At 67.6% G+C, this 56,112-nt stretch carries 52 protein-coding genes (2 of these 52 only partly in view); 22 read left to right on the top strand and 30 right to left on the bottom strand.

From position 1 onward, the window contains the following. Window positions 1-434 carry the 5' end (the start) of a 3-hydroxyacyl-CoA dehydrogenase NAD-binding domain-containing protein gene (locus tag A9974_RS28800; protein WP_183007580.1) on the bottom strand. 511 nt of this gene lie to the left of the window's left edge, so only the first 434 of its 945 coding nucleotides appear in the window; it begins with the start codon at window positions 432-434; the stop codon falls past the left edge of the window. A gap of 115 nt (window positions 435-549) precedes the next feature. Between A9974_RS28800 and A9974_RS28795 the strand changes: the two genes are divergently transcribed. Continuing rightward, complete coding sequence (locus A9974_RS28795; RefSeq protein ID WP_183007579.1) at window positions 550-1,200, top strand: hypothetical protein; 651 nt, start codon at window positions 550-552, stop codon at window positions 1,198-1,200. Between the two features lie 57 nt (window positions 1,201-1,257). On the opposite strand, the gene A9974_RS28790 is transcribed toward A9974_RS28795, so the two are convergent. Next, window positions 1,258-2,670: an MFS transporter gene (locus A9974_RS28790; protein ID WP_183007578.1), complete on the bottom strand. Its 1,413-nt coding sequence runs from the start codon at window positions 2,668-2,670 to the stop codon at window positions 1,258-1,260. A gap of 185 nt (window positions 2,671-2,855) precedes the next feature. On the opposite strand from A9974_RS28790, the gene A9974_RS28785 reads away from it, so the two are divergent. Further along, window positions 2,856-3,722 (top strand): LysR family transcriptional regulator, encoded by an 867-nt coding sequence (locus tag A9974_RS28785; protein ID WP_183007577.1) that lies wholly within the window; start codon window positions 2,856-2,858, stop codon window positions 3,720-3,722. 103 nt (window positions 3,723-3,825) lie between these two features. Beyond that, window positions 3,826-5,244 carry an amidase family protein gene (locus A9974_RS28780; protein ID WP_183007576.1) on the top strand — a complete coding sequence of 473 codons (1,419 nt, stop codon included), beginning with the start codon at window positions 3,826-3,828 and terminating at the stop codon, window positions 5,242-5,244. A 57-nt stretch (window positions 5,245-5,301) separates the two neighbouring features. Here the strand turns inward: A9974_RS28780 and A9974_RS28775 are convergent, their stop codons facing one another. The 10 genes from A9974_RS28775 to A9974_RS28730 all read right to left on the bottom strand — a co-directional run bounded on the left by A9974_RS28775 (window position 5,302) and on the right by A9974_RS28730 (window position 15,357). Continuing rightward, window positions 5,302-5,835, bottom strand: coding sequence for a GNAT family N-acetyltransferase (locus A9974_RS28775; protein ID WP_183007575.1), 534 nt, complete (start codon window positions 5,833-5,835; stop codon window positions 5,302-5,304). Between the two features lie 32 nt (window positions 5,836-5,867). Next, window positions 5,868-6,650: a 2-keto-4-pentenoate hydratase gene (locus tag A9974_RS28770; RefSeq protein ID WP_183007574.1), complete on the bottom strand. Its 783-nt coding sequence runs from the start codon at window positions 6,648-6,650 to the stop codon at window positions 5,868-5,870. Window positions 6,651-6,655: 5 nt separating this feature from the next. Beyond that, the gene (locus A9974_RS28765) at window positions 6,656-7,036 is read right to left on the bottom strand and encodes a hypothetical protein (protein WP_183007573.1); all 381 of its coding nucleotides are present in this window, start codon (window positions 7,034-7,036) and stop codon (window positions 6,656-6,658) included. A gap of 48 nt (window positions 7,037-7,084) precedes the next feature. Next, window positions 7,085-8,365 carry a glutamate-5-semialdehyde dehydrogenase gene (locus A9974_RS28760; protein WP_183007572.1) on the bottom strand — a complete coding sequence of 427 codons (1,281 nt, stop codon included), beginning with the start codon at window positions 8,363-8,365 and terminating at the stop codon, window positions 7,085-7,087. A gap of 101 nt (window positions 8,366-8,466) precedes the next feature. Then, window positions 8,467-9,525 (bottom strand): DNA polymerase III subunit delta, encoded by a 1,059-nt coding sequence (gene holA, locus A9974_RS28755; protein WP_183007571.1) that lies wholly within the window; start codon window positions 9,523-9,525, stop codon window positions 8,467-8,469. Between the two features lie 3 nt (window positions 9,526-9,528). Then, the gene (lptE, locus tag A9974_RS28750; RefSeq protein ID WP_183007570.1) at window positions 9,529-10,191 is read right to left on the bottom strand and encodes an LPS assembly lipoprotein LptE; all 663 of its coding nucleotides are present in this window, start codon (window positions 10,189-10,191) and stop codon (window positions 9,529-9,531) included. An 11-nt stretch (window positions 10,192-10,202) separates the two neighbouring features. After that, the gene (gene leuS, locus A9974_RS28745; protein WP_183007569.1) at window positions 10,203-12,860 is read right to left on the bottom strand and encodes a leucine--tRNA ligase; all 2,658 of its coding nucleotides are present in this window, start codon (window positions 12,858-12,860) and stop codon (window positions 10,203-10,205) included. Window positions 12,861-12,947: 87 nt separating this feature from the next. Next, window positions 12,948-14,165 (bottom strand): MFS transporter, encoded by a 1,218-nt coding sequence (locus A9974_RS28740; RefSeq protein ID WP_183007568.1) that lies wholly within the window; start codon window positions 14,163-14,165, stop codon window positions 12,948-12,950. Window positions 14,166-14,215: 50 nt separating this feature from the next. After that, window positions 14,216-14,728: a MarR family winged helix-turn-helix transcriptional regulator gene (locus A9974_RS28735; RefSeq protein ID WP_183007567.1), complete on the bottom strand. Its 513-nt coding sequence runs from the start codon at window positions 14,726-14,728 to the stop codon at window positions 14,216-14,218. A 170-nt stretch (window positions 14,729-14,898) separates the two neighbouring features. Continuing rightward, window positions 14,899-15,357: an HU family DNA-binding protein gene (locus tag A9974_RS28730; RefSeq protein ID WP_025135623.1), complete on the bottom strand. Its 459-nt coding sequence runs from the start codon at window positions 15,355-15,357 to the stop codon at window positions 14,899-14,901. 378 nt (window positions 15,358-15,735) lie between these two features. On the opposite strand from A9974_RS28730, the gene A9974_RS28725 reads away from it, so the two are divergent. The 3 genes from A9974_RS28725 to A9974_RS28715 all read left to right on the top strand — a co-directional run bounded on the left by A9974_RS28725 (window position 15,736) and on the right by A9974_RS28715 (window position 19,667). Beyond that, entirely contained in the window at window positions 15,736-16,887 is a 1,152-nt protein-coding gene (locus A9974_RS28725) for a D-alanyl-D-alanine carboxypeptidase family protein (RefSeq protein ID WP_183007566.1), read from the top strand. Between the two features lie 86 nt (window positions 16,888-16,973). Then, window positions 16,974-17,846: a phosphonopyruvate hydrolase gene (locus tag A9974_RS28720; protein ID WP_183007565.1), complete on the top strand. Its 873-nt coding sequence runs from the start codon at window positions 16,974-16,976 to the stop codon at window positions 17,844-17,846. A 36-nt stretch (window positions 17,847-17,882) separates the two neighbouring features. Then, complete coding sequence (locus tag A9974_RS28715; RefSeq protein ID WP_183007591.1) at window positions 17,883-19,667, top strand: SulP family inorganic anion transporter; 1,785 nt, start codon at window positions 17,883-17,885, stop codon at window positions 19,665-19,667. Window positions 19,668-19,680: 13 nt separating this feature from the next. Here A9974_RS28715 and A9974_RS28710 read toward each other — a convergent pair whose 3' ends face one another. The 6 genes from A9974_RS28710 to A9974_RS28685 all read right to left on the bottom strand — a co-directional run bounded on the left by A9974_RS28710 (window position 19,681) and on the right by A9974_RS28685 (window position 25,646). Then, on the bottom strand, window positions 19,681-20,439 hold the full coding sequence (locus A9974_RS28710) for an ABC transporter ATP-binding protein (RefSeq protein ID WP_183007564.1): 759 nt from the start codon (window positions 20,437-20,439) through the stop codon (window positions 19,681-19,683). Then, a complete protein-coding gene (locus tag A9974_RS28705; protein ID WP_183007563.1) occupies window positions 20,436-22,310 on the bottom strand; it encodes an ABC transporter permease in 1,875 nt (624 codons plus the stop codon). The genes A9974_RS28710 and A9974_RS28705 overlap by 4 nt, the downstream gene beginning before the upstream one ends. 13 nt (window positions 22,311-22,323) lie before the next feature. Then, window positions 22,324-23,547 carry an ABC transporter substrate-binding protein gene (locus tag A9974_RS28700; RefSeq protein ID WP_183007562.1) on the bottom strand — a complete coding sequence of 408 codons (1,224 nt, stop codon included), beginning with the start codon at window positions 23,545-23,547 and terminating at the stop codon, window positions 22,324-22,326. 204 nt (window positions 23,548-23,751) lie between these two features. Then, complete coding sequence (rpmG, locus tag A9974_RS28695; RefSeq protein ID WP_003810296.1) at window positions 23,752-23,919, bottom strand: 50S ribosomal protein L33; 168 nt, start codon at window positions 23,917-23,919, stop codon at window positions 23,752-23,754. Between the two features lie 37 nt (window positions 23,920-23,956). Continuing rightward, window positions 23,957-24,193: a 50S ribosomal protein L28 gene (rpmB, locus tag A9974_RS28690; RefSeq protein ID WP_076515521.1), complete on the bottom strand. Its 237-nt coding sequence runs from the start codon at window positions 24,191-24,193 to the stop codon at window positions 23,957-23,959. A gap of 304 nt (window positions 24,194-24,497) precedes the next feature. After that, window positions 24,498-25,646 carry a Bcr/CflA family multidrug efflux MFS transporter gene (locus A9974_RS28685; RefSeq protein ID WP_183007590.1) on the bottom strand — a complete coding sequence of 383 codons (1,149 nt, stop codon included), beginning with the start codon at window positions 25,644-25,646 and terminating at the stop codon, window positions 24,498-24,500. Between the two features lie 222 nt (window positions 25,647-25,868). On the opposite strand from A9974_RS28685, the gene A9974_RS28680 reads away from it, so the two are divergent. The 6 genes from A9974_RS28680 to A9974_RS28655 all read left to right on the top strand — a co-directional run bounded on the left by A9974_RS28680 (window position 25,869) and on the right by A9974_RS28655 (window position 32,647). Next, window positions 25,869-27,143, top strand: a complete 1,275-nt coding sequence (locus A9974_RS28680) for a class I SAM-dependent methyltransferase (protein ID WP_183007561.1) — start codon at window positions 25,869-25,871, stop codon at window positions 27,141-27,143. A 525-nt stretch (window positions 27,144-27,668) separates the two neighbouring features. Continuing rightward, window positions 27,669-28,670: an ABC transporter substrate-binding protein gene (locus tag A9974_RS28675; RefSeq protein ID WP_183007560.1), complete on the top strand. Its 1,002-nt coding sequence runs from the start codon at window positions 27,669-27,671 to the stop codon at window positions 28,668-28,670. 210 nt (window positions 28,671-28,880) lie between these two features. Further along, a complete protein-coding gene (locus A9974_RS28670; protein WP_183007559.1) occupies window positions 28,881-29,738 on the top strand; it encodes a proline/glycine betaine ABC transporter permease in 858 nt (285 codons plus the stop codon). Beyond that, window positions 29,735-31,084 (top strand): glycine betaine/L-proline ABC transporter ATP-binding protein, encoded by a 1,350-nt coding sequence (locus A9974_RS28665; RefSeq protein ID WP_183007558.1) that lies wholly within the window; start codon window positions 29,735-29,737, stop codon window positions 31,082-31,084. The genes A9974_RS28670 and A9974_RS28665 overlap by 4 nt, the downstream gene beginning before the upstream one ends. 119 nt (window positions 31,085-31,203) lie before the next feature. Continuing rightward, window positions 31,204-31,578 (top strand): tautomerase family protein, encoded by a 375-nt coding sequence (locus A9974_RS28660; RefSeq protein WP_183007557.1) that lies wholly within the window; start codon window positions 31,204-31,206, stop codon window positions 31,576-31,578. A gap of 46 nt (window positions 31,579-31,624) precedes the next feature. Then, on the top strand, window positions 31,625-32,647 hold the full coding sequence (locus A9974_RS28655; protein WP_183007556.1) for a LacI family DNA-binding transcriptional regulator: 1,023 nt from the start codon (window positions 31,625-31,627) through the stop codon (window positions 32,645-32,647). Window positions 32,648-32,658: 11 nt separating this feature from the next. On the opposite strand, the gene A9974_RS28650 is transcribed toward A9974_RS28655, so the two are convergent. From A9974_RS28650 to A9974_RS28610, 9 genes are all read right to left on the bottom strand, one after another. Further along, the gene (locus A9974_RS28650; RefSeq protein WP_183007555.1) at window positions 32,659-33,570 is read right to left on the bottom strand and encodes an NAD-dependent epimerase/dehydratase family protein; all 912 of its coding nucleotides are present in this window, start codon (window positions 33,568-33,570) and stop codon (window positions 32,659-32,661) included. Between the two features lie 16 nt (window positions 33,571-33,586). After that, entirely contained in the window at window positions 33,587-34,669 is a 1,083-nt protein-coding gene (locus tag A9974_RS28645) for a lactonase family protein (RefSeq protein ID WP_183007554.1), read from the bottom strand. Next, window positions 34,662-35,849, bottom strand: coding sequence for a sugar ABC transporter permease (locus A9974_RS28640; RefSeq protein ID WP_183007553.1), 1,188 nt, complete (start codon window positions 35,847-35,849; stop codon window positions 34,662-34,664). The genes A9974_RS28645 and A9974_RS28640 overlap by 8 nt, the downstream gene beginning before the upstream one ends. A gap of 5 nt (window positions 35,850-35,854) precedes the next feature. Beyond that, a complete protein-coding gene (locus tag A9974_RS28635) occupies window positions 35,855-37,402 on the bottom strand; it encodes a xylose ABC transporter ATP-binding protein (protein WP_183007552.1) in 1,548 nt (515 codons plus the stop codon). 14 nt (window positions 37,403-37,416) lie between these two features. Beyond that, window positions 37,417-38,433 (bottom strand): D-xylose ABC transporter substrate-binding protein, encoded by a 1,017-nt coding sequence (gene xylF / locus A9974_RS28630; protein WP_183007551.1) that lies wholly within the window; start codon window positions 38,431-38,433, stop codon window positions 37,417-37,419. Between the two features lie 26 nt (window positions 38,434-38,459). Continuing rightward, complete coding sequence (locus A9974_RS28625) at window positions 38,460-39,821, bottom strand: carbohydrate porin (protein WP_183007550.1); 1,362 nt, start codon at window positions 39,819-39,821, stop codon at window positions 38,460-38,462. A gap of 248 nt (window positions 39,822-40,069) precedes the next feature. Then, entirely contained in the window at window positions 40,070-41,035 is a 966-nt protein-coding gene (locus A9974_RS28620; protein ID WP_183007549.1) for a tripartite tricarboxylate transporter substrate binding protein, read from the bottom strand. A 127-nt stretch (window positions 41,036-41,162) separates the two neighbouring features. Next, complete coding sequence (locus tag A9974_RS28615) at window positions 41,163-41,648, bottom strand: MaoC family dehydratase (RefSeq protein ID WP_183007548.1); 486 nt, start codon at window positions 41,646-41,648, stop codon at window positions 41,163-41,165. Further along, on the bottom strand, window positions 41,645-42,904 hold the full coding sequence (locus A9974_RS28610) for a CaiB/BaiF CoA-transferase family protein (RefSeq protein ID WP_183007547.1): 1,260 nt from the start codon (window positions 42,902-42,904) through the stop codon (window positions 41,645-41,647). The genes A9974_RS28615 and A9974_RS28610 overlap by 4 nt, the downstream gene beginning before the upstream one ends. A 71-nt stretch (window positions 42,905-42,975) precedes the next feature. Here A9974_RS28610 and A9974_RS28605 point away from each other — a divergent pair, with 71 nt between their 5' ends. Then, window positions 42,976-43,872, top strand: a complete 897-nt coding sequence (locus A9974_RS28605; protein ID WP_255468357.1) for a LysR family transcriptional regulator — start codon at window positions 42,976-42,978, stop codon at window positions 43,870-43,872. A gap of 46 nt (window positions 43,873-43,918) precedes the next feature. On the opposite strand, the gene A9974_RS28600 is transcribed toward A9974_RS28605, so the two are convergent. Together A9974_RS28600 and A9974_RS28595 are read right to left on the bottom strand one after the other, a co-directional pair. Further along, on the bottom strand, window positions 43,919-44,932 hold the full coding sequence (locus A9974_RS28600) for an acyl-CoA dehydrogenase family protein (protein WP_183007545.1): 1,014 nt from the start codon (window positions 44,930-44,932) through the stop codon (window positions 43,919-43,921). 9 nt (window positions 44,933-44,941) lie between these two features. Then, entirely contained in the window at window positions 44,942-46,090 is a 1,149-nt protein-coding gene (locus A9974_RS28595) for an acyl-CoA dehydrogenase family protein (RefSeq protein ID WP_183007544.1), read from the bottom strand. Between the two features lie 213 nt (window positions 46,091-46,303). On the opposite strand from A9974_RS28595, the gene bktB reads away from it, so the two are divergent. The 8 genes from bktB to A9974_RS28555 all read left to right on the top strand — a co-directional run bounded on the left by bktB (window position 46,304) and on the right by A9974_RS28555 (window position 54,450). Next, on the top strand, window positions 46,304-47,485 hold the full coding sequence (gene bktB / locus A9974_RS28590; protein WP_183007543.1) for a beta-ketothiolase BktB: 1,182 nt from the start codon (window positions 46,304-46,306) through the stop codon (window positions 47,483-47,485). A gap of 45 nt (window positions 47,486-47,530) precedes the next feature. Then, complete coding sequence (locus tag A9974_RS28585; RefSeq protein WP_183007542.1) at window positions 47,531-48,301, top strand: spermidine synthase; 771 nt, start codon at window positions 47,531-47,533, stop codon at window positions 48,299-48,301. A 14-nt stretch (window positions 48,302-48,315) separates the two neighbouring features. After that, window positions 48,316-48,735 (top strand): DUF3574 domain-containing protein, encoded by a 420-nt coding sequence (locus A9974_RS28580; protein WP_183007541.1) that lies wholly within the window; start codon window positions 48,316-48,318, stop codon window positions 48,733-48,735. Window positions 48,736-48,868: 133 nt separating this feature from the next. Beyond that, window positions 48,869-49,639, top strand: a complete 771-nt coding sequence (locus A9974_RS28575) for a GntR family transcriptional regulator (protein ID WP_183007540.1) — start codon at window positions 48,869-48,871, stop codon at window positions 49,637-49,639. Next, window positions 49,590-50,909: a malonyl-CoA decarboxylase domain-containing protein gene (locus A9974_RS28570; RefSeq protein ID WP_183007539.1), complete on the top strand. Its 1,320-nt coding sequence runs from the start codon at window positions 49,590-49,592 to the stop codon at window positions 50,907-50,909. Before A9974_RS28575 ends, A9974_RS28570 begins: the two co-directional genes overlap by 50 nt. 73 nt (window positions 50,910-50,982) lie before the next feature. Beyond that, on the top strand, window positions 50,983-51,774 hold the full coding sequence (locus A9974_RS28565; RefSeq protein WP_183007538.1) for an enoyl-CoA hydratase/isomerase family protein: 792 nt from the start codon (window positions 50,983-50,985) through the stop codon (window positions 51,772-51,774). A 5-nt stretch (window positions 51,775-51,779) separates the two neighbouring features. Continuing rightward, window positions 51,780-53,321 carry a malonyl-CoA synthase gene (locus A9974_RS28560; protein ID WP_183007537.1) on the top strand — a complete coding sequence of 514 codons (1,542 nt, stop codon included), beginning with the start codon at window positions 51,780-51,782 and terminating at the stop codon, window positions 53,319-53,321. A gap of 154 nt (window positions 53,322-53,475) precedes the next feature. Continuing rightward, complete coding sequence (locus A9974_RS28555) at window positions 53,476-54,450, top strand: tripartite tricarboxylate transporter substrate binding protein (protein WP_183007536.1); 975 nt, start codon at window positions 53,476-53,478, stop codon at window positions 54,448-54,450. Window positions 54,451-54,496: 46 nt separating this feature from the next. Here A9974_RS28555 and A9974_RS28550 read toward each other — a convergent pair whose 3' ends face one another. After that, window positions 54,497-55,453, bottom strand: a complete 957-nt coding sequence (locus A9974_RS28550; RefSeq protein WP_183007535.1) for an aldo/keto reductase — start codon at window positions 55,451-55,453, stop codon at window positions 54,497-54,499. 151 nt (window positions 55,454-55,604) lie between these two features. Between A9974_RS28550 and A9974_RS28545 the strand changes: the two genes are divergently transcribed. Further along, window positions 55,605-56,112, top strand: partial view of an ABC transporter substrate-binding protein gene (locus A9974_RS28545; protein WP_183007534.1) — the 5' portion only. The gene runs 464 nt beyond the window's last position; the window shows 508 of its 972 coding nt (coding positions 1-508); its start codon is at window positions 55,605-55,607; the stop codon falls past the right edge of the window.

Below are 56,112 nucleotides of genomic sequence, written 5' to 3'. Positions count from 1 at the left end.
TGGCCGATGACGAAGCGCCCGGCGTGACGGCAGCGCGCTTGCAGGCGGCTCATGATGAGGCCGGACGAGCTGGAGGCGACGATGACGTGGGGCGGCAGGATGGCGTCCATGCGCGCGAACAGGTCGGTCTTGAAGTCTTCGCGTTCGGGCGCGTTTTCCTGGACGAAGTCGGCGCCTTGCAGGGCAGTGCTCAGGTCGGGTTCGAAGCGCAGGGCGTCGGGCGTGGCGCCGGCGGCGACGCGTCCGAGTTCGTTCAGCACAGGCCATGCCGCGGCGACGCGGGCGCGCGTGAGGGGCTCGGCGTCGGCGGCGGGATCGCTGACCACGACCTCCAGGCCGTGCGCCAGAAACAGCGCGGCCCAGCTGGCGCCGATGGTGCCCGCGCCGACGATGGCGACGCGGCGGATGGCGGGATGAGAGGACGTGTCGGTCATGCGGCGCTCCGGAAGGGGTGTCGGGGAAGGCTCATTGTGAAGCAAAGGCCGCCGGGTTGCCACGCGCGGCGCGTGGCGGCAAGATGGCAGTCCCTGAACATCACTGGAGTGGTGGATGGACAAGTCACGATCCGGCGGGCAGCCGGCGGTGCCGTATTTCTGCCAATGGGAGTCCGCCCACCTGGCCGGCCAGATCATCCGCAAGGAACTGCGTCTGGAGGATGATCCCGCGTGGCGCGATTCGGGCGCCCGGGACGTGGCGGAATATGCGCGCTGGGCCAGCCATGTCTGCGGCATGGCGTGTCTGAAGATGGTGCTGGCCGCGCGCAGCGGACAGGTCCATCCGACGCTCGAACTGGCGCGCCGCAGCTTGCCTTATGGCGCCTATACGGAAACGGACGGGCAGATCAAGGGATTGATCTACGCGCCGTTCGTGCAGTTCGTGGCGCAGGATTTCGGCCTGCGGGCCGAGGTGCGGGTGGGGCTGGGCGCGGATGAATTGCCGGACGTGATGGCGCAGGCGGAATACTTCATGGCCTCGGTGCATCCGTGGATACGCTGGCCCGACCGCGAACCGCCGGCCAAGGGCGGGCACCTGGTGCTGGTGACACGCGCCACGGCGGAGAGCGTGACGTTTCACAACCCTTCCGGCGAGCCTGGCGTGCAGGCCGACGCGGTGGTGCCGTTGCAGGTGTTCGATACGTTCTTTGCGGGCCGGGGAGTGGCGATCCTGCCGGAAGCCCGTACGTCAGCCGCCGCCGTATAGCGCCGCCGCGGTCGGCGCAGAACCTGTCTGCGCCGACGGCTTGCGGTACGGGGCGGATCAGGCGTTGCGGGCGCGGCGCAGGTGGCGCCAGACCAGCATCGCGGCGATCAGGTAGGCGGCTGTGATGATGCTGTAGGCGGCGGGCAGGCTGGCGTGCCAGTCAGGCAGCAGGTGCAGGACGGTGCCCATCAGCGCTACGCCGACCAGGGCGCCCGATTGACGATTGGCGTTCAGCGCCGCCGCCGCGCTGTTGGCGTGGTGCTTGCCGGAGACCTGCATGACGACGCTGGTCATGGCCGGTACGGCGATGCCGACGCCCAGGTTGGCCAGGGCGACGACGATGGCGAAGGGCCAGTAGGCGATGTCCGGCGAGAACGCGGCCAGCCCGGCCGCGCTCATCAGCGTCGCGAGCGAGATGCCGCCCAGCAGCGAGGCCGACACGTTCCAGCGCGCCGAGACGCGGCTGGAAATCAGATTGCCGATGGAGAATACCGCCAGCATGGGCACCAACTGGATGCCGGTCTGCAAGGCGTCGGCGCCGCGGGCATGCTGCAAGAAGAGGCTGAGCAGGAACAACTGGCCATACGAGGCCAGGTTGATCAGGAAGCCGACGCCGTTGGCCGCCGCGAATTGCGAGGTCTGGAACAGGGCGCGCGGAATGATGGGTTCGGCGTGGCGCCGTTCGCGGCGCACCAGCACCACGGTCGCCACCGCGCACAGGGCGACCGCGCCCAGGATAGGGGACGACGACCAGCCGTAGGCGTTGCCCTGGATCAGCACGAAACATAGCGACGACAGCGCGACCACGCCGAGCAGGTGGCTGAGCGGGTTGAGCGCGCGTGGGCGGCGGGGAGCCGCCTGGATGCGGCGCCTGGCGAGCCACAGGCCGGCCAGGCCCAGCGGCAGGTTGATCAGGAAGATGCCGCGCCAGCCGAATTGGTGGATCAGCACGCCGCCCAGCAGCGGGCCGGCGGCGCCGGCCACGGCGACGATGGCCGACCAGGCGGCCAGCATGCGGTTGCGCACCTGTTCGTCTTCGTAGGCATGGGTCAGCAGGCTGAGCGAGCTGGGCATGAACAACGCCGCGCCCAGGCCTTGCAGCATGCGGGCGGCGATCAGCAGGTCGCCATTGGGGGCGATGCCGCAGAGCAGCGAGGCCAGGGTGAAGACGCCCAGGCCGGCCAGGTAGATGGTCTTGGCGCCATAGCGGTCGGCCAGGGCGCCGGCCACCAGCAGCAGGGCGGCGAAGGTCAGGGTGTAGCCGTCGACGATCCAGACCAGATCGGTCAGCGGCACGGTGAACTGCAGGGCGATGCTGGGCAGGGCGACATTGACGACGGTGACGTCCAGCATGGCCATGACGAAGCCGATGGCCAGGGTGACCAGGGGTAGCAAGCCGGTGGCGGCCGGCCGCAAGGCGGGTTCGGCCGGCGTGGGCGTGATGGGGGCGGTGGGACAGGCGGTGCGCATTGCGAGAATTCCGGGGGGACTTTCCGAGGTGCACAGCTTAGGAGGTTTCTATGATGCAAAAAAGAGGAATAACTGCTTTATAGTGATGCAAAATTGCATCATCGGCCGGGGCCATTGCTGTCACAATCGGGCGGTGGCTGCTCCGGTTCGGTCGGCGCCGCAGCGGCGGCAAAGGAGTCCGCTTCATGGATTGGGACAATGCGCGGATATTCCTGGCGATCTACCGCAACGGCACGCTGCGCGGCGCGGCCGCGTTGCTGCAGATCGACCAGGCTACGGCCGGCCGGCGGCTGGCGGCGCTGGAAACCTCGCTGGATGCGCGGTTGTTCCTGCGTACGCCTTCCGGCTACGTGCCGACGGCCGCGGGCGAGCAGGCCTTTGCCGCGGCCGAGCGCATGGAGCAGGCGGCCGATCAGCTGCAACGCCAGATGCAGGGGCTGGACCACCGGTTGTCTGGCGTGGTGCGGGTGGCGACGTCCGAGACGGTCGCCAGCTACTTCATCATGGAAGCCATCCGCCGCCTGCACGTGCAGCACCCGGACATCCGCGTTGCGCTGTCGACGTCGATTCAATTGAGCAACCTGACGCGGCGCGAAGCGGACCTGGCGATCCGCAACGTCAAGCCGGACAACCCGGAACTGATCCAACGCCACTTGGCGCGCAAGGAGGTCGGGCTGTACGCGTCGAAAGCCTACCTCAAGGCCAACGGCGAACCGCGGCCCGGCACGGCGTTCGCCGGCCATACGCTGGTGACTTACCAGCAGTCGGTGCTGCCTGGCTGGTCCGATACGTTCTGCGGCGAGCCGACCGGCAATGGCCGCATTGCGATGGAGCTGAATTCGGGGCTGATGATCATCGAGGCGGTGGCGGCGGGGCTGGGTATCGGCGAGCTGCCGGTCCATATGGCGCCGCAGTATCCAGACCTGGTGCGGATCTGGCCGAACCGCAGCGAGCCTTACGACTTGTGGCTGGTAATGCACGGCGACCTGAACCGGACGGCCCGCGTGCGCGCCGTGGCCGACGCGATCATCGAGGTGTTCGAGTCGGACTGACTTCGCCCCGGCTTGTGGCCGCGCTCGGCAGGCGCTAAGGTTGACCGTCCGGCGGCGATGGGCCGGCCGGTCGTGTTCCCTGACCTGAAACGAGGAGTTGCGCGTGTCCGAGCTTTGGCGTTTGTCCGCAGTTGAACTTGCCGCGCGTATCCGCCGGCGCGATGTGTCGGCAGTCGAGGCAACGCAAAGCGCCCTGGACCGGCTGCAGGCCGTGAATCCCGCGATCAATGCGGTGGTCGATTACCGGCCCGAAGACACGCTGGCGCAGGCCGCGCGCGTGGACGAGGCTTTGGCGCGCGGCGAAGATCCCGGCCTGCTGGCAGGCGTGCCGGTGACCGTCAAAGTCAACGTGGACCAGGCCGGCTATGCCACCACCAATGGCGTGACGCTGCAAAAGGATGTGATCGCGGCGGTCAACAATCCGGTGGTGGACAATCTGCGCCGCGCGGGCGCGGTCATCTTGGGGCGCACCAATACGCCGGCGTTTTCGCTGCGCTGGTTCACCAGCAACCGCCTGCACGGGCACACCCTGAATCCGCGCAATCCGGCGCTGACCCCGGGCGGATCGTCCGGGGGGGCGGCCTCCGCGGTTGCCGCGGGGATTGGCCACCTGGCGCACGGCACGGATATCGCGGGCTCGATCCGCTACCCGGCCTATGCCTGCGGCGTGCATGGCTTGCGGCCGTCGCTGGGCCGCGTGCCGGCGTACAACGCGGCGCTGCCCGAGCGCACCATCGGCGGGCAGATTACCGCGGTGTCGGGGCCGCTGGGGCGCACGATTGCCGATGTGCGGCTGGGGCTGGCGGCCATGGCCGCGCCGGATCCGCGCGATCCCTGGTGGGTGCCCGCGCCGCTGACCGGACCCGAGGCGCCGCGTCGCGCGGCGCTGTGCCTGAACCCGGACGGTATGCAGACCGAGCCCGCCGTGGTCAAGGCCTTGCAGGACGCCGCCCGGCGCCTGAGCGAAGCGGGGTGGTCGGTGGATACGCTGGATGTCGTGCCGCCGCTGCAGGAAGCGGCCGACCTGCAGATCCGCATGTGGATGGCCGATGGCTACGAAGGCATGGTCGAGGCCGCCAAAAAAGAAGGCGATGCCGGTGCGATCGCCGCGCTGGCCGGTCAGCGCGAACGCGTGGCCGGCATGGACATGGCGCGGTTCTCGGCGGTGCTGACGCGCCGCGCGACCTTGACGCGCTTGTGGGAGCTGTTCCTGGCGGAGTATCCGGTGCTGCTGCTGCCGGTGTCCGCCGAGCTGCCTTTCGCCGACAACCTGGATCTGCAGGGCGAGGCCGCCTACGACCGCGTTTGGCGCGCGCAGATGACGCAGATCGGCCTGCCCTTCATGGGCCTGCCGGGGCTGACGGTGGCCATGGGCAACGCGGGCGACAGTCCGGTGGGCGTGCAGGTGGTGGCGGGGCGTTACCGCGAGGATCTTTGCCTGGCGGCGGGCGAGGCGATTGAAGCGGCTGGTCCGGCGGTCAGCATCGCGCAGCCGCAACCGCGCTACAACGGGCGTCGCTGACGGCGGCGGTCCGTCGAGCGCCTGAGACGGGCCCGGGGCAACCCGGGCCTTTTTCCTTCAGCCCGCGTGGGGGGCCGCGGCGGCCTGCCATTCGGTGCGCAGCAGCCCCATCATGCCGGTATCCCAGCGCGCGTCGCCGGCCTGGGTGGAGGAGCGCCGCACGCCTTCGAACGTGAATCCCAGCGTCTTGTAGAGGTGGATGGCGCGTTCGTTGAAGGTGTAGACGTTGAGCTCCAGGCGCTCGATGCCAGGAGTGCGAAAGGCTTCGTCGATCAGCAGGGTCACCATGGGCCGGCCCAGGCCCTGGCCGCGTTCGCCGGGGGCGATGACGACGCGACCCAGGCGGGCGTTGCCGTCGCGCCAGTCGTAGGCCAGCTGCGCATGGCCCACCGGCGTGTCGCCGCGGTACACCATCCAGCAGCGGCGCGACGGCGGCTGCGACTGGCCTTCCTGCAGCATGACGTCCAGGGCGGCGTGCGTGATCGGATATGGCACGTGCGACCCGCCCCATTGCACGACATCGGGCAGGCTGGTGAACCAGCTGGCAAGCAGGGGGTAGTCCGACGGGGCAAACGGGCGCAGGGTCAGCATGGCGGGAAGTCCTGACGTGTAGGGGGGGACTCTCAAGCGGCCGTGAACCGCAGGTTCAGGGTGCCGAGATCGCCGTAGGCAATGGCGATGTCGCGGTTGGCCGGCACGTCCAGGAAACCCGCGTACGACCCTGTGATGACGTGTTCTCCCGCGCGCAGGCCCAGGCCTTGTTCGCGCAGGAAATTGGCGAGCCAATACAGCCCGGCCTTGGGGTGGTCGTTGGGATGAATGCCGGCGTGCTGCTCGATTTCGGCGCCGTCGACCGACAAGGTCAGCGTCATGCTGGCAGGCGCGGCGTCCGGCGTGGACAGGCGCGGGCCCAGCACCAGGCCGGCATTGAACATGTGGTCGGCCAGCAGCTCGGGCAGGCTGGCGTGTTCGGGCGCTGCGTAGCGGCAGCCCAGCACTTCCAGCGCCAGGCGCGCGCCGCCGATGGCGGCGTCGATGTCGGCGCGGCTATAGGGCGCATCGCGGGCGGGCAGGTCGCGCGCCAGTTCGAAGGCGATTTCCGGTTCGATGCGCACGACCTGCGTGCGGCTGGGGATGTTGCCCGCCTGGGCCACCGTCGAGGCGTAGATCGGCGCGACCACGGTCTTCTCGGGCGAGGGCAGCGCGCTTTTCCAGGCCGCGATGTCGTCCTGGCCGGACTCGCGCAGCAGGCGGGCCGTGCACTGCTGCACGGCGAAGGCCTGCCCCAGGGTTTGCGGGCGGCTGGCTGCCGGCAGGCGCGGGCCCGCCACGCCGGCAACACGCGCCGCGATCAGGATGCGCGCGGCGTCAAGGCAGCCGGGATAGTCTTCGATCTGGAGCTGCATGTGCGTCAGGCTCCCAGGTACAGCATGGTCCACAGCGCGATCATGGCGATCAGGCCGAGCCAGCACGAACCCCAGAAACCGACGATGGGCCATTTCAGGGACAGCGGCGCTTTCTTGGGATCGAGGTGCGGCAGCAGGTCATTGGCGTTGCCGATGAGCCAGAAGCGCGTGCCCGGAAACATCAGGCGGAAGAAATAATCCAGCATGATCGCGGCCTGGATGGCCAGCGGGTAGGCCTTGAACGGGCGATGCTGCAGGTAGGGGTGCTTGAAGGCCGCGTTGATCTGTTTGCTTTTGACGAAGAACACCACGATGCCGCAGAGCGAGCAGGTGATGAAGCACAACACGAAAAGGCTGAAGGCCATGGCCATGGCGGGTGAATGCATGAAAATTCCGACAAGTGCGCGGCGGCGCCGCAAGATAAGGGTGAAGGGTTAGCCGCGGGTCTGGCCTTCGCCGGTCAAGATCCACTTGAGCGTGGTCAGGCCTTCCAGGCCGACCGGGCCGCGGGCGTGCAGGCGGTTGGTCGAGATGCCGATTTCCGCGCCCAGGCCGTATTCGAAGCCGTCCGCGAAGCAAGTGGGCAGGTTGACGTAGACCGAACTGGAATCGACCTCGCGCTGGAAGCGCTGGGCCGAGGACAGGTCTTCGGTGACGATCGCGTCGGTATGGCCGGAGCCCCAGCGCGCGATGTGTTCGATGGCGTCGTCCAACGAGTCGACGATACGGATCGCCAGGATCGGGCCCAGGTATTCGGTGCCCCAGTCTTCGTCGGTGGCAGGCAGGGCGGACGGCAGCAGCGCCAGCGTGCGCGGGCAGCCGCGCAGTTCGACGCCGTGTTCGGTCAGCGCGGCGGCCAGGCCCGGCAGGATGGACACGGCGGCAACCGCGTCCACCAGCAGGGTTTCCATCGCGCCGCAGATGCCGTAGCGGTAGGTCTTGGCGTTGAAGGCGATGGCGTGGGCCTTGTCGGGATCGGCGGCCGCGTCGATATAGATATGGCAGTTGCCGTCCAGGTGCTTGATGAGCGGCACGCGGGCCTCTTGGGCCAGGCGGGCGATCAGGCCCTTGCCGCCGCGCGGCACGATGACGTCGATGTGCTCGGTCATGGTAATGAGCTTGCCCACCGCGGCGCGGTCGGCCGTGGCGACGACCTGCACGGCGTCTTGCGGCAGGCCGGCGGCGGCCAGCCCGAGCTGGACGATGCGGCCCAGCGCCACGTTGGAGTGCAGGGCCTCGCTGCCGCCGCGCAGGATGGCGGCGTTGCCGGATTTGAGGCACAGCGCCGCCGCGTCGATGGTGACGTTGGGGCGCGATTCGTAAATGATGCCGATTACGCCCAGCGGCACGCGCATCTGGGCCACCCGCATGCCGTTGGGGCGCACGGTAGTGGCGGTGATGCTGCCGATGGGGTCGGGCAGGGCGGCGATCTGACGCAGGCCTTCGGCCATGTGGGCCAGGGTCTTTTCCGACAGCGTCAGGCGGTCGAGCAGGGCCGGCTCCAGGCCGTTGGCGCGGGCGGCGGCGACATCCTTGGCATTGGCGGCCAGGAGCTCATCCTGGTTAGCGGCCAGCGCCTCGGCCATGGCCAGCAGGGCCTGGTTCTTGGCGGCGCTGTTGGCGCGCATCATGGCGCGCGAGGCCCGGCGCGCGTTCTCGCCCAGGGTCAGCATGGCTTGTTCGATGGAAGACGAGGACATGACGGCGTCGTTCATAGTAGTAGGGCGGCGCGGGCGCCGCCGGCAGGGATGGGGATAGTTTATCCGGCCAGGCGGCCGGGGGGGATAGGCGCTGGGCCGGGGCGGCTAGGCCGCCCTCACGGTCGGCCGCCGGCGGCAGCCACGCGCAGGGCGAGACGGGTCATTTCTTCCCAGGGGTCGGACAGGCGCCCCGGGACGGACAGCCCCTTGATGAGGCGGTCGACTTCGTGAGCGTGTTGCACGGCGGCGGGCCAGACGGCGGGGTGGACGCGCCCCAGCGCCTGCAGGGCCAGGCGTTCGTGGGTCCCGAAAATGCGCAGGCGGCGCATCAGGCCGTTGGCGTCCTGGCCCAGGCTGCGGGCTTCGGCGACGCGCGCCAGCAGGCGGATTTCTTCGCCGACCGCCCACAGTACCAGGGGCAGGGCCTCGCCTTCGGCGCGCAGGCCGTCGATCATGCGGATGGTGCGGGCGATGTCGCCCGCGAGCATCGCGTCGCGCAGGCCGAACACGTCATAGCGCGCCACGTTGAGCACGGCGCGTTCGACGTCTTCGGCGGCCAGCTGGCCTTCCGGGTAGAGCAGGCCGAGCTTCTGGATTTCCTGGTGCGCGGCCAGCAGGTTGCCTTCGACCTTGTCGGCCATCCATTGCAGCGTGGCGTTGTCGGCCCGCTGGTTCTGGCGGGCCAGGCGCTGGCCGACCCAGGCGGGCAGGCGGGTGCGCTCGATGTTGGCGATGTCGACCATCATGCCGCCCCGGTTCAGGGCCTGGACCCAGCGGCTTTCGCGGGTGGCCTTATCCAGGCGCGGCAGGGCGATGAGGATCAGCGTATCGGGGTTGTCCGCCTGCTTTTCGGCCTGTTCGGCCAGGCGGGCCAGGGTGTCGGCGCCCGTCTTGCCGGGCTTGCCGGTCGGGATCTTGAGTTCAAGGATGCGGCGGTCGCCGAACAGCGACACGCTTTGCGTGGCGGCGGTGACCGAACTCCAGTCGCTGCGCGCGTCCATCACCATCGACAGGCGGTCGGTGTAGCCGGCGTTGCGGCCGGCGGCGCGCAGCGCGTCGACGGCCTCGGTTACCAGCAGCGGCTCGTCGCCGGACACCGTATACAGCGGGGCGAGGCGGTTGCCCGCCCGCTGCAGGTGGTCAGCCAGGCGATCCGCGTCCAGAGGCTGTGCCATCGGTCAGCGCAGGTTGGCCGGATCGGTGGTGGACGGGGTCTGCCACGGCGCCGGGGTGCTGCGTTGCTGCGGCGCGGCCGGGTCATACAGCGGGATTTCGCCGTCTTCTGCACGTTGTTCGCGGGTTTCGAACGCCTTGCGCACTTCCGGCGCGGTCATGCGGCGCAGCAGGCGCGAGACCAGGTCGCGCTGCATGGCGTTGTACAGCGTTTCGATCTGCCCTTGCTTGGCCTGGACGATCTGGTCGTCGTAGGGCATTTCGCGGTAGATCGACAACGTGGTGTCCGGAATCAGGGCGCGGCCCTTGTCGTCGATGAGACGGAAGGTGTAGTTGATGCCGAGTTCGTATTCCTCGACCCGGCCCTGCGCGTTCAGCGACACTTCGCGCAGCGTGCGTTCGTTGCCGACCTGCTGCAGGATCGCTTGCGCTTCCTTGGGCGTGGCCACCAGCTTGGTGTCGGGGGACGCCGCCCGCAGCGCGCGCCGCACATCGGCGCCGAACAAGGTGTTGTCGGGGATGCCGATGTAGAGCGTCTGGAACGGCAGCGGGGTGACCCCGCGCAGCGCGAAACCGCAGGCCGTCAGCAGCATGAACAGCGCCAGGCAGGCGCCGCGCAGCAGCCACGATTGGCGGGGAGAGTGCGTTTGTTGCCCGGCGAAGTACATGCTTGACCTCATCAGCCTACGACGTTGACCAGTTTGCCCGGAACCACGATAACCCGCTTGGGCGGGCGGCCTTCCAGGTAGCGGGCGACCTCTTCCTGGGCGGCGGCGAGCTGCTCGATGTCTTCCTTGGCGGCCTTGGCGGCCACGCGGATCGAGCCGCGCAGCTTGCCGTTGACCTGCAGCATCAGTTCGATTTCATCGGCCACCAGCGCGGCTTCGTCGACATGCGGCCACGGCGCGTCGAGCAGGTCGCCCAGCTCTTTGGCGTAGCCCAGGTCTTGCCACAGGTGCCAGGTGATGTGCGGCACCACGGGGTACAGCACGCGCAGCAGGATGCCGAGGGTTTCGGTATACGCGGCATCGGCGTGGGCGCCTTCGGGCAGCTTGGCGTCGTCGATGGCGTTGAGCATTTTCATGCACGCGGACACGACAGTGTTGTACTGGATGCGCTGGTAGTCGTAGTCGGCCTGCTTGAGCAGGTTGTAGACCTCGCGGCGCAGATCCTTTACGGCAGCCGGGGCGTCGGCCCATTGGGCGCCGGCGGCCAGGCCGCGGGCCACGGTGTCGCGCTGCGCGTAGCTGATGGACCACAGGCGGCGCAGGAAGCGGTTGGAACCTTCGACGCCGGAGTCGGACCATTCGAGGGTCTGCTCGGGCGGGCTGGCGAACATGACGAACAGGCGTGCCGTGTCCGCGCCCAGGGTGTCGATCAGGGATTGCGGATCGACGCCGTTGTTCTTGGACTTGGACATGGTGCCCACGCCGCCGTAGGTCACGTCCGAACCATCGGACTTGAGCTTGGCGCCGGTGATGGCGCCGCGGGCGTCATAGATGTTTTCGACTTCTTCGGGCCAGAAGTATTCGATGCCGCCCTGGGCGTTCTTGCGCGAATAGATGTGGTTCAGCACCATGCCCTGGCACAGCAGCTTGGTGAAGGGCTCGTCGAAGTTGAGCAGGCCCATGTCGCGCATGACCTTGGTCCAGAAGCGGGCGTACAGCAGGTGCAGGACCGCGTGCTCGATGCCGCCGATGTATTGGTCCATCGGCATCCAGTAGTCATTGCGCGAGTCGACCATGGCGGTATGGTTGCCGGGCGACGTGTAGCGCATGAAGTACCAGGACGAGTCCACGAAGGTGTCCATCGTGTCGGTTTCGCGGCGCGCGGGCTTGCCGCAGCTGGGGCAGGCGCAGGACAGGAAGGCTTCGTTCTTGGCCAGCGGGTTGCCGCTGCCGTCCGGGATCAGGTCGTCGGGCAGCACCACGGGCAGGTCTTTTTCGGGGACCGGCACGGGGCCGCAATCAGCGCAGTGGATGATGGGGATCGGGGTGCCCCAGTAGCGCTGGCGCGAGATGCCCCAGTCGCGCAGGCGCCAGGTGGTCTGCTTTTCGCCCAGGCCTTGCGCGCCCAGGTCGATGGCAATGGCGTCAACCGCTTCTTTGTGCGAGAGGCCGTCGTATTTGCCGGAGTTGATGGTGCGGCCGGCTTGCTTGTCGCCGTACCACTCTTGCCAGGCGTCGGTGGAGTAGGTTTTGCCGGCCACGTCCACGACCTGGCGGATCGCCAGGTCGTATTTCTTGGCGAAGGCGAAATCGCGTTCGTCGTGGGCGGGCACGCCCATCACGGCGCCGTCGCCGTAGGTCATGAGCACGTAGTTGCCGACCCAGACGTCAACCGGGGCGCCGGTGACCGGATGGGTCACGGTCAGACCCGTGGGCATGCCTTCCTTTTCGCGCGTGGCCAGCTCGGCTTCGGTGGTGCCGCCCAGCTTGCATTGCTCGATGAAGGCGGCCAGCGCCGGGTTGGACTGCGCGGCGTGCGTGGCCAGGGGGTGTTCCGGCGCCACGGCGCAGAAGGTCACGCCCATGATGGTGTCGGCGCGGGTGGTGAAGACGTACAGCTTGCCGTCCTGGATCAGTTGGCCGTCCTGGCCGGCGATCTGGTGCGGGAAGGCGAAGCGCAGGCCTTCGGATTTGCCGATCCAGTTTTCCTGCATCAGGCGCACGCGCTCGGGCCAGCCGGGCAGGTCGTTCTGGACGGCGCCGAGCAGTTCGTCGGCGTAGTCGGTGATGCGCAGGTAGTAGCCCGGGATCTCGCGCTTTTCAACCGGCGCGCCCGAGCGCCAGCCGCGGCCGTCGATGACCTGCTCGTTGGCCAGCACGGTCTGGTCGACCGGGTCCCAGTTGACGACCTGGGTCTTGCGGTAGGCGACGCCCTTTTCGAGCATCTTCAGGAACAGCCACTGGTTCCATTTGTAGTACTCGGGGTCGCAGGCGCACATTTCGCGCGACCAGTCGATCGCCAGGCCCATCGACTTCATCTGCTTCTTCATGTAAGCGATGTTGTCGTAGGTCCATTTGGCGGGCGGCACCTTGGACTTGATGGCGGCGTTCTCGGCCGGCATGCCGAAGGCGTCCCAGCCCATCGGCATCTGGACGTTGTAGCCCCGCATGCGCAGCTGGCGCGCCATCATGTCGTTGATGGTGTAGTTGCGCACGTGGCCCATGTGCAGCTTGCCGCTGGGATAGGGCAGCATCGAGCAGGCGTAGAACTTCGGCTTCTCGGAGCCGTCCGGGTTCTTGGCGTGTTCTTGGACCAGATAGGCGTCGCGTGCCTGCCAGTCTTGGTGGGCGGCCGCTTCGACGGTAGTGGGGAGGTAACGTTCCTGCATGGGCTCGTGCGCGATGGCGAAAAAATGGGTGAACCGCCCCTGCGCACGGAGCGCGGGGGCGGCCAAAACCCCTGATTATAGGAGGTGCTAGGCGCGGATAGGGGACGGGGCCGTTTCCGGGATGCGGGCGCTTGCCGCCAGCATGCCGTAGGCCAGGGTTATGGCCCCGAGAACGGCGCCCGCGGTGACCACGCCGGGCCAGCCAAAATGGGAGTACAGCCAGGACGATACCAGCGATCCGGTGGCGCCGCCGATGAAATAGCTGGTCATGTAGCCGGCCGTCAGGCGGCTGCGGGCTTCGGGGCGCAGGCGGTAGAGCGAACTGGTATTGGTGACATGGACGCCCTGGATCGCCAGATCCTGGATCAGGATGCCGGCCAGCAGCGCGATCACCGAGGCCTGGCCGAAGGCCATCAGGCCCCAGGAGGCCAACAGGAGCAGCAGGCCGATCCGGGTGGCCTGGTTGCCCAGGCCCCGGTCGGCCAGCCGGCCGAAGCGGTTGGCGGCATAGGCGCCGGCGGCCCCGGCCAGACCGAACAGCCCGATCGTGGTGTTGTTGAACTGGTAAGGCGGGCTGGACAGCAGGAAGGTCAGGGGCGTCCACAGCATGCTGAACGCGGCGAACAGCAGAAAGCCCAGCAGCGAGCGGCCGCGGAACAGGGGTTCTTCGGCGTACATGCGGAAGATCGAGCCCAGCAGCCGCGGATAGCTCATGCCGGCCGGGCTCTGGTAGCGCGGCAGCACCTTCCATAGCGCGCAGGACATGGCCAGCATCAGGATGGCGGCCACCCAATACACGGTGCGCCAGCTGCCCAGGTCGGCCAGCGCGCCGGCGATCGTGCGCGCCAGCAGGATGCCCAGCAGCAGGCCGCTCATGACGGTGCCCACGGCCTTGCCGCGTTCATGCGGCGCGGCCAGGGTGGCGGCGAACGGCACCAGGATCTGCGCCACCACCGACAGCATGCCGGTGATGGCCGTGCCCAGCATCAGCATCACGATATCGGACGAAAAGGCGGATACCAGCAGCCCGCCGGCCGACAGCAGCGTCATCAGCACGATCAGGCCGCGGCGCTCGACCATGTCGCCCAGCGGCACGAGCAGCAGCAGGCCGACCGCGTAGCTCAGTTGCGCGACGGTGACGATGCTGCCGGCCGCGGCGTTGGATAGCGAGAACTGCTGACCGATGGTGTGCAGCAGTGGCTGGGCGTAATAGTTGCTGGCGACCGCCAGGCCGGTGGCAACCGACATCAGCAGGATGACGGGGGCGGTCAGCGGCGCGGCGGCGGAGGTTGTAGCGGAAGTCATGTAGCAAGAATCCAGGGCCCTGGGGCCCGCGGGCAAGGAGAAGACAGGAATCAGGCGCCGACGCCGCCGGGCGTTTCCTGGTCGTGCGGGATCAGCAGTTTTTTCAGCAGGCCGGCCATCTGGCGGCGCTCGGCGGCGCTCAGGGGCGCGAGCAGCGTATCCAGTTCGCGCAAGTAATCCTTGAGCACCAGCTTGATGATGCGCAGGCCTTCGGCGGTCAGGGCCACGATGACGCCGCGGCGGTCTTCGGGGTTGGGCGTGCGCGCCAGCAGGCCAGCCTGCTCCAGGCGGTCCAGGCGGTTGGTCATGGCGCCCGAGGTCAGCAGCAGGGCATCGACCAGCTTTTGCGGATTCATCGCGTGGGGCGCGCCGGTGCGGTACAGGGTTGCGAGCACATCGAATTCGCCCTGGTGCAAGTTGTAGCGCTTGAACGCGCGGTTCACGTCGCGCGCCGCGAAGGCGTTCAAGCGGAACACGCGGCTGAGGACGCTCATGGGGGAGGTGTCCAGGTTGGGGCATTCCTGGCCCCACTGCGACAGCACCAGATCGACGAGATCGTTCATGATGGCTTTATATAAAGTTTCTTCACGTAAAGATAAATTCTAACAGTTCGGCCCGGGTTCATGCAAAGCGCGGGGGATGGGCGGCGGCGTGTTGCGGCCGCGGGAAAAAGAAAGGGCCCGCCCCATGCGGGGCAGGCCCTTTCCGGCTTGACCGGATACGCGCGCGGAAATTACTGCGCGGCGTCCTTCAGCTTCTTGAGCGGGCGAACCTTCACCTTGACCGAAGCCGGCTTGGCGGGGAACCAACGCTCTTCACCGGTGAACGGATCCTTGCCGAAGCGCTTGGCCTTGGCGGGAACCTTCTGCACGGCAACCTTGAACAGGCCGGGCAGCGTGAATTCGCCGGCGCCCTTCTTGTCCACGGAGCTCAGCACCGAGGTTTCCAGGCTGGCCAGGACGGCCTTGACCGACTTGGCTTCAACGCCGGACTGCTCGACGATGTAGGCGATCAGCTGGGTCTTGTTCAGAGCAGCCTTGATAGCCTTGGGGGCGGCAGCGACCTTCTTTGCGGCAACGACCTTCTTGGCTGCCGGCTTCACTGCGGGTTTGGCGGCGGTAGCCTTCTTTGCGGGCGCCTTGACGGCGGGCTTGGTGACTTTCTTGGCAGGAGCTTTTGCTTTCGTGGCCATGGTCAAAATCCGTATGTTGAGGACATTGGGGCAGCGTGCGCGCCGGGTATCGACGTTTAACGCCACGCGCCCGATGATAGCGGAAGCGCGGCGGTTTTTGCGCCTTTCTACGGGGCTTTCGATCAATGTTTGTTGTTTTCCACGCAGAAAAACCCTTTCTGGAAGGGCTCTCGCAAAATGTCGTGACAATCGCAGCGATTTTTTCAGTGCCGCGAGCGACGCTGAAAGTGCTTGGCTGCAGCGGTTTTGAACCATCCGGGCGCGACGTGTTCCAATGCATCGCGACGCACATCGGCAGGTTGGGCGGCGGCCTGGCGGCCGCTTGTTTTCTGGCTGCCGGCGCGCCATCCCCACCCCGCATGGAAGTGAAGCAGCTATATGTTGATGAAGAAGTTGGCGGCGAGCCTGCTCGTTGCGACCGCGTGTATGTCAGGCGCCATGGCGCAATCGATGCCCCAGCCGGACCTGTCTGCCAAGGCCTGGTTGCTGCTGGACGAGACCAGTGGACAGGTGATTGCATCGCAAGGGGCCAATGCCCGGATCGAGCCGGCCTCGCTGACCAAGATCATGACCGCGTACGTGGTGTTCAGCGCGCTGCACGACAAGGAAATCTCGCCCGACCAGAAGGTGACCATCTCGACGCGGGCCTGGAAAGTACCGGCGGGCAGTTCGAAGATGTTCCTGGAGCCAGGTTCCAAGGTGTCGGTGGACCTCCTGCTGCGCGGCCTGATGATCCAGTCCGGCAACGACGCCGCCATCGCGCTGGCCGAGGCCGTGTCGGGCAGCGTCGAGGCTTTCGTGGCCCGCATGAACGACACGGCCGTGAAACTGGGCCTGCACGGCACGCATTTCGCCAGTCCGCACGGGCTGCCGGACCCGGGCACCTATTCCACCGTCAGTGACCTGTCCATCCTGGCCACGCGCTTTATCCGCGATTATCCCGAGCTGTACCAGGCCTACGATTCGGCCAAGACCTTTACCTATAACAACATTACCCAACCCAACCGCAACCGTCTGTTGTGGCTGGACCCCAGCGTGGACGGCCTGAAGACGGGTCATACCGAAGCTGCGGGCTATTGCATCGTGGCGACGGCGCGCCGTCCGAATGGCCGCGACCAGCGGCGCCTGATCACGGTGGTGGTGGGCACGGCATCGGACAAGCTGCGCACCCAGGAAAGCCGCGAGTTGCTGGAGTGGGGATTCCAGGGCTTCAAGACCGTCAAGCTGTACGCCAAGGGCCAACCGGTGGCCACGCCCGAGGTCTGGAAGGGCCAGGCCGACACGCTGAAAGCCGGTTTTGCGCGCGATGCCTACGTGACAGTGCCGGTCGGCGCCAAGGTCGAGCCGGTCTGGACGCCGCAGGATCCGCTGGTGGCGCCGATCGCGGCGCAGGCCACGGTGGGTGCGCTGCGCGTCATGGTCGATGGCAAGCCCGCCATGCAGTTTCCGGTGGTGGCGCTGGAGCCGGTGGCCGAGGCCGGATTCGTCGGGCGCGCGTGGGATTCGATCCGCTTGTGGTGGCGCGGGTAGTGCTGGCATGAGTGAGCGGGCAGGGCATTTGGTGTAAAAAATGCCTTGGCCGGGGCGCTGCGCACCGGATACCGGTTGACCGCCCTATGTCCCGTCACGCCCATTTTCGCCAAAAGCTGCAGGATTGCGCCCTGATGCACGCCATGTCGGCGCACAACCCGCTGTCGGCCAAGCTGGCGGCCGAAGCGGGGTTCGACGCCATCTGGGGCAGCGGCTTCGAGTTGTCGGCCAGCTACGCGGTGCCCGACGCCAACATCCTGTCGGCCGGCCAGCACCTGGACATGATGCGGGCCATCGCCGCCGCGGTCGATGTGCCGGTCATCGCGGACATCGATACGGGGTTCGGCAACGCCATCAACGTGGCCTATGCCGTGCCGCAATACGAAGCGGCGGGCGTGTCCGCCGTGGTCATGGAAGACAAGACCTTTCCCAAGGACACCAGCCTGCGCGCCGATGGGCGGCAGGAACTGGTGCGCACGCAAGAGTTCCAGGGCAAGATCGAAGCCGCCTGCGCGGCGCGCCGCGACGCCGATTTCTGCGTCATCGCCCGCACCGAGGCGCTGATCGCCGGCCTGGGCCAGGCCGAGGCTTTGGCGCGCGCGTCGGCCTATGAAGCGGCCGGCGCCGATGCCATCCTGATTCATTCCAAGCAAACCACGCCCGACGAGGTGCTGGCCTTTATCGCGGCCTGGCGCGGGCGTGTGCCGCTGGTGCTGGTGCCCACCGCCTATCCGCAGCTGCGCGAGGCCGATATCCAGGCGCTGGGCAAGGTCGGGCTGGTGATCTACGGCAACCATGCGATCCGCGCGGCCGTGGGCGCGATGCGCGACGTGTTTGCCCGCATCCGGCAAGACGGCGGCATCCATGCCGTGGATGCTGGATTACCGACGGTGCGCGATATCATCGCCCTTCAAGGCGACGCGGGCATGCGCGAGCTGGAACGCAAGTTCCTGCGCTGAGCGCGGACAGCCAAAAAAGCAAGGGTGGCGGCAATGATGGTGGCGGGACGCAAGGCGTGGCTGGCACGCGTATTTGGCGATTGGGTGCCGGAAGTCGGCCCCGCGACACTGCGTGCGGACCTGGCCGCCGGGTTGCTGGGGGCGCTGTTGGTGTTGCCGCAGGGCGTGGCGTTCGCCACGCTGGCCGGGCTGCCGCCGCAATACGGCCTGTATTCGGCCATCGTGCCCTGTATCGTGGCGGCGCTGTTCGGCTCGAGCCGCCATGTCATGTCCGGCCCCACCAACGCGAATTCGCTGGCGCTGTTCGCCGTGCTGACGCCGCTGGCGGTGGCGGGCAGCCCCGGCTATATCGAGCTGGCCCTGGCCGTAACGGTGCTGGTCGGGCTGATGCAATGGCTGGTGGGCGCATTGCGCCTGGGGTCGCTGGCGCACTTCATTTCACCTTCGGCGCTGTTCGGCTTCACCAGCGGCGCGGCCCTGCTGATCGCCGTGCATGCCTTGAAGGATGCGCTGGGCCTGCCCGCGCCGGCCTCGCATGGGGCCGGCGCGCTGCTGGCCAGCGTGGCGGCGAACGCCGGCCAGATCCAGGCCGGCGCGGTGCTGGTGACGGGGGTGACGCTGGCGGCCGCGCTGCTGGTCAAGCGTTGGGACAAGCGCAAGCCCTACATGTTGGCGGGTCTGGCTGCGGGGGCGCTGGCCGCGGCCGCGTTCAATGCGTCGATGGCGCGGCATGGCGCCGCGGCGGTGCCGGTGCTGGGCGACCTGGCGCAACCCTGGCCGCCGTTTCACGTGCCCAGCGTCGATTGGCGCGCCTTGCCCGACCTGCTGAGCCTGGCTTTCGCGTTGACCATCGTGGCGCTGGCGCAGTCGATTTCCATCGCCAAGGCGGTGGCTGCGCGCTCGGGCCAGCGCATCGATGCCAATCGCGAATTCGTGGGGCAGGGACTGTCCAACGTGGTGGGGGGATTCTTTTCCTGCTATCTGTCCTGCGGCTCGCTGAACCGGTCGATTCCCAATTTCGAGGCGGGCGCCCGCACGCCGCTGGCTTCGGTGTTTTCGGCGCTGTTGCTGATGGTGCTGGTGGCGCTGACCGGGCCGTTGCTGGCGCAGATTCCGCACGCGGCCATCGCGGGCTTGTTGCTGCTGGTGGCCTGGACCTTGCTGGACGTGCCGCGCTGGCGGCAGTTGATCCGTACCCAGCCTGGCGAAAGCGCGATCGCCGCGGCCACGCTGTTGGCCACCGTCACCATCCGCATGGAAGTGGCCATTCTGCTGGGCACCGTGCTGTCGCTGATGGCGTATCTGCACCGCACGTCGCGGCCGGCGATGCGCACGATGGGCTTCGATTCGCGCGGGCTGGACCGCCGCTTCGTGGTGCTGGAGGCGCAGGATGACGCCTTGCCGGAATGCCCGCAGCTCAAGCTGTTGCGCATGGAGGGATCGGTGTATTTCGGCGCCGCCGCGCACGTGGCGCAGCGCCTGCAGGAATTGCGAGCCGGGCCCGATGCGCCGCGCCATCTGCTGGTCATGGCCAAGAGCATGAATTTCATTGACCTGGCCGGCGCCCAGGTCTGGGAAGACGAGCTGGCGGCTCGCCGCGCCATGGGGGGCGACCTGTACTTTCACCGGCCGCGGCCGGAGGTGCTGGCGATGTGGCGCCGCACGGGTTTCCTGGACAAGCTGGGCGCGGACCACGTGTTTCCCGACAAGGCCACGGCCTTGCACGCCATCTACGCCAAACTGGATCGCGGCATCTGCGCGGGCTGCAAGGCCAAGGTGTTCTGGGAATGCCAGCCGGACAGCCCGCAGTCCGGCGGTTGAATCCGTGCACGCTTCAGGTTTGCGGCGTTTCGGTGCCGAGATAGGCGGCCTTGACGCGTTCGTCGGCCGCGATGCTGCCGGGTGCGCCTTCGGCCAGCAGGCTGCCGCGCACCAGCACGGCGATGCGATCGGCGTGCTTGAAGACCACGTCCAGGCTGTGCTCGGTGAACAGCACCGCCATGCGCTGGGTATCGGCCAGTTCACGGGTCAGGCGCATCAGCGCGTGGCGTTCGTTGGTGGCCATGCCTGCCGTGGGTTCGTCCATCAGCAGCAGGCGCGGCCGGTGCGCCAGGGCCATCGCCAGCTCTACCCGCTTGACCTCGCCGTAGGCCAGCACGCCGCAGGGCACGCTGGCCTGCTCGGCCATCTGGACCTGCGCCAGCAGGGCCCGCGCTTCGTCGGCGCCATGCGCCGCGGCGCGGCGCCAGGGCCGAAACAGCAGGCGGTCGCGCGACAGTAGCGCGGTCTGCACGTTTTCCAGCACGGTCATGGAACGGAAGGTGGCGGCGGTCTGGAAGGTGCGGCCCACGCCCAGCCGGCAGATCCTGCCGGCCGACAGCCCCACCAGTTCGCGGCCGTCCAGGCGCACGGAACCGGCATCCGGTCGCAATTGCCCGCCCAGCACGTTGAAGCAGGTGGATTTGCCGGCGCCATTCGGGCCGATCAGCGCCAGCATCTGGCCGGCTTCAAGCTGGAAGGACACATCGGCCAGCGCATCGATGCCGCCGAACGATTTGCGCAATTGGCGCACCTGCAGGAGCGGGCCGTTCATGGGCGCCTCCGCAGCCGCCTGGCCGCGCCGGCAAGGCCTTCCGGGAACACCATGACCAGCGCCAGAATGGCCAGCCCCAGCACGGCATGCCAGTACTCGGTGCTGCGCGCCGCGACGTCCTGCAGCCAGGTGTAGGCGGCGGCGCCGACCAGGGGACCGGCCAGCGTCTGCAAGCCGCCCAGCAGCACCATCACCAGGCCGTCCACCGACCGGCTGACGCTGAGCGCGTCCGGGGCGATGCTGCCTTTGGAAAACGCATACAGCGAGCCGGCCAGGCCCGCCGCCAGCGAGGCGGCGACGAAGCCGGCCCACTGAATGCGCCGCGTATCCATGCCCAGCGCCTCGGCCCGCAAGGCCGAATCGCGCACGCCGCGCAGCGCGTAGCCCAGCGGCGAAAACGCCAGTCGCCGCAGCCACCAGATGCCCAGCACGGACAGGGCCAGCGTCACGTAATAGAAGCCCGGGCCCTGCGCCAGCCAGCGCGAGGGCCACAGCCCGATCAGGCCGTTGCTGCCGCCGGTGATGCCGTCCCATTGATACGCCAGCGCCCACAGGATCTGCGCCACCGCCAGGGTCAGCATGGCCAGGTAGACGCCGGACAGGCGCACGCAGAACCAGCCGAACAGCAGCGCGCCCAGCACCGCGGCAAGCGGGCCCAGCAGCAGCGCGGCTTCCATCGGTACCGCCGCCAGCTTCAGGAGCAGGGCGGCGCCATAGGCGCCCAGGCCGAACCAGGCCGCGTGGCCGAACGTGGTCATGCCCGCCAGCCCCGTCAGGAAATGCAGGCTGGCGGCAAACAGCGCGGCGATCAGCACTTCGGTCAGCAGGATCCCCAGGTAAGGCCACTGCGCCGCCGCCAGCGGCGCCAGCGTCAGCAGCGCGAGCAGCGCGCCGTAGGCCCAGCGCAGGCGGCGGCCGGCGGGGGCGATGGGCGGATCTGCGGCCGGCGCGTGCGACGAGGGCGCGGGCGGCTTGCCCAGCAGGCCCCAGGGCCGCGCCACCAGCACCACCGCCATGACGGCGAATTCGGCCAGCAACGTCAGTTTGGACAGGTTGAATGCCCATGGGCCGATCTGCACCTGGCCGATGAAGACGAACACGGCCTTGACGCAGCAGATCAGCAGCGCGGCCAGGAACGCGCCGGGGATCGAACCCAGTCCGCCCACCACCACGACGACGAAGGCGCTGGCGATGATTTCCAGGTCCAGCCCTAACGTAGCGGGCACGCGGGGCGCGGCCAACGCGCCGCCCAGTCCGGCCAGGAAGGCGCCCAGGGTGAAGGCGGAGGTGAACAGCCAGGCCTGGTTGACGCCCAGCGCGGCCAGCATATCGCGGTTTTCCGAGGCGGCGCGCAGCAAGCGGCCCCAGCGCGTGCGCATCAACAGCAGCCAGAGCAGGCCCAGCACCACGGGGCCGGCGGCGATCAGCAGCAGGTCGTATTGCGGAAACCGGCGCCCCAGGATCTCGACCGCGCCCGACAGGCCCGGCGCACGCGCCGAGAACAGGTCTTCGGGGCCCCATAGCGCCAGCGCGGCGTCGCCGATGACCAGCACCAGGGCGAAGGTGGCCAGCAGTTGGAACAGTTCGGGCGCGCGGTACAGGCGCTTGAGCACTAGCAGTTCGGCGGCGGCGCCCACCAGGCCGGTGACCAGCGCGGCCAGCAACAAACCGGCCCAATAGCCCGGCCCGGCGCCGAAATAGCCGGTGAAGGTCCAGGCCAGGTACACGCCCAGCATGTAGAACGAGCCATGCGCGAAGTTCACCACCCGCGTGACGCCGAAGATCAGCGACAGACCGGCCGCGACCAGGAACAGCGCGCTGGCGTCGGCCAGGCCGTTGAGCAACTGCGACAGCAGCCCGGACAGGCTCATTGCAGCGGGCTCGTCAGTGCGCCGGGCGCATCTTGCGCACCACCTCGTCCTGCGGCTGCAGGCGCGCGCCGTCGATATAGGCGAAGTCCTTCATGATGCCCTTGCCGTCTTCCACGGCGGTGACGCCGACGTACACGCCCATGGTCGACTGATGGTCGATCTTGCGGTACTGGATCGGGCCGTAGGGGGTGTCCACCTTCAGGCCGGCGAAGGCATCGACCAGCTTTTCGGTGTCGACCTGGCCGGCGGCCTTCAGGCCCTGGGCGATCGACATGAGCGAGGCGTAGCCGACCACCGAGCCGACCTTGGGCGTTTCGTTGTAGCGCTTGCGGTAGGCCTGGACGAAGGCGTTGTTGGCGGGCGTATCGATGGCATACCAGGGGTAGCCGGTGACGATCCAGCCGGTGGGCGTGTCGGCGCCCAGGGGTTCGAGGTATTCGGGTTCGCCGGACAGCACCGACACCACGGCGCGGTTCTCGAACAGGCCGCGGGTGTTGCCTTCGCGCACGAAGCGCGTCAGGTCGGCGGCGAACAGCACGTTGAAGATCGCGTCCGGCTTGGCGTCCGCCAGCGCCTGCACCACCGCGCCCGCGTCCACCTTGCCCAGCGGCACGGCCTGCTCCGCGACGAATTCCACGTCGGACTGGAACGACTTCATCATGGCCTTGAAGGTGGCCACGGCGGATTGCCCGTATTCGTAGTTGGGGTAGACGATGGCCCAGCGCTTCTTGCGCAGCGCCAGGGCCTTGGGCGCCAGGGCGGCCACGTGCATCCAGGTGGACGGCCGCAAGCGGTAGGTATAGCGGTTGCCTTCCTGCCAGGTGATCTTGTCGGTCAGGGGCTCGGCGGCCAGGAAGAACACCTGCTGTTGCTTGGCGAAATCGGTCAGCGCCAGGCCCGTGTTGGACAGGAAGCCGCCAAACAGCAGGTCGACTTTTTCGCGGGCCAGCAGTTCCTGGGCGGCGCGCACCGAGTCGCCGGGGTTGCCGTTGTCGTCGCGCGAGATGACTTCGAGCTTGCGGCCCAGCACGCCGCCGGAGGCGTTGACCTCTTCCAGCGCCAGCTGCCAGCCCTTCTTGTAGGGCCCCAGGAAGGCGGGAATGGCTTTGTAGCTGTTGATCTCGCCGATGCGGATCGGCGGTTCCGTGTCTTTGGCGGACGCGACCGGGGTCAGCGCCAGGGCCAGGAGCGCGGGGGCGAGCGCGCGGCGCAGCAGGGTCAGGCAGGGACGGAGCATGGCGGGTATCGCAGGCTGGAGGGCTGGAATGAAGCCGCGCCGAAAGCCTGAGCGCACCCGGCGCGGGGGCGGTGTCGGCCCAATTGAAGCATGGGTGTTCGCCGCAAGCCAAGAAAAACGGACCGCCATGGGAAAAACGCCCACGCGCCAATGAAAAAGGCCCTGCGATGCAGGGCCTTTTCGACTAGCGGAATACCGGCTGAATTACTTCAGCTTGGTTTCCTTGTAGTCCACGTGCTTGCGAGCGACCGGATCAAATTTCTTGATCAGCATCTTCTCGGGCATGTTGCGCTTGTTCTTGGTGGTCGTGTAGAAATGACCCGTGCCGGCAGTCGACTCGAGCTTGATCTTTTCGCGGATACCTTTGGCCATGTCGTGCTCCTAGTATGTCAGATTGGCGGGGGGCCGATTAGGCCAGTTCGCCGCGGGCACGCATGTCGGCCAGCACGGCTTCGATGCCGTTCTTGTCGATCGTGCGGATGGCCTTGGCCGAAACGCGCAGGCGAACCCAGCGGTTTTCGCTTTCAACCCAGAACCGGCGCGATTGCAGGTTCGGCAGGAAGCGGCGCTTGGTCTTGTTGTTCGCGTGCGAAACATTGTTGCCCACCATCGGGCCTTTGCCGGTCACTTGGCATACGCGTGCCATGGATGCACCTTTATATATGTGCGCGCATCGCCGGGGGAGTAGACAGGGTTTCAGCCGCCGGGCTGTTGACGCTGCATGCAGCAGCATTGTTGCCGGCCACCCAGTCTTAGTGGATGAGGATGGAATATGCCTTGTTCTGCAATTCCACCCAGTGCTTATACCCGCTGCCTGCCATCCGCCTGCATTACCTGCGCGGTTTGGGGGTCAGAGTGTTGAACTACAAAGCATAGTAGTCCAGCACGGGAAACTTCATGTGAAGACGTAGATTCTAATACGAAAAAGCCAAATGAATCAAGCGATAGGGCTAAGCCGTGTGCGATTGCGCCACGCGGCCGGAGATCCAGGACAGGCAGGCGCAGGTCGCCAGGGTCGTGGTCAGGGGCAGGGCGCTATCGGTTTGCCAGGCGCTGACGGCGAAACCGGCCAAGGCGCCGCAGGACAACTGAAGCGTCCCCAATAGCGCCGAGGCGGCGCCCAGGCGCTTGCCCTGGTCGGACAGCGCCAGGGCCGCCGAATTGGGATTGACGAAGCCCTGGCTGCCCATATAGCAGATCAGGCAGGCCATCAGCAGCGGCAGCGTCATCCAGCCGGCCAGGGTCAGCCCGACTGCCGCCAGGCTGGCGCAGGCCAGCGTGGTCAGGGCGCGGCGCTGCAATTGGCGCGGGGTGTGGGTGCGCAGCAGGCGCGCGCTGATCTGCGAGCAGATGATGAGCGACAGCGCGTTGGTGCCGAACAGCAGGCCGTAGTACTTGGGGTCGACGCCGTAGAGTTCGATGAACACGCGCGGCGAGCCGATGATGTAGGCGAACATGCCGGCCTGGCCGAAGCCGCCGGCCAGGCTGTGCGACATGAAACCGCGGTGCGCGAACAGCGCCCGGTAGTTCTGCAGGATAGTCTGCCAGCGCAGCGGCACCACGCGTTCGGGCGCCAGCGATTCCTTCATGATCAGGGCGACGGCGGTCATCAGCATGGCGCCGCCGGCCAGCATGACCCAGAACAGGCTGCGCCAGCTGGTGATGGCCAGCAGTTGCCCGCCGGCCAGCGGCGCGAGGATCGGGGCCAGGCCCATGATCAGCATCAGCAGCGACATCGCGCGCGCGGCTTCATGGGTTTCGTAGTGGTCGCGGATGACCGCGCGCGGGATGACGATGCCGGCCGCGCCGCCCATCGCCTGCACCACGCGCCAGCCTGTCAGCGCTTCGACCGAGCCGGCCAGGGCGCAGCCCAGCGAGGCGATCATGAACAGCGCCAGGCCGACCATCAGCGGCGGTTTGCGGCCGTAGCGGTCGGCCATGGGACCGTAGAACACCTGCGCCAGCGCCAGGCCGATCAGGTACGCGGCCAACGTGCGTTCAACGTCACCGCGCGGCACGCCCAGGTTCGCCGCGATCGTGGGGAACGCGGGCAGGTACATGTCGATGGCGAACGGGCCGATCGCCGTCAGGGCGCCCATGAGAATGAGCCAGCCCGGCAGGGAGCCGCGGGTAGAGAGTGTTGGGGGCATGAGGATCGCGAAGGGTCGCGCGGGGAACTCGGCGCGAGGGACAGGGCGCGCTGCGCTTTATTGCACGTTTTGCACCAAGCCGAAGACTGTATCACGGAGCACCTTACACGCAAATTGCAATAGATTTCCGATACAGTCTGTCGTGTCCGTACGTATTTCAGAGGAGACGCTGTGAGTCCTTTGTTGTCTGTTGTGGAACGCAAGCTCCAGGCCCTGCCTGTCACTGTCCAGCTGGTGCTGCCCGACGGCACCGTGGTGGGGCCGCCCGACCCCAAGGTCCGGTTTGTCACGCATGACAAGACGGCGCTGGCCCACCTGGCCGAAGGCGCGGTGGGGGTGCTGGGGCAGGATTACGTCGAGGGCCGCATCGATATCGAAGGCTCCATGCGCGACGTGATGGCGGCGGCGTCGGCAATGCTGCCGGGCTCGCCGGTCGATGCGGCGCGCGGCGGCTGGCTGACCGAGCTGGTGCGCAAGGTGATGTCGGTGTGGCGCCACTCAGTCGAACGCGACGCCCGCCAGATCGAGTTTCACTACGATCTTTCCGACGATTTCTATGCCCTGTGGCTGGATCCGCGGCGCGTCTATTCCTGCGCCTATTACCGCACGCCGGATTTGAATCTGGCGCAGGCGCAGGAAGCCAAGCTGGACCACATCTGCCGCAAGCTGCGGTTGCAGCCGGGCGAGCGCTTCCTGGATGTGGGCGCCGGCTGGGGCGGGCTGCTGCTGTGGGCCGCCGAAAACTACGGCGTCGATGCCACGGGCATCACGCTGTCGCGCAACCAGCACGCGCATGTGAGCCGCCTGATCCAGGAAAAAGGCCTGGCGGGCCGCGTGCGGATGGAGCTGCTGGACTACCGCAAGCTGGACGAGGCTGCCCCGTACGACAAGATCGCGTCGGTGGGCATGTTCGAGCACGTGGGCCGGGCCCAGCTGGAAAGCTATTTCGCCAAGCTGCGCCGCCTGCTCAAGCCGGGCGGACTGATCATGAACCACGGCATTACCGCCGCTGGGGTCTACAACGCCGAGCTGGGCAACGGCATGGGCGAGTTCATCGAAAAGTACATCTTCCCGGGCGGCGAGCTGACGCACATCAGCGTGGTCATGGAAGCCATGACCAACGGCGGCCTGGAAGAAGTGGATGTGGAAAACCTGCGGCCCCACTACGCCCGCACGCTATGGGCCTGGAGCGACGCGCTGGAGGCCCGCCTGCCCGAAGCCGCGCAGATTCTCAGCGGTGAGCAGGGCGCGCGTTCGCTGCGCGCCTACCGGCTGTACCTGGCGGGCTGCGCCATGGCGTTCGAGCACGGATGGATTGCGTTGCACCAGATATTGGGCCAGCCGCCCGCGGGCGGGCGCGCGGATGAACTGGATAACCCGCCTGACCTGGCCTATCCCTGGCGGCGCGATTACATGTATCGGAACGAGGGCGGGCGGGGGAACTGAGCGCCGGGCGGCAGGGCTTGAATCGGTCTTGTCTGTATGCCGATTCGATCCTGCCAGGGGTGTTTTTTTCCTGAGCGTAGGCTGAATCAAGCAGTTTTCAGACCTGATTTGGGCCCGATTTTTGCCTTCAAATGTATTTATACGAACAAAATATTAACTTAATGTTTCTTTGTTTTTGTAGGACGATTTCCTAGGGAAAAACGCGGAATCGCCTCTTGGGTATCCGGGTTGTCCCGGACGGTTTTTGGCCTGAATGTATCTGTTTTATTCTGGCCTGGGGTTGGGTGATGCATCAATTTCGTTTAAGATGCTGCCTTCTTCGTTCAGTTTGCTCACTTTCTGTGGGTGCTCGAAAACTCCGTTTTTGAGGCCCCTGTCTTGCAAGACTCCGCACCCTGCGGATCCTCTTGTTGCTAGTGTCGGTCTGTATTGGCGGTTCTGCCCGTCTTCCGCACACCCCCTTAGCTCCATGGCACGGCCGGTTTCGCGCCGTCGTGTCCCTGAACCTATGGAGGCAAAAAGCCAATGCGTTTCATCCCCGTCAAGACCCTGGCCGCCGCGGCCGTCTTGTTTGCCTTTGCTGGGTCGGCCCAAGCCGCCGATGCCCCGCAATGCGAACTCAAGCGTCCGGTCAATTTCGGCGCCATGAACTGGGAATCCAACCTGGTCCTGGTCGATGTTGAACGTTTCATCATGGAAAAGGGCTACGGCTGCAAAACCGAAACCCTGCCCACCGAAACCCTGCCCGCCCTGGCCGCGCTCGAGCGCGGCGACCTGGATATCAATACCGAGATCTGGCTGAACAGCGTGGCCGACCCCTGGGAGCGCGCTGAAAAGACCGGCCGCGTCAAGCGGATCGGCGACCTCTACATGGGCGGCGAGGCTTGGTACATCCCCCGCTACACGGCCGAGCGCCTGCCCGAACTGAAGTCCGCGGCCGACCTGCCGAAGTTCAAGGACAAGTTCAAGGATCCCGAGGAACCCGGCAAGGGCCGCTTCTACGGCTGCCCGGCGGGCTGGGGCTGCGAAGTCGCCAGCACCAACCTGTTCCATGCGCTGAAGCTGGACGACACCTTCACGCTGTACTCGCCCGGCACGGGCGCGGCCCAGAAGGCGGCGCTGATGTCGGCCTACAAGCGCAAGCAGAACGTGGTGTTCTATTACTGGTCGCCCACGCCGCTGGTGGGCGCCATGGACCTGGTCAAGCTCGAGCTGCCGCCCTATGACGCCGAAAAGCACAAGTGCCTGACGTCGCCCAAGTGCGCCAAGCCCGAGGCCAGCGCCTATCCCGACAATCCCGTCTTCACGGCCGTGAACACCAAGTTCTCGCAGGAAGCGCCGGTGCTGACCGAGTTCTTGTCCAAGGTCTCGGTGCCGCTGCCCGTGATGAACGAAACCCTGGCCCACATGGAAGAGTCCGGCGACGACGCCGCCGCCATTGCCAAGTGGTTCCTGAAGACCAAGCCCGACGTCTGGACCAAGTGGGTTCCGGCTGACGTCGCCGGACGCGTGCAAAGCGCGCTGTAACCGCCCGCCGCCATCCTCGGCGGCGCAGCCGCCCGGGCATCCTCCGCCCGGGCGCGCCGCCAGTTGGACTTTTTCCCCTTGGGATGCCCCCAAGGGGAAAAAGCCCTTCGGCCGGCATAGGGCCCGCATTTGCGGGCAATGCGCAGGAGCATTTTCTCCTGCGCCAGCGGCGCGCCCTTGCGGCGTACGCGCTGAAATGGAGTCGAAAGCATGTTTCCTGAAATTATTCCTGCCCGCCAAGTGCGGGGAGCCATCGACGGTTTCGTCGATCACCTGGTCACCAATTACGCCGACACGCTGGAAACGCTGTCGCAGCCCGTGCTACACGCGCTGGTCTGGCTGGAGCAGTTGCTGCGCAGTTCGCCCTGGTGGGCGGTCGTGGGCGTGACGATCGTCATTGCCTGGCTGGTCAGCCGCCGTATCGGCCTGAGCCTGGGCATGGGCGCGCTGCTGTGCGTGATCGGCGTGTTGGGCCTGTGGGACGCCGGCATGCAGACGCTGGCGCTGATGATCATGGCGGCCGGGCTGTCTGTCGTGATCGGCATCCCGCTGGGCGTGCTGATGGCGCGCGTGAACTGGTTGCGGTCGGTCATGCTGCCGGTGCTGGACGTGATGCAGACCATGCCCAGTTTCGTGTACCTGATTCCGGTCGTGATGCTGTTCGGGCTGGGCAAGATCCCCGCCATCATCGCCACCGTGATCTACGCCGTGCCGCCGCTGATCCGCCTGACCGACCTGGGCATCCGCCTGGTTGACCGCGAAGTGCTGGAAGCCTCGCGCGCCTTCGGCGCCAATCCGCGACAGCAATTGTTCGGCGTGCAGTTGCCGCTGGCCCTGCCCAACATCATGGCGGGCATCAACCAGACCACGATGATGGCGCTGTCGATGGTGGTGATCGCGTCCATGATCGGCGCGCGTGGCCTGGGCTATGAAGTATTGCTGGGTATCAACCGTCTGGAGGTGGGCCGCGGCCTGCTGGCCGGACTGGGCATCGTGGTGTTGGCCGTGCTGTTCGACCGGATCACGCAATCGTATGGACAGCGCATGCGCATGGGAGGCCAGCGATGAGCAAGATTGAAGTCAAGAACATCTACAAGATTTTCGGGCCGCATCCCAAGAAGTGGCTGAAGGCCGCGCAGGAGGGCATGACCAAGGAAGCGCTGCTGGCCGAAAGCGGCCACACGCTGGGTCTGCGCGACATCAGCCTGTCGATCGAAGAGGGCAGCATCTACGTCATCATGGGCCTGTCGGGCTCCGGCAAGTCGACGCTGATCCGCCACTTCAATCGCCTGATCGAACCCAGCGCGGGCCACATCCTGGTCGATGGCGTGGACGTGGTCAGCCTGAACAAGCGCGACCTGGAAACCTTCCGCCAGAAAAAGATGAGCATGGTGTTCCAGCGCTTCGGCCTGTTCCCGCACCGCACGGTGCTGGACAACGCCGCCTACGGCCTGACCGTGCAGGGCGTGGGCCGCGCCGAACGCGAAAAGCGTGCGCGGGAATGGCTGGACCAGGTGGGCCTGTCGGGTTTCGAGCAGCAGTATCCGCATCAATTGTCCGGCGGCATGCAGCAGCGGGTGGGCCTGGCGCGGGCCTTGGCCACCGATGCCGAAATCCTGCTGATGGACGAAGCGTTCTCGGCGCTGGACCCCTTGATCCGCCGCGAAATGCAGGATCAGCTGCTGCAGCTGCAGTCCAAGCTGAACAAGACCATTGTCTTCATCACCCACGATCTGGACGAAGCCTTGCGCCTGGGTAACCGCATCGCCATCTTGAAGGACGGCGAACTGGTGCAGGAAGGCACGCCCGAAGACATCCTGCTGAACCCGGCCAACGATTATGTGCAATCGTTCCTGCAGGACGTGAACCGCACCAAGGTGCTGAACGCGACCCACGCGGTGAACCCGGCGCGCCTGACGCTGACCATGCGTTCGCGCCCCGCGCATTCCGTGGACCGCATGCGCGCGCTGAACTACGAGTACGCGCCGGTGCTGGACGGCAAGCGCCTGGCCGGTGTGCTGACGCTGGTGGCGGCCGAACAGGCCGTGCGGGAAGGCGGGCGCGACGTGTCGCGCTTTGTCGAGGACCTGGCGTCGGTACCGGCCACGGCCGGGCTGGGCGAAGTGCTGGCGCAACTGGTGCACAGCGACCAGCCGGTGGCGGTGACGGGCGAGAACGACGAGTTCCTGGGCATGCTGTCGCGCAAGAAGGTGGTCGAGCTGGTGACGCCGGTGCTGACCGAATCGGCAGCCGATGCTGCGGCGGCCGATGCTGCGGCGGCCGATGCCGCGGCGGCCGATGCCGCGGCGGCCGCTGCCGCGGTGGCAGCCGAAGCCACCGCCCTGGCGCCTGAACCGGACGGCCGGCCCCTGGAAGGCCAGCCCCAGCCCGCCAAGCGCGGCGAGGCGGCATGACCCCGGCGTGACGGCGCCCGCCCCCGCGCGGCCGGACTTGCGCGCGGGGCCAGTCCGGATATGATGGCTGGCCGGCTATCCTTGCCGGGATGCCTCTAGTCGGAATATCGGAACCCGTCATGCCTATTTTGAATGTCCAGATCATGCAGGGCCACACGGCCGCCCAGAAGGCCGCGCTGCTGAAAGCCGCCTCGCAGGCGGTCGTGGAAAGCATTGCCGCGCCGCTGGCCAGCGTGCGCATCGTGCTGCAGGAAATCCCGGCCGACAACGTGATCGTGGCGGGTGAAATCGGCAAGGCCATGGCGCGTGTCGATGCGGCCCTGATTGAAGGCCGCGACGAGGCGAAGAAATCGGCTCTGATCGCGGCGCTTAACCAGGCCGTGTGCGCCAGCATCGGTATTTCCGGCGAAGACGTGCGCGTGCTGGTCCGCGACGTGCCCAAGACCGACATGGGCGTGGCCAATGGCCTGAGCGCCAAGGCCGCAGGCCGCTAAGGCCTGCGCGAAGCTGCTTTCAGTGTTGACAGGCCCCAGGGCGGACATGACGAACGGCAAGGAAAAGGGCTCCGTCACCGTTGACGACGTGGCGGCCGAGGCGGGCGTGTCCATCAAGACTGTCTCGCGCGTGTTGAACAACGAGCCCAACACCAGCGAGAAGACGCGCGCCAAGGTCATGGCGGCGATCGCGCTGCTCAAGTACCAGCCCAATCCCTCGGCCCGTCGCCTGGCCAGCAAGCGCTCGGACCTGATCATGCTGGTCTACGACAACCCCAGCGACAACTACCTGATCAACGTCCAGCAGGGCGCGCTCGACGCCTGCAAGCGCTATTTCTATAGCCTGCTGCTGCATCCCTGCGATTACCGCGCGCCCGACCTGGCCGCCCAGATCGAACAGTCGGCGCGCCAGCATGCCTGCGCCGGGCTGGTGCTGACGCCGCCGCTGTCGGACGTGCGCAGCCTGATCGATGCGCTGGACCAGGGCGACGTGCCCTTTGTGCGGCTGGCGCCCAGCTCTCCCAGCGTCAGGGGCCTGGAGGTCAGCACCGACGACCGCTCGGCTGCGCGCGACATGACCCGCTACCTGCTCGACCTGGGCCACCGGCGCATCGGCTTCGTGGCCGGACACCCCGACCATGGCGCCGTTGGCGGGCGCCTGCAGGGCTATCGCGACGCGCTGGCCGAACAAGGCGTCGCGTACGACGCCGGCCTGGTGGAGCAGGGCCTGCATTCCTTCGATTCCGGCGTGCGTTGCGGGCAGAGCCTGCTCGACCGCCCGGACCGCCCCAGCGCAATCTTCGCGGCCAACGACGACATGGCGGCCGGCGTGCTATACGTGGCGCATGCGCGCGGCATCAAGGTGCCAGCCGAACTGTCGGTGGCGGGGTACGACGATACGCCGCTGTCGCGCCAGACCTGGCCCAAGCTCACGACCCTGCGCCAGCCGATCCGCGACATGGCGTATGCGGCGGTGGAACAGTTGGCCTCGCGCGAACCGCAGGCGCGGGTGCGGACGCTAGGGTACGAGATCGTGGTGCGCGATTCGACCCGGCCGCCGGCCGGTTAGCCGCCCGCGCCTCAGCCCAGGCGGCGGCGCACGTCGTCGCGTGGCGCGTAGCCGATGCTGGCTTGCCCGCCCGCCACGTCCCAGGCACTGCCCTGGTTGGCGGACACGCCGTTGACCGTGACGCTGCCGTCGGGCCAATCGGCGGAATCCGCCGTCAAGGCGGCGATCAGCAAGCGTTCGAAATCCTCGTTGGACAGCCACATGTCGTGGAACCAGGCCAGCGCGCGGCGAGCCGGCTCGTCGAGCGCGGCAGGCGCGGGCGCGCGCTGGTGCGCCACGCCGGAGTAGGTCATGTCGCGCGGATCGTTCTCGCCTGGCAGGATCCAGCCGATGCGCGCCAGCACCGTGGACAGCCGGCCTTGCGTCACCGCCGAGTAGGCGCGGCACAGGCGTTCGCCCATCACCTTGGACGTACCGTAGGCCAGCGAATGCACGTCGCGCTCGCCATCGAACCAGCGCGTGCCGGGGGCGGGCTCGGTTGCAGCGGTGAGCTTGCCCGGACCGATGGTGGCGGCCAGCGGCTGGTCCTTGTACGCGCCCATGGCATGGTTGGATGACGAATAGACCAACCGGCGCACGCCGTGCGTGGCGGCGGCGGTGAGGACATTCAGGGTCATGTTGTAGGAACCCAGCGCCTCTTCCCAGCTGGCGTCGGGCGTCGAGTGCCGCGCCGCCAGGTGCAGCACGGCGTCCACGCCCGTGAAGTGGCGGGTCCAGGCCGGATCGGGGCGCTCCAGGTCAGCGGCCACCAGCGTCAGGCGGTCGCGCACTTCCGGGCTGAAGGCGGTGTCGTCCGCGTGCAGGTCGATGCCGATCAGGTGCTCGCACCAGGGTTGGCGCGCCAGGATGGCCAGGGCCTTGCGGCCGAGCTGGCCAGTGGCGCCGGTGACGACGATGCGGGCGGGGGGCAGGGGAGAGGTCACGGTGAAAGCTTCCGGTTCAAGGCAAGGGGCAAAGGCAGGCGGGCGAGGCCAGGGGGTAGGGTTCGCCCTGCGCGCACGCCAGGCCGGTGGCCGGGTCCAGGCGCAGCGCACGGATGAAGTGGTCGTCCTGGGACGCCACCAGGAGGAACGCGCCGTCGGGCGTGAGCGCGATATCACGGGGCGCGCGGCCGCCGACGGCGATGAAGCCGATGAGGTCGAGCCAGGGCGCGGCGCGGCGCAGGCGGTAGACGGCAACGCTGTCGTGGCCGCGGTTGGCGGCATACAGGAGTTCGCCGTCGGGATGCAGGCGCACGGCCGAGGCGGTATTCTCGCCGCGCCAGTCGCGAGGCAGCGTGCTGGCGCGGGCCAGTTCACGCACCGGTTCGTCCAGCGTGTACACCGCGACGGTATTCGACAGTTCTTCCACTACGGCGGCCAGCAAGCCATCCTGCGTCAGGGCCAGGTGGCGCGGCCCGGCGCCGGGCCGCGTGCGCAATTCCCGCACCGGTGTGGTTTCCAGGCCGTCCGGCCGCACGCGATGGCAGGCCACCGTGTCGGTGCCCAGGTCGCACAGGTAGACGTGCGTGCCGTCGGGGGACGGCGACGCGTAGTGGAGGTGCGGCCGTTCCTGGCGATCCGCCCGCGGACCCGCGCCGCGGCGCGCGATGACTTGCGGCGCGCCTTGGGGCAGGCCGTTGCCGTCCAGCGTGTAGCACAGCAGTTCGCCCGAACCATAGTTCGACACGTATAGCTGCCGCGCTGCCAGGTTGACGCTGACGTGGCAAGGCGCGTTGCCGGGGATATCGGCGCGGCCGATGGGGCGCAGGGCCGTGCCGCCGTCTTCGATCGCGAAGATATCCAGCGCCGCATCGCGTTCCTGTTCGCTGACGCTATAGAGGCGGCCGGCGGCCGCGCACAGGTACGAGGGATTGACCGGGCCGGCCAGCACCTGCCGTTCATGGAACGTGGCCGTCGCGCCATCGAAGGCCAGCAGATGGATGCCCAGGCCGCGGCCCTGCACGTGAGGCAGGATCTCGGTATAGGTGCCGACGGCGAGCAGGCAGCTGGCAGGTGCGCTGACGGGGGGCGGGTTATGCACGTTCGGGCCTCGTCGCGACGTCGATCCACACCGCCAGCACCAGCACGGCGCCCTTGACGATCATCTGCCAGGAGGTGTCCACGTTCATCTGCTGCATGCCGTTGTCCAGGCTGGCCATCACCAGCGCGCCAATCAGCGCACCGTACACGGTGCCCGATCCGCCGCGCATCGAGGTGCCCCCGATGAAGCAGGCGGCGATGGCGTCGAGCTCTCCGCCCACGCCAGCCGACGGCGAGCCGGCGGCCGAGCGCGCGGTGGTGACGATGCCGGCGAAGGCGCACATCAGCCCCATCAGCATGAACACCATCAGCTTGACGCGCTTGACGTTGACGCCGGACAGGCGGCTGGCCTCGACGTTGCCGCCGACCGCGTAGACGTGGCGGCCGAACACGGTCTGGGTGGTGATCCACGAGAACACGCCCAGCAAGGCCAGCAGGATCAGCACGGGTAGCGGCACGCCATGAGCCTGGTTCAGCACCAGCACGAAACCAGCGGCCGCGATGGCGATGGCGCCGATCTTCAGGCCGTCGATCCAGCGCGGCGCCACCTCCAGCCCCAGCCGGTGATGGCGGCGGCGGCGCGCCAGCGTCAGGCCGCAGGACAGGGCGATGATCAGCGCGACAATGATCCAGGACAAGGCGGGCGGCACGAAGGCCTGGGCAATGGCGCCCAGGTCGTCGGGCACCGGCGCGATGGTGACGCTGTCGGTGCTCAACTGCACCAGGCCGCGATAAGCCAGCATGCCGCCCAGGCCGACGATGAAGGACGGCACCCGCAAGCGGGTGGTGAGGCAGCCGTTGATCAGGCCGAACCCTGCGCCGGCGGCCAGCACCACGGCCACGGATAGCCAAGTGTTCCAGCCCAGGTTGACGGTCAGAATGGCGACCAGTCCGCCCAAGAGGCCGAGCAACGAGCCCACCGACAGGTCGATCTCGCCGGCGATGATGACCAGCACCATGCCGCAGGCCAGCATGCCGGTCACCGACATCTGCAGCAGCAGGTTGGAGATGCTGTTGGGGCGCAGGAAGCTGCCGTGGGTCTGGTGCCAGAAGAACAGCCAGATCAGGCCCAGCGCCAGCAGCATGGCCAGCAGCTTGTGGCGCGCGAACAGCTGGCGCAGTGGCGGGTGGCCGCTGCGCGGCCGCGGTTCGGAGGAAGAGGATGCGAGCATCTGGGTCATGGCGTTCAGGCGGCGTGCCGCGGCGGTTCGGAGTGGAGGGCGGCGGCCAGCACGCGTTCCTGCGTCAGGCCCTGGATGGGGAAATCGCCCGTGATGCGGCCGGCGTTCATGACCAGCACCCGATCGCTCATGCCGAGGATCTCGGGCAGTTCCGAGGACACCATGATGATCGCCACGCCGCGGTCGGCCAGGTCGAAGATCATCTTGTAGATGTCGTATTTGGCGCCGATGTCGACGCCGCGCGTCGGCTCGTCCAGGATCAGCACCTTGGGATTCTTCAGCGCCATCTTGGCCAGCACCACTTTCTGCTGGTTGCCGCCGGACAGGCTGGCCACGGGCAGGCCGGGGCTGGCGGTCTTGATGCGCAGACGCGTGATTTCGCGTTCCACCGTCGCCAGTTCCGAGTCGCCGTCGACCCGTGCGGCGCGGGCGTGGTCGGCCAGGCTGGCCAGCGTGATGTTCTCGGCCACGCTCATCAGCGGCACGATGCCGTGGCGCTTGCGGTCCTCGGGCACCAGGCACAGGCCGTGGGCGATCGCATCGGCGGGCGAAGCGATGCGCACGGGCTTGCCCTCGACCCACACCTGGGCGCTGCTGCGGCCGGCATACGCGCCGTAGATCGCCGATACGAGTTCGGTGCGGCCCGCGCCCACCAGCCCGGCGATGCCGAGAATTTCGCCGGCGCGCACCTGCAGGGCGGCGTCGTCGACGCGCTTGCGCTGCGGGTTGGTCACGTCCCAGCAGGTCACGTTGCGCGCCTGCAGCATCACCGCGCCAGGTTGGCGTTCGGTGCGGGGAAAGCGGGACTCGAGCGCACGGCCGACCATCAGGCCGATGATGCCGTCCTCGTCCAGCGTATCGGCCGGCCGGGTGGCGATGTGCTGGCCATCGCGGATCACCGTGATGGTGTCGCAAGCCCGCTTGACCTCGTCCAGCTTGTGCGAGATGTAGATGCAGGCCACGCCGGCGCGCTTGAGGTCGTCGATGATGGCCAGCAGCACCTCGATTTCCTGGGCGCTGAGCGAGGAGGTCGGCTCGTCAAAGATCAGCAGCCGCGCTTCCTTGGCCAGCGCCTTGGCGATTTCGAACAGCTGCTGGTGGCCGTTGCCGTAGTTCATGACCGGCGCGGCCACATTGATGTCGGTGAGCTTCAGGCGCGCCAGCAGTTCGGCGGCGCGCCGGTGCATGGCGGGATAGTTCATGCGGCCGCCGGGCAGTCGCATTTCATTGCCCAGGAAGATGTTCTCGGTGACGCTCAGTTGCTGCACCAGCATCAGCTCCTGGTGCAGGATGACGATGCCGGCGCGCTCGCTGTCGCGGGTCGAGCGCGCCCGCAGCTCGTGGCCTTCCCACAGGATCCGGCCGGTATAGCTGCCGTGGGGATAGACGCCGGACAGCACCTTCATCAGCGTCGACTTGCCGGCGCCGTTTTCGCCGCACAGGCCCAGGCATTCGCCGGGCCGCACGCTCAGGCTGACGCCCGAGAGAGCGCGCACGCCCGAGAACTCCTTGACGATGTCGCACATTTCAAACAGCGGCTGCCGTGGATCCATGGTGCGCTTCCTTGCTACTTGCCCGAGATCTGGTCAGCGGTGTAGAAGCCGTCCTTGACCAGGATGTCGATATTGTCGCGCGTTACCAGCACGGGTTTGATCAGCAGGGAGTCGACCTGGCCCTTGCCGTTGTCGAGCTTGGCGTTGAAGGCGGGCGGCTTGCCCTGCACCAGGTTGACGGCCATCTGTGCGGCGGCCTCGGCGATGGCCTTGATCGGCTTGTAGACCGTCATGGTCTGCGTGCCGGCGGCGACGCGACGCACGCCGGCCAGGTCGGCATCCTGGCCCGACACCGCGACCTTGCCCGCCAGTTTCTGGCTCGCCAGCGCCTGGATCGCGCCGCCGGCCGTGCCGTCGTTCGAGGCGACGATGGCCTGGATGTCGTTGTCGTTGGCGTTCAGCGCGTTCTCGATGATGGCCTGGGCCTTGGATGGATCCCATTCGGGCGTCCATTGCTCGCCCACGATGGTGATGTCGCCTTTGGCGACCAGCGGTTTGAGCACGTTCATCTGGCCTTCGCGGAACATGCGCGAGTTGTTGTCGGTGGCGGCGCCGCCCAGCAGGTAGTAGCGGCCTTTGGGCACCGCGTCGACCATGCCCTGCGCCTGCATTTCGCCGACCTTGATGTTGTCGAACGACACGTAGCCATCCAGCGGCGCGCCCAGGATCAGCCGGTCGTAGGCGATGACCTTGATGCCGTTGCGGTGCGCCTTGGCGATGGCGCTACCCAGCACCTTGGAGTTGAAGGGCACGATGACCAGCGCGTCCACGCCTTCGGCGATCAGGTTCTCGACCTGGGCGATCTGGCGCGATTCGCTGGCGTTGGCCGATTGCACGTTGACCTTGGCGCCTAGCGCGGTGGCCGCCTCGACGAAGTAGTTGCGGTCGCGGGTCCAGCGCTCGACCCGCAGGTCGTCGATGGAAAAGCCGATCACGGGAGCCTCTTTGCTGGCATGGGCGGCGTGGGCGGCGAACAGCGTGGCGGGCAGTGCCAGCGCGCAGGCCAGCAGGCGGCGCAGGATTGGGGTCATGTCTGTCTCCTTGTGGCGCGATGCGCTCAGAATGTGATGCCGGTCTTCAAGCCTACGATGAAGGCGTCGTGGTTGGCGCTGGTGCCCCCTGGATGCCTGATGTACTGCAGATTGGGCCGCAGGTAAATGGATGGGATCGGCGACCAGCTGTAATACGCCTCGGCCACGTACTCGTAGCCGTCGCCGACCTTGCTGTGGGTGCCCAGGCGCTGGTCCTGCTGGCGCACGTAGTCGGCGTAGCGCCCGTTGTTGTGGGTGGCGCCGACCGCCACGCCGATGACATCGCGCGCCTGGCCGAAGGGTCCCTTGTACTGCAACCCCAGCGCGATCTGGTGGTCCTGCGCGGCCGTATTGCGATCGGCCTGCGAGGCATTCAGGAACACCGAGGCGCCGCGGCCGCCGGCGGTGCCGGTGACCTGCTGTTCGAAGTTGATGTAGATGCCGTACTGGCCGCTGCGTTCGCGCGGCGCCAGGCCGGTTTCGCCGCGCGCGGCATGATTGACGTCCTGGTACAGGTCCGCGCCCTTGGAGGTGTTGTACCAGGCGCCGAACTTGTACGAACCGGGCAGGCCGTTCACGGCCGGCAGCCAGCCGAATTCCAGCGGGATCAGGGCGCCGGTGGTGCCGTTGGGGTTGTCCAGCGACAGGCCGTGGCGACGCGCATAGCCGTCGTCGACGTAGTTCGGGTTGACCTGGTAGACGCCGGCCTGCACGTAGGTCTGTGCCGACGTGCTGACCTTCAGGCGGGTAGCCCACTGGCTGGTGGGCCAGTTGACCCAATAGCTGCCGACCAGGTTGCCGGGTTGCGACCCGCAGAAGGTCAGGTTCTGGAAGTCGCAGGAGAAGCTGGCGAAATCCTCGCCCACGGTCAGGCGGCCGATCTTCCATTGCACGCGGTTGTCCAGGAATGACTGGTTCAGCCAGAACTGCGTCATGTGCCAGGTCTGCCCGCGGCCATAGACCTCCTGGATCAGCATGTTGTTGCCGATGCCGGCGTCGGCGCCCAGGTTGCGGCCGTTGCGGTCGGTGATGGTCATCTGGAAGGTGCCGCCGTGCCAGCCGAGCAGCTTGTCCAGGTCCATGGTGGCGCCGAATACCCATTGATCGGTGTAGCGGGTCAGCTTGTCCTGGCCGCCGCTGAAATTGTGCGCGGCTTCGCCGGTGTAGCCCAGGTTCAGGGTGACGCCGCGCTCGGCCAGGCGGGTGCGCAATCCGCCCCAGTCGCCGAACAGGTAGGGGCTGGTCTGCAGGTCGTAGGCCTGGGCGGACGGGGCGCCGGCCAACAGCAGGCCGGCCGTGAACAACGCGGGCAGGAAGCGGCGGGAACGGCGAGGCCGGAGGTGCACGCCGGTGCCTGCCGCTGCCGTGAGGCAGGGAGGTAATGCCATGACTTTGTCTCCTGTCGCCGCCCGTGCCGAAGGCCGTCGCGGCTTGTTTTTCGTGGTCCGGTGGGTACCAGCGAAACTAGTGTCTGCAAAATTGACAGCGCTGTCAATTGTGGTCGAGATTAGGGATTGCCCGGGGGCGATCCCGGTTTTCAAGCGCTTTTTCGAGGGAGGGAGGGGCAGACGGACGGGCCGCGCAGGGGCGGCCCGAAGAGAGGGCGATGGCGGATTTCTTGCCCTGCGGACGAGGGTTAGTCCAGCTTGACGCCGGCTTCCTTGATCACCGCGCCCCAGCGTTGGATCTCGCTCTTGATGTAGGCGCTGTATTCCTGCGGCGTCGATCCCAACGCCTGCGCGCCCTGTACCTTGAGCTGCTTCTGCATTGGCTCGGATTGCAGCGCGCGGCGGATTTCGGCGTTCAGTTTCTGCACGATCGCGTCCGGCGTTCCAGCGGGCACCACCACGCCTTGCCAGGCCCCCATCTCGAAGCCCGGCGCCACGGTCTCTGCCACGGTCGGCACGTCGGGCAACTGCTCGCTGCGTTCCCGGCTGGTGACGGCCAGCGCGCGCAGCTTGCCTTCGCGGATGAACCCCAGCGAATCGTTCAGGGTATTGGTCATGAGCTGCACCTGGCCGCCGACGAGATCCGTCATGGCTGGCGCGCTGCCGCGATAGGGCACGTGCACCGCGTCGATCTGCAGCGAACGCAGCAGCAGCAGGGCGCCCAGATGCGTGACGTTGCCCGCGCCCGCCGAGCCATACGACAGCTTGCCGGGATGCTGGCGCGCGTAGTCGACGAACCCCTGCGCGTCCTTGGCGGGCACTGACGGATGCACCAGCAGCACCAGCGGAATGACGGCGGTGGACGAGACCGGCGCGAAGTCCTTGACCGGGTCGAACGCCAGCGAGCGGTACAGGTTGGGGCTGAGCGCGATCGATGAGGTGTTGTACAGCACCGTGTAGCCGTCGGGCTTGGCCGCCGCGGCGTACTGCATGCCGATGTTGCCGTTGGCGCCGCCCTTGTTTTCCACCACCACCGTCTGGCCCATCTGGTCAGTCAGCTGCTTGGCCAGCACCCGCGCCACCAGGTCTGTCGGCCCGCCGGGCGGGAAAGGCACGACCAGGGTGATGGGGCGTTCGGGCCAGGCGGCGTGGGCGGCGGGAGCGCCGGCCAATGCCAGGGCGGCCAGCAGGGCCGCGCGCAATGCGTGCTTCATGGGTTGTCTCCTTGTGCTTTTCTAGGGATGAGGCCGGGGCTCGCGCTATGTCGCGGCCCCGGCTTCAGCGCGGCAGCGTCCTCTGACCGGGGCGCTTGTCCGCTGGATGCCGGGAAACGGGGGGGCTTCAGCCGGCGGCCTGCTCCGGCCGGCCTGCCAGCATGCGCGTGGCGGTGTAGGTCATGACGGGCTTGCCGTGCTGGTTGAACACGTCGATGCGGGACGTGACGACCGCGCGATTGTGCTGCGAGGTGGGGCGCACGCCGGTGACTTCGATCTCGGCCCAGACGGTGTCGCCGGCCACCACGGGCGCCAGCATTTTCTTGTGCACCTCCAGCAACGCCAGGCCGGTGCCTTGCACCATGCCTTGCATGATCAGGCCTTCGATCAGTCCGTAGGTCAGGGCGCCTGGCGCGGGACGGCCCTGGATCGCGCCATGCGCGTAGGTGGCGTCGATGAAGATCGTTTCCAGCATGCCGGTGACGCTGATGAAGTTGACGATGTCGGTCTCGGTAACCGTGCGGCGGAACGTACGAAAGCGCTGGCCCACGGCCAGGTCTTGCCAGTAGTAGCCCTGGCCGAGCTGGGCGGGGGCGTTGCGGTCTGGGTTCATGCGGAGTCCTTGAGAGGGGCGGGGAAGGTGTCGGCCTGTTGCGCGGCGCCGGCGTGCAGCAGCGCGTCGATACGGGCATCGTCCAGGCCTGCCTGGCGCAACACGTCGCGGGTGTGTTCGCCCAGCTGCGGCGGCATCGCGGCCGGCACGGCCGAACGCGCCAGCCGCACCGGGTTGCGCGTGAAGCGGTAGTGGCTGCCGGACGCGCTTTGCAGCGGCTGGAAAAAGTCCACGCTACGTAGATGCGGGTCGGCTTCCAGGTCCTGCAGGCGGTTGACTGGCGCGGCGGGAATCTCCAGCTTTTCGCACAGGGACAGCCAGTAGGCGGTGGGGTGCTCGGCGACAATGCCAGCCTGTAGTTCGTAGAGCGTTTCGATATGCCGCGTGCGCGCCGCGATGCCAATGAAGCGCGGGTCCGCCGCCAGGTCGGGATGGCCGGTGGCCTGGAAGAAATCCCGCCAGTGCGTATCGGTGTAGGGCATCAGGCAGACATGGCCATCGGCCGTGCGGCAAGGCTTGCGCCAGGGTGTCAGCACGCGCGGATAGCCGGCTTCGCCATCCGTGTCGGCCAGGTGCCGGCCGTAGTAGTGCTCGACCAGCACATACGAGGCCATGCTTTCGAACATGGGCACTTCCAGCTGCTGACCCAGGCCGCTGCGCTCGCGCTGGAACAGCGCGGCCAGGATGGCGTGCGCGGCGATCAAGCCGCAGGTCTTGTCGGCCGCCACGGTGGGCAGGTAGCGCGGCGTGCCGGTCTGGCGGTCCGCCAGGTCGGCAAAGCCGGACAGGCCCTGGATGATGTCGTCGTACGCGGGGCGGCCGTCGTAGGCGCCGCCCGCGCCAAAGCCGTACAAGCCGGCATACACCAGCCGCGGGTTGCGGGCGCACAGGGTGCCGGGATCCAGGCCCAGCGCCGCCATCTTGGCCGGCCGCATGCTGTGCATCAGCACGTCGGCCTGATCCACCAGGGTCAGCAGTGCCTGGCGCGCGGCAGCCTGCTTCAGGTCCAGCACCACGCTGCGCTTGTTGCGGTTCAAGCCCAGGAAAATGGCGGCCAGGCCGGGCTCTTGCGCGGGGCCGGTATGGCGGGTGGAATCGCCGCCGGGCGCTTCGATCTTGATGACGTCGGCGCCATAGTCCGCCAGGATCTGCGAGGCATAGGGGCCGAACACCACGGATGTCAGGTCCAGCACGCGCACGCCGCCCAGCGCGGCGGTTTGCGGCTGGGCGGAAGGGGCAGGGGTAGGGAAAGTCATGGCGGCCATCCTATCGGCGCGGCGTATACGCGTCTAATATGGCTTCGGTATTGCTTGATATGGAATCCGTTATGGCCATCGATCTACGGCAGCTCCGGCAGTTCGTCACCATCGCCGAACTGGGAAGCTACCGCCGCGCCGCCGACACGCTGCACATCGCGCAGCCCGCCTTGTCGGTGTCGATCCAGAAACTCGAGCATGCGGTGGGCGTGCCGTTGCTGGTGCGCGGCGCCAAGGGGGTGACGTTGACGCCGGCCGGCGTAGCCTTGATGGCCGATGCCCGGCGCGCGTTGTTCCACACCGACCAGGCGCGCCAGGCCGCCCGCCGGGTGGCATTGGGCGAATGGGGCACGTTGCGCTTGGGATTCGTTGGCTCGGCCACCTACATGCTGCTGCCGCGTTGCCTGCCGGTGTTTCGCGCCAAGTATCCGGACTTGCAGCTGGAGTTGCGCGAAGACAGCACGGTGGGCCTGGCGGCGATGCTGCGCGCCAACGAGATCGATGCCGGTCTGGTGCGCGGACCGCTGGCCGAGGATCCCGCGCTGGATTCCTGGGTGGTCGAACGCGACGACCTGATCCTGGCCGTGCCGGCGGGCCATCCGCTGGCGCAAGGCGCGCCGGTCAGCCTGGCCCGCGCGCGTTCGGAAAGCTTCGTGATGTATTCGCCCGCCAAGGTGCCGGGCCTGCACGGCGTGGCTCAGGCGCTGTGCCGCAAGGCGGGCTTCTCGCCGCGCATCAGCCAGGAGGCGATCCAGGTGCAGACGCTGGTCAGCCTGGTGGCCAGCGGCATGGGGCTGGCGCTGGTGCCCGGCGTGACGCGCGCGTACTCCACGCCGCATGTGGCGTTCGTGCCGCTGGTCGACGCCGATGCGCGCGATGCGTTGGCGCTGTCGCTGGTGACGCACCACGACACCTCGTGCGCTTCGGTGCTGCGGCTGCGGGACAGCATGCTGGCGCAGGCGGCATGACGCGCCGCGCTTGAGCGGTTTGGCGGCTAGGGGTTGTTGACAGGCCCTAGGCGGCTTCCTTGTCGAACAGGGCGCTGCGCAGATAGGATACGGTATCGGCGTCATCGGCCAGCGCTTGCGCGCCGATGCGCGCGTGCCAATAGGATTCCGAACCCGCCGCCAGGCGCCATTCGCGCAGCCGCCGCGTGTACAGCTGCAGGTCGAATTCCTCGGTGACGCCGATGGCGCCGTGCACCGCATGCGCGATATCGGCCACGCGGGCCACGGCCTGGCTGGCCCGGGCCTTGCCCAGCGCCGCCAGCTGCCGCTGCGGCTGGCCGGCGCGGCCCTGGAACGCCAATTGCGCCGCCATGCGCGCCGCCCATACCTGTTCAGCCATGACGCTGATCTGCTGCTGCACGGCCTGGAAACGGCCTATCGGTTTGCCGAACTGGCTGCGCTGGTTGGCGTAGTCCAGCGTCATGGCCAGCACGCGGTCCATCGCGCCGGCGATCAGCGCGGCATAGCCGGCGGCCGCCAAGGTTTCCAGCGCGGGCAGGCCGGCGGGTGCGTCGATGCGCTCGCCATGATCCAGCAGCCAGCGCGCCGGCGCGGCCAGGCTGCCGTGCACGCCGCCGGGTTCGATGGCGGCAGCCGCGGCCGGCAGCAGCCACACGTGGCCGTCGATGCACGCCAGCACGTGGCCGGCGCACCGGACCCACGGCACGTTTGCCGCCACCGCATGGCCGGCTTGCACGGCCCAGCCTTGCGGCGCCAGCGCGATCGAGCCGCTGGCTTGGGGGCGGCCGGCATGCGCCAGCCAGGCGCGCGCCAGCATCGTGTCGACGATGGGGTAAGGGCACAGATGATGGCCGGCGGCCAGCGCCAGCGGCAGCGCATCGGCCAGCGCCAGGCCAGCGCCGCCGAGTGTCTCGGGCACCAGCGCATCGGCAAAGCCGGCCTCTTCGCAGGCCTGCCAGGCGGACGCGGGCGCCTGGCCTTGTTCGGCCTGGCGAATCAGTTGCGGCGTGCAGGTCTGCGCGAACAGGCGTTCGGCGGCATCGCCAAAAAGAGAGTCCATGACGTGTCCTTATCGAAGGCCGAGGCCGCGCGCGATGATGCCGCGCAGGATTTCGCGGGTGCCGCCGCGCAGTGAGAAAGTGGGGGCGGCCTGCTCCAGGTAGGCCAGCGTGCGCGCCAATGGCATGGGCATGGGCTGCTCGGGACGCCGGCCCAGCGCATCGGCGATCAGCCTGGGAATGTCCTGTTCCAGTTCGGTGCCCAGGTCTTTGACCAGCGCGGCTTCGATCGCCGGGCTCTGTCCCGTCGCCAGCTTGCCCGCCACCGCCAGCGACAGAGCGCGCAGCACGGCCATCTGCGACAGGATGCTGCCCAGCAGCGCGTGGTCCGTCGCATCGGCGGCGCCGCCGCGGCAGTGCGTCAGCCAGCATTGCAGCAGCGCGATGCTGGAATACAGGCGTTCCGGGCCGCTGCGCTCGAACGCCAGCTCGGCGTTTACCTGGGCCCAGCCCGCGCCTTCCTCGCCGATCAACGCGTCGGGCGCCAACTCCACATTGTCGAAGAACACCTCCGAGAAATGCGCGTCGCCCGCCAGGTCCCGGATGGGGCGGATGGATACGCCGGGCAGCGACAGGTCGACGATGACCTGCGACAGGCCCTGGTGCCGGTCTTCGGGCGTGCCGGACGTGCGCACCAGCGCGATCATATAGTGCGAACGGTGCGCGTTGGTGGTCCAGACCTTGCTGCCGCTCAGGCGCCAGCCGCCAGCGCTGGGTTCGGCGCGGGCGCGGATGCTGGCCAGGTCCGAACCCGAGCCGGGCTCGCTCATGCCGATGCAGAAAAATGCCTCGGCGCGGCAGATGCGCGGCAGGTAGAAATCCTTCTGCGCCGGGGTGCCCAGCTTGAGGATCAGCGGCGCGCTCTGGCGGTCGGCGATCCAGTGCGCCGATACCGGTGCGCCGGCACCCAGCAGTTCTTCGGACAGCACGAAGCGCGCGAAATGGCCGCGCGCCGCACCGCCGTACTCGCGCGGCAGGGTCAGGCCGAGCCAGCCGCGTTCGGCCAGCTGGCGGCTGAAGCCGGCGTCGTAGCCCATCCAGGAACGCGCGCGCTGGTCGGGCGCCAAGCCGTCCAGGGCTTCGGCCAGGAAGGCGCGCACCTCGGCGCGCAACGCTTCGTCCTGCGGGGGAATGGCGGTCAATTCCAGCGTATCGATCATCAGGCGGGTCCGGGTCTGGCGGGCGCCGGAGGCGGCGCGCCGGGGGCCACTATCCGCGAGCCGCTTGTGGCCTGTCCAATATTATTTTTTGGGTTTCCGATACGGTTCGGCTATCGCTGGAGCCCCGGCGATAACCCGCCAGCAGGCGCGGGGACGCCGGTAAGGCCCCAGGCCCCGCGGGTATGATGGAACGCATTACAAGGAGGAAACACCATGAATGAAGTCATCGTCGCGTCTGCCGTTCGTACCGCCATCGGCGATTTCGGCGGGGCGCTCAAGGACGTGCCGCCCTGCGACCTGGGCGCTACCGTCATCAAGGCGGCGCTCGAGCGCGCGGGCGTCTCGGGCGACGAAATCGGCCACGTTGCCGTGGGCCACGTCATCAACACCGAGCCGCGCGATATGTACCTGTCGCGCGTGGCGGCCATGAACGCCGGCATCGCCAAGGAAACGCCGGCCTTCAACGTCAACCGCCTGTGCGGCTCGGGCCTGCAGGCCATCGTGTCGGCGGCCCAGACCATCTTGCTGGGCGACGCCGAGATCGCCATCGGCGCGGGCGCCGAAAGCATGAGCCGCGCGCCGTACATCGCGCCGGCGCAGCGCTGGGGCGCGCGCATGGGCGACAGCGTCATGCAGGACATGATGACGGGCGCGCTGTCCGATCCGTTCGGCCGCATGCACATGGGCGTCACCGCGGAAAACGTGGCCGCCAAGTTCGGCATCAGCCGCCAGGACCAGGACGCGTTGGCCGCCGAATCGCACCGCCGCGCCGCGGCCGCCATCGAGGCCGGCTATTTCCGCGACCAGATCGTGCCGATCGTGCAAAAGACGCGCAAGGGCGAAGTCGTGTTCGACACTGACGAGCACGTGCGCCCCGACGTCACCGCCGACAGCCTGGCTGGCCTGAAGCCGGTCTTCCAGAAAGAGAACGGCACCGTCACGGCCGGCAATGCTTCGGGCCTGAACGACGGCGCGGGCGCCTTGGTGCTGATGAACGCGTCGGTCGCGGCCAAGCGCGGCATCAAGCCGCTGGCGCGCCTGGTGGCCTATGCCCACGCGGGCGTCGACCCCAATATCATGGGCATCGGCCCGGTGCCGGCCACGCAGGCGGCGCTCAAGCGCGCGGGCCTGACGGTGGACCAGATGGACGTGATCGAGGCCAACGAAGCGTTCGCCGCGCAGGCCTGCGCCGTGACCCGCGAGCTGAAGCTGGATCCAGCCAAGGTCAACCCCAATGGCAGCGGCATCGGCCTGGGCCACCCCATCGGCGCCACCGGCACGATCATCACGGTCAAGGCGCTGCACGAACTGCAACGCGTGCAGGGCCGCTACGCGCTGGTCACGATGTGCATTGGCGGCGGGCAGGGTATCGCGGCGATCTTCGAGCGCATCTGATGGCGGGGCGGGCGGGGGATTCCTGCCCGTCCTACAATCGCGGCCATGCATAAATCCAAATTCCCGTCCGAACTGGACCAGCCGACGCTTTCCGAAGTGGACGGCGTGCGCTATCTGCACTTCAACACCGAATGGGTCCAGGGTGCCATGCGCATCAAGAATCCGTCGGAACTGGTGCTGGAATACACCACCCAGATGCTGGCCTGGCTGCTGTTCCTGGAACCGCCCAAGGACGAGGCCATCGGCCTGTTCGGCCTGGGGGCCGGGTCGCTGGCGCGGTATTGCGTCAAGCACACCCGCAGCCCGCTGCTGGCGGTGGAATGGAATCCGCGCGTCACCGCCGCCTGCCACATGTTTTTCCGCCTGCCGGGCGAAAACCGCCTCAAGGTCGAGCATGACGACGCCGCCGCCTGGGCGGCCGACCCCGCCAATGCCGGGCGCTGCCCGGTGCTGATGGTCGACCTGTACGACGCCTCCGCCGCGGGTCCCGTGCGCGACAGCGTCAAGTTCTACCGCGACTGCCGGCGCGTGCTGGGCGAGGTCGGGGTGTTGGCGGTGAACCTGTTCGGCCGTCATGAAAGCTTCGGCAAGAACATCGACAATCTGTCCAAGGCCTTCGACGACCGCATCGTGCTGCTGCCGGAAATCGACGCCGGCAACCAGATCGTGCTGGCGTTTTCCGGGCCCCGCCTGGCGATCACGCCGGCCGATCTGCTGGCGCGGGCCGAAGTGGTCGAGTCCAAATACGGCCTGCCGGCCCGCCGTTGGGCGCGCGCGTTGACCCGCCATGCGGTCGACGGGATCCTGCATTTCTGATGCCAAGGAGTTTCATGCCTGTCCGTCCCTTGTCAGGTCTTGCCGTGCCGCTGTGCGTTGCCTTGTTGGCCGGTTGCGCGGCCAAACCCCCGGCCGGATCCTGCGCGCCGCAGGAAACGGTGATGGTCAATGACCTGATCTTCCTGGGGACGGATAGCCCGGCCGGCCAGGTCTCCGAGCAGGCCTGGGAAGACTTCCTGCGCGAGGCGGTCACGCCGCGCTTTCCGCAGGGGCTGACCGCCTGGCGCGCCGCCGGGCAATGGCGCGGCAATGACGGCAGCATCGTCAAAGAGCCGTCCTTCGTGCTGGACTTGGTCCACCCCGACGACCCCGTCAGCGAAACCGCGGTGCGGGAACTGCAGGCCGAATACAAGACCCGCTTCCAGCAGGAAGCGACCATGCGGGTCAGGCAGAACGCTTGCGTGTCGTTCTGAACACCTGGGCCGGGCCTGCCAGGCTCGCCCTAGGGCAAATCCTTAGCGCATTGGGCTAGCCCGGATTTCCCGGACGGGGATATGATGGGCTTATTCATAATTATGAATTACGGCGCAGCCAGGCCGTTCGCCCATGACCCTCCCTATCGTCCGGCAAGCCCTGTACCTGGAAGTCGCGGATCGCCTGCGCGGCATGATCCACGCGCGCTCGCTGCGCAACGGCGAATGGATCGACGAGCTGCGGCTGGCCGGCGAACTGGGCATTTCCCGCACCCCGCTGCGCGAAGCGCTGAAGGTCCTGGCCACCGAAGGGCTGGTGCGGCTGGAACCGCGCCGCGGCTGCTTCGTCAATGAGCTGTCGGGGCAAGACCTGGAAGACATCTTCCCGCTGATGGCCATGCTGGAAGGCCGCTGCGCCTTCGAAGCCGCGCGCAAGGCCACCGACGCGCAACTGGCGGCGCTGGCGCCGCTGCACGAGGCCCTGGCTGGCCACGCCGCCGCCGGCCGCATCGACGCCTATTACCAGACCAACTACCTGATCCACGAGGCTGTGCAGGCGTTGGCTGGCAATCAATGGCTGGTCGACATGGTGGGCAATCTGCGCAAGGTGCTGAGCCTGTCGCGCCACCGCAGCCTGGCCTGGCCCGGCCGCATCGAGGAATCCTGCGGCGAACACCTGGCCATCTTCGAGGCCCTGCGGGCCCGCGACAGCGAACGCGCCGAAGCGCTCGCCCGCCATCACCTGATGCGCCAGCTCGAGGTGTTGCGCACGCTGGCCGCCGCCGATACGCCCGATACGCCGGCCGCCCCGGACACGTCCCTTTCCGATCCCCCCGTAGCAGAGGAACCCGCCCATGAACGCACCCGCCAATCTCGCGCCCGCGCGCGGCGCACGCACGCCTGAGGCCGACGTCGATGCCGTGGACCCGGCTGCCGCCGACGCCGGATCCAGCCTGATCACGCGTCTGGGCCGCCTGTGGGAACGCGGCCGCCTGCCCAGCGAATCCGAGGTGCGGCGCCTGTTCGAGGCGCGTCTGACGGACGTGGCCGCCAATAAGCTGGCGAGGCGCTGGTGCGAGCAATACACCGCTGCCGACGGCAAGGACCGTCGCCTGATGCTGGCCGCGCTGGCGCAGGTGCGCGGCAGCTTCGCGGGCGAGGCCGGCGAGGGCGTGCGTCTGTTCAAGCGCTTCAATGCGCAGCCGTTGGGGCTGCGTTTCCTGGTGGAACTGCGCGCCGACATGCTGCGGTGGCGCAAGCAGGTGGCGGGCATCCAGGCGCTCGACAAGGACCTTGAAGGCTTGCTGTCCGCGTGGTTCGATGTCGGCCTGCTCGAACTGCGTCCGCTGACCTGGGATTCACCGGCCTCGCTGCTGGAAAAACTGATCCTCTACGAGGCCGTGCACGAGATCAAATCGTGGGACGACCTGCGTCACCGGGTGGCGCCCGACCGCCGCTGCTACGCGTATTTTCATCCGCAGATGCCGGGTGTGCCGCTGATCTTCGTCGAGGTGGCCTTCGCCGGGCAGATGGCCGACAACGTGCAGGCGCTGCTGGACAGCGACGCGCCCCGGCAAGACCTGGACAAGGCACGCTGGGCGATTTTCTATTCCATCTCGAACACGCAGCCGGGCCTGAAGGGCATCAGTTTCGGCAATTTCCTGCTCAAGCGCGTGGTCGAGCAATTGCTGGAAGAACTGCCCAAGCTCAAGTCGTTCGCGACCCTGTCGCCGATTCCCGGCTTTGCCGATTGGCTGGGCAAGCTGGATGCCGACGCGGTCGAAGCCATCGTGCGCGAAGACAAGGCCCGCGCCAAGGCGCGCAAGCGCGAAGGCGTGCCGGACGGGCAGCGCTGGGTGGCCCGGCTGGCGCGGGCGGCGCAGGCCAGGAAGACGCCCGACGTGGTCAAGCGCGCCGGCTTCCGGCTGGCCGCGCACTACCTGCAATCGATGAAGAACGGCCTGCCGCTGGACGCGGTGGCGCGCTTTCACCTGGGCAACGGCGCCCGCATCGAACGCCTGAACTGGGCGGCCGACACCTCGGCCAAGGGGCTCAAGCAGTCTTGCGCGCTGATGGTCAATTACCTGTATGACCTGGACGAACTGGACGACAACCTGGCGCGCCTGCATGACGGCAAGCCCCAGATCAGCCGCAGCGTGGGGCGCGCGGCCTGATCCGCCCGCCCAACCATAAAAACAGACGGAACCGGGCCTGCGCAGCGTCGACAGGCCCGGGCGTGGAGAAGACATGACAGAAGATGTGGCAGGCCGCGTGCTGCTGCAGCGCGAAGGCCACTTGGCCTGGGTGACGTTGTCGCATCCGGGGCGCCTGAACGCCATCAGCGTGAATATGTGGGGCGAATTGCGCGACGTGTTCACGCGCATTGCGCAGGACGACGCGCTGCGGTGCGTGGTGGTGCGCGGCGAAGGCGGCAATTTCGCGGCCGGCGCGGACATCCGCGAATTCCCGGTCGAGCGCGCCGATGCGGCGGGCGTGCAGCGCTATCACCGTGAGGTGCTGGCGCCGGCCCTGCAGGCCGTGGCCGATTGTCCGCATCCGGTGGTGGCGCAGGTCGAGGGCGTGTGCGTGGGCGGCGGGCTGGAAATCGCCAGCCAGTGCGACCTGCGCATCGCCGGCGAATCGGCCCGCTTCGGCGTGCCGATCAACCGGCTGGGCTTTCCGATGGCGCCGGACGAAATGCGCGGATTGCTGGGGCTGGTGGGGCGCGCGGCCACGCTTGCCATCCTGCTGGAAGGCCGGGTGTTCGGCGCGGCCGAAGCCCACGCGCTGGGCTTGGTGACTCGCGTGGTGGCCGACGCCGACGTTGCCGAGCAGGCGCGCCGTAGCGCCGAGCGCATCGCCCAGGGCGCGCCGTTGGCCGCCCGCATCAACAAGCGTCTGTCCGCCCGGCTGGCCCGCGGCGGCGCCTTGACCGAAGACGAATACCAGGATTATTTCTCCTACGCCGACAGCCGCGACCACAAAGAAGGCGTGCGCGCTTTCCTGGCCGGCGTAGACCCTCATTTTTCCGGAGACTGAAAACGGTGAGCAACGCCAATCTATACGCTGTGCTGGAAGGCGGATTCCCCGCCGACCGCAAGCAGGTCGCGCTGGAGACGCCCGACCTCGAATACACCTGGGACGACATCGACCACGCCACGGCCTGCCTGGCCAATCTGCTCAGTTCGCTCAAGCTGCCCGAGGGGGCGCGGGTGGCGGTGCAGGTCGAGAAATCGCCCGAGGCCCTGCTGCTGTACCTGGCCACGCTGCGCGCGGGCCTGGTGTACCTGCCGCTCAACACCGCTTACCGCGAAGCCGAGATCGAATACTTCCTGGGCAACGCGGAACCCGCCGTAGTGGTGTGCGCCAGCAAGAACCGCGACTGGGTCCAGCGCGCCGCCGACAAGGCCGGCTGCGCCCACGTCTACACGCTGGACGAGGACCGCAGCGGCACGCTGCTGGACGCCGCCGGCGGCCTGCCGCAGACCTTCAAGACCGTCAGGCGCAAGCCGGGCGACCTGGCCGCCATCCTGTACACGTCGGGCACCACCGGCCGCAGCAAGGGCGCGATGCTGTCGCACGGCAACCTGGCGTCCAACGCGCAGGTGCTGCACAAGTACTGGGGCTGGCGTTCGGACGACGTGCTGCTGCACATGCTGCCGATCTTCCACGTGCACGGCCTGTTCGTCGCCTCGCACGGCGCCTTGCTGGCCGGCGCCAAGATGATCTGGCTGCCCAAGCTGGACGCCGATCTGGCGCTGCGGTACCTGCCGCAAAGCACGGTGATGATGGGCGTGCCCACCTATTACGTGCGGCTGTTGGCCGACAAGCGTTTCAACCGCGAACTGTGCGCCAACATGCGCCTGTTCATCTCGGGTTCGGCGCCGCTCCTGGCCGAGACGTTCTCGGACTTTGCCAAGCGCAGCGGCCACGCCATCCTGGAACGCTACGGCATGAGCGAAACCGTGATGTTGACCTCCAACCCCTACGACCCGGCCGATGGCGAGCGCCTGGCCGGCACCGTCGGCCGGGCCTTGCCGGGCGTGCAGGTGCGGGTGGTGGACGACGCCGGCATTGCGCTGGCGCCGGGCGAGATCGGCAATGTGCAGGTGCGCGGGCCCAACGTGTTCTCGGGTTACTGGCGTATGCCGGAAAAGACCCGCGAGGAATTCACGGCCGACGGCTGGTTCAAGACGGGCGACGTCGGCCGCTGGGGCGGTGAATCCGCGGGCCGCGACGTGCCCGCCGACTACCTGTCCATCGTGGGCCGCAGCAAGGACCTGATCATCTCGGGCGGCTTCAACGTCTACCCCAAGGAAATCGAAACCCTGATCGACGACATGCCCGGCGTGGCCGAATCCGCCGTCATCGGCGTGCCGCACGCCGATTTCGGCGAAGCGGTGGTGGCGGTGGTGGTGCCCAAGGACGGCGTGTCGCTCGATGCCGTGGCGATGCAGGCTGAACTGAAGGCGCGCATCGCCAACTTCAAAGTGCCCAAGCGCCTGCACATCGTTGACCAGTTGCCCCGCAACACCATGGGCAAGGTGCAAAAGAACGTGCTGCGCGAAACCTATCAAGCGCTGTAGCGCCGCGATGCCATGCCGGTCCCTTGGGACCGGCTTTTTTTCAAGGAGCCCGATCCCCACGCAAGCCCAGACCCTGGCAGCATCCGATCCCAAGAACACAAGAGACGAGACGCGGGAAACGCGCCGTCCCCACGCTGCAGCAAGAGGAGACAAAATGAAATACCGCACAATCGTTACGGCCCTGTTGGCCACGGCGGCCGCAGGTTTTGCCGACGCCGCCGGCGCCGCGTCCTGGCCCGAACGGCCCATTACGCTCATCGTGCCTTTCCCCGCCGGGGGCGGCACGGACACATTCGCCCGTCCGCTGGCCCAGCAGCTGACCCTGCAACTGGGGCAGTCGGTGGTGATCGACAACAAGGGCGGGGCGGGCGGCACCGTCGGCGCGGGCGTGGCCGCCAAGGCCCGGCCCGACGGCTACACCTTCTTCATGGGCGGCGCGCACCACGCGCTGGCGCCGTCGCTGTACAAGAGCCTGAACTACAACATCCAGAAAGACTTCGTGCCCGTGGCGCTGGTGGCCCAGCCGCCGCAGGTGGTCGTCATCAACGCGACCAAGCTGCCAGTCAAGACGGTGCAGGAATTCGTCGACTACGCCAAGAAGCATCCGGGCGAGATCAACTTCGGCACCGCTGGCAAGGGCAGCACGCACCATCTGGCCGGCGAGCTATTCGCCATGCAGACGGGCATCAAGCTGGTCGACGTGCCGTACCAGGGCGCGGGGCCCATGCTGACCGCGCTGATCGGCGGCCAGGTGGACCTGGCGTTCGACGGGCTCGGGTCGTCGTCCGGCCACATCCGTTCGGGCACCATCAAGCCGCTGGCCGTGGCCGCCGACAAGCGTTCACCGTCGTTGCCGGACGTGCCCACCGCGGCCGAGGCCGGCGTGCCGAACTACGTGGTGTCGACCTGGTACGCGATCTGGGCGCCGGCCGGCACGCCGCCCGAGGCCGTGGACCGCATGACGGCCGAAATCACCAAGGCCTTGAATGCGCCCAAGATCAAGGAAACCTGGGAAAGCAACGGATCGTCGGTGCCGACCTTGACCGGCGCCGACTTCGGCAAGTTCGTCGACAGCGAGGTGACACGCTGGGCCAAGGTCGTCAGCGATTCGGGGGTGAAGCTGGATTGATGGGAGCCGCGGGCCGCGTGGCGGCCCGCGGGTAGCGACTGCCGCCTCAGCGCCAGTCGCTGGCCAGGCTGAGCTTGGCCAGTTGGTCGCGCGTCAGCGTCAGGCTGGCGGCCTTGACCAGTTCGTCCAGCTGCGTCAGTGACGTCGCGCTGACGATCGGCGAGGTGATGCCGGGCTGCGCGATCTGCCAGGCCAGCGCGGCCTGGGCGGGCGAACAACCGGCGTCTTCGGCCACTTCGTCCAGCGCCTTCAGGATGCGGTAGCCGCGGTCGTTCAGGTAGGTATCGACGATCTTCTTGCCGCGCGCGCTCTTGCCCACGTCGGCCGGGCTGCGGTATTTGCCGCTGAGAAAGCCGCTGGCCAGCGCGTAGTAGTTGATGGTGCCCATGTCCTGCGCCTTCACCAAGGACTGCAAGCCGGCCTCGAAGGGCTCGCGGCTGTACAGGTTGTATTCAGGCTGGATGCTTTCGTAGCGCGGCAGGTTGTGCCGTTCGGCGGCGATCAGCGCTTCGGACAGGCGCACCGGCGTGTAGTTGGACGCGCCGATGGCGCGCACCTTGCCGGCCTCGATCAGCTTGGCGTATTCGCCCAGTGTGTCGGTCAGCGGGGTGTCGGGATCGTCCTTGTGCGACTGGTACAGGTCGACGTGATCGGTCTGCAGCCGGGCCAGCGAGGCGTCGATCGAGCGCCGGATGTAGGCCGGCGCCAGGCCCTTGGCGTCCGGGCCCATTTCCATGCCGACCTTGGTGGCGATCAGGACCTGGCCGCGCTTGCCCGAGCGCTTGAGCCATTTGCCGATCAGGGCTTCCGATTCGCCGCCCTGGTTGCCGGGAACCCAGCGCGAATACACGTCGGCGGTATCGATGAAGTTCAGGCCCGCGTCGACCAGGGCGTCCAGCAAGGAAAACGTGCCGGCCTCGTCGACGGTCCAGCCGAAGACGTTGCCGCCGAAAGTCAGGGGAGGGATCTGCAGGCCGGAGCGGCCTAGTGCGCGTTTGATCATGGCGTGGCCTTTGGGTGGTTCAGGGATTCCCCGAAGTCAAAATATGTTGCAACACGTTAGACTATACGGCTTTACGGTTGCCCGGACTGTGGGGAAGCCCACGGAACAGCCGTAACAATGAACAAATACCAAAGGTTCGAGGAGCTTACCTATGCTGATCGGGAAAAAACATTTTCTGACGGTTGGCGCCATGGCGCTGGCGATGGCTATCGCCGCGCCTGTGTCGGCGCAGCAGAAGTCGGTGGCGGTCACCGCCATCGTCGAGCATCCGGCGCTGGATGCCGTGCGTGACGGGGTGCAGGACGCCCTCAAGGCAGCCGGTTACGAGCCGGGCAAGAACCTGAAGTGGCAATACCAGAGCGCCCAGGGCAACAACGGCACCGCCGCCCAGATCGCTCGCAAGTTCGTCGGCGACAAGCCTGACGCCATCGTCGCCATCGCCACCCCGTCGGCCCAGGCCGTCGTGGCCGCCACCAAGGACGTGCCGGTGGTGTATTCCGCCGTGACCGATCCGGTTGCCGCCCAGCTCGTGTCCAGCATGGACGCCTCGGGCACCAACGTGACGGGCGTGTCGGATCTGCTGGCGCTGGACAAGCAGGTCGACCTGATCAAGAAGATCGTTCCCAACGCCAAGCGCGTCGGCATCGTCTACAACCCGG

Source organism: Achromobacter sp. UMC71 (assembly GCF_014170305.1).
GTDB lineage: Bacteria > Pseudomonadota > Gammaproteobacteria > Burkholderiales > Burkholderiaceae_B > Achromobacter.
This window is presented reverse-complemented; position numbering and strand designations above follow the sequence as displayed.

Bases quoted from the DNA above. Each gene is read 5' to 3' on its own strand.
- A9974_RS28710 (WP_183007564.1), bottom strand. From the start codon at position 20,439: ATGAACGGCCCGCTCCTGCAGGTGCGCCAATTGCGCAAATCGTTCGGC.
- A9974_RS28730 (WP_025135623.1), bottom strand. From the start codon at position 15,357: ATGGCCACGAAAGCAAAAGCTCCTGCCAAGAAAGTCACCAAGCCCGCC.
- A9974_RS28620 (WP_183007549.1), bottom strand. From the start codon at position 41,035: ATGAAGCACGCATTGCGCGCGGCCCTGCTGGCCGCCCTGGCATTGGCC.
- A9974_RS28735 (WP_183007567.1), bottom strand. From the start codon at position 14,728: ATGAACGATCTCGTCGATCTGGTGCTGTCGCAGTGGGGCCAGGAATGC.
- A9974_RS28555 (WP_183007536.1), top strand. From the start codon at position 53,476: ATGAAATACCGCACAATCGTTACGGCCCTGTTGGCCACGGCGGCCGCA.
- A9974_RS28665 (WP_183007558.1), top strand. From the start codon at position 29,735: ATGAGCAAGATTGAAGTCAAGAACATCTACAAGATTTTCGGGCCGCAT.
- A9974_RS28670 (WP_183007559.1), top strand. From the start codon at position 28,881: ATGTTTCCTGAAATTATTCCTGCCCGCCAAGTGCGGGGAGCCATCGAC.
- A9974_RS28720 (WP_183007565.1), top strand. From the start codon at position 16,974: ATGTCCCGTCACGCCCATTTTCGCCAAAAGCTGCAGGATTGCGCCCTG.
- A9974_RS28740 (WP_183007568.1), bottom strand. From the start codon at position 14,165: ATGACTTCCGCTACAACCTCCGCCGCCGCGCCGCTGACCGCCCCCGTC.
- A9974_RS28655 (WP_183007556.1), top strand. From the start codon at position 31,625: ATGACGAACGGCAAGGAAAAGGGCTCCGTCACCGTTGACGACGTGGCG.
- A9974_RS28765 (WP_183007573.1), bottom strand. From the start codon at position 7,036: ATGCATTCACCCGCCATGGCCATGGCCTTCAGCCTTTTCGTGTTGTGC.
- lptE (WP_183007570.1), bottom strand. From the start codon at position 10,191: ATGTACTTCGCCGGGCAACAAACGCACTCTCCCCGCCAATCGTGGCTG.
- A9974_RS28625 (WP_183007550.1), bottom strand. From the start codon at position 39,821: ATGGCATTACCTCCCTGCCTCACGGCAGCGGCAGGCACCGGCGTGCAC.
- rpmB (WP_076515521.1), bottom strand. From the start codon at position 24,193: ATGGCACGCGTATGCCAAGTGACCGGCAAAGGCCCGATGGTGGGCAAC.
- A9974_RS28760 (WP_183007572.1), bottom strand. From the start codon at position 8,365: ATGAACGACGCCGTCATGTCCTCGTCTTCCATCGAACAAGCCATGCTG.
- A9974_RS28550 (WP_183007535.1), bottom strand. From the start codon at position 55,453: ATGATCAAACGCGCACTAGGCCGCTCCGGCCTGCAGATCCCTCCCCTG.
- A9974_RS28715 (WP_183007591.1), top strand. From the start codon at position 17,883: ATGGTGGCGGGACGCAAGGCGTGGCTGGCACGCGTATTTGGCGATTGG.
- A9974_RS28775 (WP_183007575.1), bottom strand. From the start codon at position 5,835: ATGCTGACCCTGCGCCCGTTTGCCCCGTCGGACTACCCCCTGCTTGCC.
- bktB (WP_183007543.1), top strand. From the start codon at position 46,304: ATGAATGAAGTCATCGTCGCGTCTGCCGTTCGTACCGCCATCGGCGAT.
- A9974_RS28785 (WP_183007577.1), top strand. From the start codon at position 2,856: ATGGATTGGGACAATGCGCGGATATTCCTGGCGATCTACCGCAACGGC.
- A9974_RS28565 (WP_183007538.1), top strand. From the start codon at position 50,983: ATGACAGAAGATGTGGCAGGCCGCGTGCTGCTGCAGCGCGAAGGCCAC.
- A9974_RS28725 (WP_183007566.1), top strand. From the start codon at position 15,736: ATGTTGATGAAGAAGTTGGCGGCGAGCCTGCTCGTTGCGACCGCGTGT.
- A9974_RS28705 (WP_183007563.1), bottom strand. From the start codon at position 22,310: ATGAGCCTGTCCGGGCTGCTGTCGCAGTTGCTCAACGGCCTGGCCGAC.
- A9974_RS28575 (WP_183007540.1), top strand. From the start codon at position 48,869: ATGACCCTCCCTATCGTCCGGCAAGCCCTGTACCTGGAAGTCGCGGAT.
- xylF (WP_183007551.1), bottom strand. From the start codon at position 38,433: ATGACCCCAATCCTGCGCCGCCTGCTGGCCTGCGCGCTGGCACTGCCC.
- A9974_RS28640 (WP_183007553.1), bottom strand. From the start codon at position 35,849: ATGACCCAGATGCTCGCATCCTCTTCCTCCGAACCGCGGCCGCGCAGC.
- A9974_RS28660 (WP_183007557.1), top strand. From the start codon at position 31,204: ATGCCTATTTTGAATGTCCAGATCATGCAGGGCCACACGGCCGCCCAG.
- holA (WP_183007571.1), bottom strand. From the start codon at position 9,525: ATGGCACAGCCTCTGGACGCGGATCGCCTGGCTGACCACCTGCAGCGG.
- A9974_RS28615 (WP_183007548.1), bottom strand. From the start codon at position 41,648: ATGAACCCAGACCGCAACGCCCCCGCCCAGCTCGGCCAGGGCTACTAC.
- A9974_RS28570 (WP_183007539.1), top strand. From the start codon at position 49,590: ATGAACGCACCCGCCAATCTCGCGCCCGCGCGCGGCGCACGCACGCCT.
- A9974_RS28610 (WP_183007547.1), bottom strand. From the start codon at position 42,904: ATGACTTTCCCTACCCCTGCCCCTTCCGCCCAGCCGCAAACCGCCGCG.
- A9974_RS28795 (WP_183007579.1), top strand. From the start codon at position 550: ATGGACAAGTCACGATCCGGCGGGCAGCCGGCGGTGCCGTATTTCTGC.
- A9974_RS28635 (WP_183007552.1), bottom strand. From the start codon at position 37,402: ATGGATCCACGGCAGCCGCTGTTTGAAATGTGCGACATCGTCAAGGAG.
- A9974_RS28585 (WP_183007542.1), top strand. From the start codon at position 47,531: ATGCATAAATCCAAATTCCCGTCCGAACTGGACCAGCCGACGCTTTCC.
- A9974_RS28700 (WP_183007562.1), bottom strand. From the start codon at position 23,547: ATGCTCCGTCCCTGCCTGACCCTGCTGCGCCGCGCGCTCGCCCCCGCG.
- A9974_RS28595 (WP_183007544.1), bottom strand. From the start codon at position 46,090: ATGATCGATACGCTGGAATTGACCGCCATTCCCCCGCAGGACGAAGCG.
- rpmG (WP_003810296.1), bottom strand. From the start codon at position 23,919: ATGGCCAAAGGTATCCGCGAAAAGATCAAGCTCGAGTCGACTGCCGGC.
- A9974_RS28685 (WP_183007590.1), bottom strand. From the start codon at position 25,646: ATGGGCGCCCTGACGGCGATCGGCCCGTTCGCCATCGACATGTACCTG.
- A9974_RS28675 (WP_183007560.1), top strand. From the start codon at position 27,669: ATGCGTTTCATCCCCGTCAAGACCCTGGCCGCCGCGGCCGTCTTGTTT.
- leuS (WP_183007569.1), bottom strand. From the start codon at position 12,860: ATGCAGGAACGTTACCTCCCCACTACCGTCGAAGCGGCCGCCCACCAA.
- A9974_RS28600 (WP_183007545.1), bottom strand. From the start codon at position 44,932: ATGGACTCTCTTTTTGGCGATGCCGCCGAACGCCTGTTCGCGCAGACC.
- A9974_RS28790 (WP_183007578.1), bottom strand. From the start codon at position 2,670: ATGCGCACCGCCTGTCCCACCGCCCCCATCACGCCCACGCCGGCCGAA.
- A9974_RS28580 (WP_183007541.1), top strand. From the start codon at position 48,316: ATGCCTGTCCGTCCCTTGTCAGGTCTTGCCGTGCCGCTGTGCGTTGCC.
- A9974_RS28770 (WP_183007574.1), bottom strand. From the start codon at position 6,650: ATGCAGCTCCAGATCGAAGACTATCCCGGCTGCCTTGACGCCGCGCGC.
- A9974_RS28605 (WP_255468357.1), top strand. From the start codon at position 42,976: ATGGCCATCGATCTACGGCAGCTCCGGCAGTTCGTCACCATCGCCGAA.